The 57671-nt window shown below is 66.0% G+C and carries 55 protein-coding genes (2 of these 55 cut by a window edge); 20 read left to right on the top strand and 35 right to left on the bottom strand.

Annotation, left to right across the window (positions count from 1 at the left end; translation table 11 throughout):
• Positions 1-118, top strand: partial view of a hypothetical protein gene (locus B2747_RS13120; protein WP_291161646.1) — the 3' end only. It extends 590 nt beyond the left edge of the window; only the last 118 of its 708 coding nucleotides appear in the window; the start codon falls outside the window, past its left edge; it ends in the stop codon at positions 116-118.
• Here B2747_RS13120 and B2747_RS13125 read toward each other — a convergent pair.
• Positions 97-459, bottom strand: coding sequence for a VOC family protein (locus B2747_RS13125; RefSeq protein WP_291161649.1), 363 nt, complete (start codon positions 457-459; stop codon positions 97-99). The two genes, B2747_RS13120 and B2747_RS13125, sit on opposite strands and share 22 nt — an antisense overlap.
• Between B2747_RS13125 and B2747_RS13130 the strand changes: the two genes are divergently transcribed.
• The 4 genes from B2747_RS13130 (at position 458) to B2747_RS13145 (ending at position 4577) form a co-directional block, all read left to right on the top strand.
• Complete coding sequence (locus tag B2747_RS13130) at positions 458-1351, top strand: hypothetical protein (RefSeq protein WP_291161652.1); 894 nt, start codon at positions 458-460, stop codon at positions 1349-1351. The genes B2747_RS13125 and B2747_RS13130 overlap by 2 nt on opposite strands.
• Positions 1352-1443: 92 nt before the next feature.
• Positions 1444-2610 carry a DJ-1/PfpI family protein gene (locus tag B2747_RS13135; protein ID WP_291161654.1) on the top strand — a complete coding sequence of 389 codons (1167 nt, stop codon included), beginning with the start codon at positions 1444-1446 and terminating at the stop codon, positions 2608-2610.
• Positions 2611-2634: 24 nt separating this feature from the next.
• Complete coding sequence (locus B2747_RS13140; RefSeq protein WP_291161657.1) at positions 2635-3345, top strand: response regulator transcription factor; 711 nt, start codon at positions 2635-2637, stop codon at positions 3343-3345.
• Positions 3342-4577 carry a sensor histidine kinase gene (locus tag B2747_RS13145; protein WP_291161660.1) on the top strand — a complete coding sequence of 412 codons (1236 nt, stop codon included), beginning with the start codon at positions 3342-3344 and terminating at the stop codon, positions 4575-4577. Before B2747_RS13140 ends, B2747_RS13145 begins: the two co-directional genes overlap by 4 nt.
• Before the next feature lie 29 nt (positions 4578-4606).
• Here the strand turns inward: B2747_RS13145 and B2747_RS13150 are convergent, their stop codons facing one another.
• The 19 genes from B2747_RS13150 to B2747_RS13240 all read right to left on the bottom strand — a co-directional run bounded on the left by B2747_RS13150 (position 4607) and on the right by B2747_RS13240 (position 25371).
• The gene (locus B2747_RS13150) at positions 4607-5206 is read right to left on the bottom strand and encodes a YdeI/OmpD-associated family protein (RefSeq protein ID WP_291161662.1); all 600 of its coding nucleotides are present in this window, start codon (positions 5204-5206) and stop codon (positions 4607-4609) included.
• A gap of 46 nt (positions 5207-5252) precedes the next feature.
• Positions 5253-6923: an ankyrin repeat domain-containing protein gene (locus tag B2747_RS13155; protein ID WP_291161665.1), complete on the bottom strand. Its 1671-nt coding sequence runs from the start codon at positions 6921-6923 to the stop codon at positions 5253-5255.
• Positions 6924-7111: 188 nt separating this feature from the next.
• A complete protein-coding gene (gene proC / locus B2747_RS13160) occupies positions 7112-7939 on the bottom strand; it encodes a pyrroline-5-carboxylate reductase (RefSeq protein WP_291161668.1) in 828 nt (275 codons plus the stop codon).
• 308 nt (positions 7940-8247) lie between these two features.
• Positions 8248-9207 carry an SDR family NAD(P)-dependent oxidoreductase gene (locus tag B2747_RS13165; protein WP_291161670.1) on the bottom strand — a complete coding sequence of 320 codons (960 nt, stop codon included), beginning with the start codon at positions 9205-9207 and terminating at the stop codon, positions 8248-8250.
• A gap of 183 nt (positions 9208-9390) precedes the next feature.
• Positions 9391-9849, bottom strand: a complete 459-nt coding sequence (locus B2747_RS13170; RefSeq protein WP_291161673.1) for a DinB family protein — start codon at positions 9847-9849, stop codon at positions 9391-9393.
• 46 nt (positions 9850-9895) lie between these two features.
• Entirely contained in the window at positions 9896-10633 is a 738-nt protein-coding gene (locus B2747_RS13175; protein ID WP_291161676.1) for a DUF429 domain-containing protein, read from the bottom strand.
• 49 nt (positions 10634-10682) lie between these two features.
• Positions 10683-10955 (bottom strand): DUF4242 domain-containing protein, encoded by a 273-nt coding sequence (locus B2747_RS13180; protein WP_343125905.1) that lies wholly within the window; start codon positions 10953-10955, stop codon positions 10683-10685.
• Between the two features lie 219 nt (positions 10956-11174).
• The gene (locus tag B2747_RS13185) at positions 11175-12092 is read right to left on the bottom strand and encodes a fasciclin domain-containing protein (RefSeq protein WP_291161682.1); all 918 of its coding nucleotides are present in this window, start codon (positions 12090-12092) and stop codon (positions 11175-11177) included.
• Between the two features lie 78 nt (positions 12093-12170).
• On the bottom strand, positions 12171-14969 hold the full coding sequence (locus B2747_RS13190) for a TonB-dependent receptor (RefSeq protein WP_291161684.1): 2799 nt from the start codon (positions 14967-14969) through the stop codon (positions 12171-12173).
• 92 nt (positions 14970-15061) lie between these two features.
• Entirely contained in the window at positions 15062-16168 is a 1107-nt protein-coding gene (locus B2747_RS13195; RefSeq protein ID WP_291161686.1) for a FecR family protein, read from the bottom strand.
• Positions 16165-16770 (bottom strand): RNA polymerase sigma factor, encoded by a 606-nt coding sequence (locus B2747_RS13200; protein ID WP_291161688.1) that lies wholly within the window; start codon positions 16768-16770, stop codon positions 16165-16167. The genes B2747_RS13195 and B2747_RS13200 overlap by 4 nt, the downstream gene beginning before the upstream one ends.
• Positions 16771-16899: 129 nt before the next feature.
• A complete protein-coding gene (locus tag B2747_RS13205) occupies positions 16900-17487 on the bottom strand; it encodes a hypothetical protein (protein ID WP_291161691.1) in 588 nt (195 codons plus the stop codon).
• A gap of 158 nt (positions 17488-17645) precedes the next feature.
• Positions 17646-19166, bottom strand: coding sequence for a hypothetical protein (locus B2747_RS13210; RefSeq protein WP_291161694.1), 1521 nt, complete (start codon positions 19164-19166; stop codon positions 17646-17648).
• 8 nt (positions 19167-19174) lie between these two features.
• Positions 19175-19882, bottom strand: a complete 708-nt coding sequence (locus B2747_RS13215) for an ABC transporter ATP-binding protein (RefSeq protein WP_291161697.1) — start codon at positions 19880-19882, stop codon at positions 19175-19177.
• Positions 19879-21063 (bottom strand): ABC transporter permease, encoded by a 1185-nt coding sequence (locus tag B2747_RS13220; protein WP_291161700.1) that lies wholly within the window; start codon positions 21061-21063, stop codon positions 19879-19881. The genes B2747_RS13215 and B2747_RS13220 overlap by 4 nt, the downstream gene beginning before the upstream one ends.
• Before the next feature lie 2 nt (positions 21064-21065).
• A complete protein-coding gene (locus B2747_RS13225; protein WP_291161702.1) occupies positions 21066-21923 on the bottom strand; it encodes an ABC transporter permease in 858 nt (285 codons plus the stop codon).
• A gap of 59 nt (positions 21924-21982) precedes the next feature.
• Complete coding sequence (locus tag B2747_RS13230; RefSeq protein ID WP_291161705.1) at positions 21983-23290, bottom strand: hypothetical protein; 1308 nt, start codon at positions 23288-23290, stop codon at positions 21983-21985.
• 59 nt (positions 23291-23349) lie between these two features.
• A complete protein-coding gene (locus B2747_RS13235) occupies positions 23350-24501 on the bottom strand; it encodes a hypothetical protein (protein ID WP_291161708.1) in 1152 nt (383 codons plus the stop codon).
• A 21-nt stretch (positions 24502-24522) separates the two neighbouring features.
• The gene (locus B2747_RS13240; protein WP_291161710.1) at positions 24523-25371 is read right to left on the bottom strand and encodes a PhzF family phenazine biosynthesis protein; all 849 of its coding nucleotides are present in this window, start codon (positions 25369-25371) and stop codon (positions 24523-24525) included.
• 195 nt (positions 25372-25566) lie between these two features.
• Between B2747_RS13240 and B2747_RS13245 the strand changes: the two genes are divergently transcribed.
• Together B2747_RS13245 and B2747_RS13250 are read left to right on the top strand one after the other, a co-directional pair.
• Entirely contained in the window at positions 25567-26142 is a 576-nt protein-coding gene (locus B2747_RS13245; RefSeq protein WP_291161712.1) for a hypothetical protein, read from the top strand.
• Positions 26143-26239: 97 nt separating this feature from the next.
• A complete protein-coding gene (locus B2747_RS13250) occupies positions 26240-28144 on the top strand; it encodes a PAS domain-containing hybrid sensor histidine kinase/response regulator (protein WP_291161714.1) in 1905 nt (634 codons plus the stop codon).
• Positions 28145-28156: 12 nt separating this feature from the next.
• Here B2747_RS13250 and B2747_RS13255 read toward each other — a convergent pair whose 3' ends face one another.
• Positions 28157-29554, bottom strand: coding sequence for an FAD-dependent oxidoreductase (locus B2747_RS13255; RefSeq protein WP_291161716.1), 1398 nt, complete (start codon positions 29552-29554; stop codon positions 28157-28159).
• Positions 29555-29746: 192 nt separating this feature from the next.
• On the opposite strand from B2747_RS13255, the gene B2747_RS13260 reads away from it, so the two are divergent.
• Entirely contained in the window at positions 29747-31456 is a 1710-nt protein-coding gene (locus B2747_RS13260) for a S8 family serine peptidase (protein WP_291161718.1), read from the top strand.
• A 112-nt stretch (positions 31457-31568) separates the two neighbouring features.
• Here the strand turns inward: B2747_RS13260 and B2747_RS13265 are convergent, their stop codons facing one another.
• From B2747_RS13265 to B2747_RS13280, 4 genes are all read right to left on the bottom strand, one after another.
• Positions 31569-34253, bottom strand: a complete 2685-nt coding sequence (locus B2747_RS13265) for a serine/threonine-protein kinase (protein WP_291161825.1) — start codon at positions 34251-34253, stop codon at positions 31569-31571.
• A 233-nt stretch (positions 34254-34486) separates the two neighbouring features.
• Positions 34487-35461 (bottom strand): SRPBCC domain-containing protein, encoded by a 975-nt coding sequence (locus tag B2747_RS13270; RefSeq protein ID WP_291161720.1) that lies wholly within the window; start codon positions 35459-35461, stop codon positions 34487-34489.
• Complete coding sequence (locus B2747_RS13275; protein ID WP_291161722.1) at positions 35436-35828, bottom strand: ArsR/SmtB family transcription factor; 393 nt, start codon at positions 35826-35828, stop codon at positions 35436-35438. The genes B2747_RS13270 and B2747_RS13275 overlap by 26 nt, the downstream gene beginning before the upstream one ends.
• A gap of 144 nt (positions 35829-35972) precedes the next feature.
• Positions 35973-37016 carry an AraC family transcriptional regulator gene (locus tag B2747_RS13280; protein ID WP_291161724.1) on the bottom strand — a complete coding sequence of 348 codons (1044 nt, stop codon included), beginning with the start codon at positions 37014-37016 and terminating at the stop codon, positions 35973-35975.
• Between the two features lie 88 nt (positions 37017-37104).
• Here B2747_RS13280 and B2747_RS13285 point away from each other — a divergent pair, with 88 nt between their 5' ends.
• Entirely contained in the window at positions 37105-37977 is an 873-nt protein-coding gene (locus B2747_RS13285) for a DUF2306 domain-containing protein (RefSeq protein ID WP_291161726.1), read from the top strand.
• A gap of 110 nt (positions 37978-38087) precedes the next feature.
• Complete coding sequence (locus B2747_RS13290; RefSeq protein WP_291161729.1) at positions 38088-38777, top strand: lectin-like protein; 690 nt, start codon at positions 38088-38090, stop codon at positions 38775-38777.
• A 113-nt stretch (positions 38778-38890) separates the two neighbouring features.
• Here B2747_RS13290 and B2747_RS13295 read toward each other — a convergent pair whose 3' ends face one another.
• Entirely contained in the window at positions 38891-40888 is a 1998-nt protein-coding gene (locus B2747_RS13295; protein ID WP_291161731.1) for a DUF2075 domain-containing protein, read from the bottom strand.
• Positions 40889-41223: 335 nt separating this feature from the next.
• Positions 41224-41598, bottom strand: a complete 375-nt coding sequence (locus B2747_RS13300; RefSeq protein WP_343125903.1) for a helix-turn-helix domain-containing protein — start codon at positions 41596-41598, stop codon at positions 41224-41226.
• 140 nt (positions 41599-41738) lie between these two features.
• Between B2747_RS13300 and B2747_RS13305 the strand changes: the two genes are divergently transcribed.
• The 3 genes from B2747_RS13305 to B2747_RS13315 are packed head-to-tail and all read left to right on the top strand — an operon-like array spanning position 41739 to position 43006.
• Complete coding sequence (locus B2747_RS13305) at positions 41739-42362, top strand: flavodoxin family protein (RefSeq protein ID WP_291161735.1); 624 nt, start codon at positions 41739-41741, stop codon at positions 42360-42362.
• 1 nt (position 42363) lies between these two features.
• Positions 42364-42750 carry a nuclear transport factor 2 family protein gene (locus tag B2747_RS13310; RefSeq protein ID WP_291161738.1) on the top strand — a complete coding sequence of 129 codons (387 nt, stop codon included), beginning with the start codon at positions 42364-42366 and terminating at the stop codon, positions 42748-42750.
• Positions 42751-42799: 49 nt separating this feature from the next.
• Entirely contained in the window at positions 42800-43006 is a 207-nt protein-coding gene (locus tag B2747_RS13315) for a tautomerase family protein (RefSeq protein ID WP_291161740.1), read from the top strand.
• Between the two features lie 10 nt (positions 43007-43016).
• Here B2747_RS13315 and B2747_RS13320 read toward each other — a convergent pair whose 3' ends face one another.
• Positions 43017-43604, bottom strand: coding sequence for a hypothetical protein (locus B2747_RS13320; RefSeq protein WP_291161742.1), 588 nt, complete (start codon positions 43602-43604; stop codon positions 43017-43019).
• Between the two features lie 182 nt (positions 43605-43786).
• On the opposite strand from B2747_RS13320, the gene B2747_RS13325 reads away from it, so the two are divergent.
• Positions 43787-44317 (top strand): hypothetical protein, encoded by a 531-nt coding sequence (locus tag B2747_RS13325; protein ID WP_291161744.1) that lies wholly within the window; start codon positions 43787-43789, stop codon positions 44315-44317.
• 24 nt (positions 44318-44341) lie between these two features.
• Here B2747_RS13325 and B2747_RS13330 read toward each other — a convergent pair whose 3' ends face one another.
• The 3 genes from B2747_RS13330 to B2747_RS13340 are packed head-to-tail and all read right to left on the bottom strand — an operon-like array spanning position 44342 to position 47359.
• Positions 44342-46654, bottom strand: a complete 2313-nt coding sequence (locus B2747_RS13330) for a penicillin acylase family protein (protein ID WP_291161769.1) — start codon at positions 46652-46654, stop codon at positions 44342-44344.
• A gap of 46 nt (positions 46655-46700) precedes the next feature.
• Positions 46701-47078: a type II toxin-antitoxin system VapC family toxin gene (locus B2747_RS13335; RefSeq protein ID WP_291161771.1), complete on the bottom strand. Its 378-nt coding sequence runs from the start codon at positions 47076-47078 to the stop codon at positions 46701-46703.
• Complete coding sequence (locus tag B2747_RS13340; RefSeq protein ID WP_291161774.1) at positions 47075-47359, bottom strand: type II toxin-antitoxin system Phd/YefM family antitoxin; 285 nt, start codon at positions 47357-47359, stop codon at positions 47075-47077. Before B2747_RS13340 ends, B2747_RS13335 begins: the two co-directional genes overlap by 4 nt.
• A 219-nt stretch (positions 47360-47578) precedes the next feature.
• On the opposite strand from B2747_RS13340, the gene B2747_RS13345 reads away from it, so the two are divergent.
• On the top strand, positions 47579-50593 hold the full coding sequence (locus tag B2747_RS13345; RefSeq protein WP_291161777.1) for a VPS10 domain-containing protein: 3015 nt from the start codon (positions 47579-47581) through the stop codon (positions 50591-50593).
• Between the two features lie 36 nt (positions 50594-50629).
• Here B2747_RS13345 and B2747_RS13350 read toward each other — a convergent pair whose 3' ends face one another.
• The 4 genes from B2747_RS13350 to B2747_RS13365 form a co-directional block, all read right to left on the bottom strand.
• On the bottom strand, positions 50630-51076 hold the full coding sequence (locus tag B2747_RS13350) for a hypothetical protein (RefSeq protein ID WP_291161780.1): 447 nt from the start codon (positions 51074-51076) through the stop codon (positions 50630-50632).
• A 2-nt stretch (positions 51077-51078) separates the two neighbouring features.
• A complete protein-coding gene (locus tag B2747_RS13355; protein ID WP_291161783.1) occupies positions 51079-51288 on the bottom strand; it encodes a hypothetical protein in 210 nt (69 codons plus the stop codon).
• 119 nt (positions 51289-51407) lie between these two features.
• Positions 51408-51671, bottom strand: coding sequence for a hypothetical protein (locus B2747_RS13360; protein ID WP_291161786.1), 264 nt, complete (start codon positions 51669-51671; stop codon positions 51408-51410).
• Between the two features lie 15 nt (positions 51672-51686).
• Positions 51687-52301 carry a M23 family metallopeptidase gene (locus B2747_RS13365; protein WP_291161788.1) on the bottom strand — a complete coding sequence of 205 codons (615 nt, stop codon included), beginning with the start codon at positions 52299-52301 and terminating at the stop codon, positions 51687-51689.
• A 225-nt stretch (positions 52302-52526) separates the two neighbouring features.
• Here B2747_RS13365 and B2747_RS13370 point away from each other — a divergent pair, with 225 nt between their 5' ends.
• From B2747_RS13370 to B2747_RS13390, 5 genes are all read left to right on the top strand, one after another.
• Positions 52527-53168, top strand: coding sequence for a vWA domain-containing protein (locus tag B2747_RS13370; RefSeq protein WP_291161792.1), 642 nt, complete (start codon positions 52527-52529; stop codon positions 53166-53168).
• 87 nt (positions 53169-53255) lie between these two features.
• Positions 53256-54206, top strand: coding sequence for a PP2C family serine/threonine-protein phosphatase (locus tag B2747_RS13375; protein ID WP_291161795.1), 951 nt, complete (start codon positions 53256-53258; stop codon positions 54204-54206).
• Positions 54207-54240: 34 nt separating this feature from the next.
• Positions 54241-55662 (top strand): protein kinase domain-containing protein, encoded by a 1422-nt coding sequence (locus tag B2747_RS13380; protein ID WP_291161798.1) that lies wholly within the window; start codon positions 54241-54243, stop codon positions 55660-55662.
• 12 nt (positions 55663-55674) lie between these two features.
• Positions 55675-56877: a hypothetical protein gene (locus tag B2747_RS13385; protein WP_291161801.1), complete on the top strand. Its 1203-nt coding sequence runs from the start codon at positions 55675-55677 to the stop codon at positions 56875-56877.
• Between the two features lie 10 nt (positions 56878-56887).
• Positions 56888-57671: the beginning of a hypothetical protein gene (locus B2747_RS13390; RefSeq protein WP_291161804.1), read on the top strand. The gene runs 893 nt beyond the window's last position; 784 of the gene's 1677 nt are visible here — the first part of the coding sequence; its start codon is at positions 56888-56890; the stop codon falls past the right edge of the window.

Below are 57671 nucleotides of genomic sequence, written 5' to 3' on the forward strand. Positions count from 1 at the left end.
TCTTGTTGAACGGCAGCAGGCGCGCGCGCATGTAACAACAGGTCCCATGCACACGCTGTACGTGGCCACGCGGCCACGCCGCGCTCAGTCGTCGCCTCAGTCGTCGTCGCGCACCTGACAGGCTTCGAGCGGATTGCCGTCGATGTCCGCGAAGCGGAAGTAGATTACACCGGGCGTTTCCTGCAGCGGCTCGACCTGCACGCCATTGGCGGACAGCGTCGCGTGTGCGGCGGCCGCGTCCGGCGTGGCAAGAATGGGGTACGTGCTCGACACCACGAACTCGGCGCCATCGTCGATCTGCCAGAGTGTGAGGGTGGAGCCGCCAGGGAACTCGACCACCGCAAGGCGCTGTTCGTCGTCATCGTACACGACTTCAGCCTGAAGTCGCTCGGTATACCAACTCTGCGAGGCCGCGATGTCGCGCACCCGAATGATGATCGTGTCGATGCCGGTGAACATGACGGCAACTTACTGCAAACGGCATGTCCGGGCCAGACTGACGCCGCCACTCGCGCGGTTCCTGCTGTTGCTCGGAGTCTTGGCGCCAAACGCTGCATCACTCGCTGCGCCACCGCTTGCTGCGCAGACCGCGCGCGCGGCCGCTGCGGCCACGCCACTCGACTTTGTGGCCATGGACTACGCCTTTCGTGGCCCATCGCGCACGGCCGCGGGGCTGCACCGCATTCGCCTCAGCAACACCGGATCGAAACTCCATCACGTGCAACTCATCAGGCTCGACGAAGGAAAGCGCCTGGGCGATGTGTTTCCCATTCTGCAGCGCAACAAGGGGCTGCATGGCTTGCCGGCGTGGGCCAAACCCGCCGGCGGTGTAAGCGCTGCACTTCCCGGTCAAAGCATTGCCATCACCCAGCGCCTTGCGGCGGGGCGCTACGCCGTGATCTGCTGGATTCCGACGGAAGACGGGCAGATCCATGTCATGAAGGGCATGATGACGGAACTCGAAGTCACCGCCGCCACCGCGCAAGAAGCCGCCGAGCCTGTCGCGACACGTCGCGTGACCCTCACGGAATACAAGGCCAACTGGTCGGCTCCCCTGGCTCGAGGCAGGCAGACCCTGCGCATCGAGAACACCGGGAAGCAGAGTCACGAATTGCTCGTGGTGCGACTTGATCCCGGCAAGTCCATGAGCGACGTCGAGCGCTGGACCGGCACGGGCCCGGCGCCAATGGAGATGTGGACCGGCCTCGCCAGCATCGCGCCGGGCGGTGTGGCCTGGCTTGACCTCGATGTCACGCCAGGACGCTACGCCATCTTCTGCTTCGCGCCCGATGCGCGAGACGCCAAACCCCACGCCGAACACGGCTTCCTGCAGATCGTCGACAACCGCTAGCCGCGCACGAGGGCGCGCATCACGCCGTTGATGTTTGCGTCACGATGGACCGTCACCTTTGCGACTCCACCTACGTACAACAGGAGTATCGCATGGGACCTGCATTTGCACTGCTCGGACTGATGACCCTCGCCGGCGCGTCGCTGCGTTCCGGCCCACTCACCGCGCATGCCAGCGCGGTGCCACCAGGCGGCCCGCAGCCTGCCACGGGTCATGTCCTCGTAGTGGTCAGCAGTGCCGGCCGCGACAGCGGACGCACGCGCCCCGGCTTCGAGATGGACGAGTTCTCGCAAACCTGGCATATCCTCACCGCCAACGGTTTGCGCGTGACGGTGGCCAGTCCCGCGGGTGGCGCGCCGCAGCCTGACGCCTTCAGCGCGAAGCGCGACTACAACGCCCGCCTGCTCGCCGACACCGCCGCCATGCGGCAATTGCGCAACACGCGGCGCACCGCGGGGCTGCGTGCTGAGGACTTTGCCGCCGTGTTCATCGTGGGCGGCAAGGGCGCCATGTTTGACCTGCCGACGGACACCGCCCTCGTCCGTCTGGTAGGCCAGATCCACGATCGCGGCGGTGTCGTGGGCGCCGTATGTCACGGCCCCGCTGCACTGGCCAGTGTGCGACTCAGCAACGGACAACGGCTCGTGGCCGGCAAGCGTGTCACCGGCTTCACCGACGAAGAAGAAGTGGTCTTCGGCAAGAAGTGGCGGAGCGAGTATCCCTGGCTGCTGGAGGCGCAGCTGCGCAGCGTGGGCGGCAAGTGGGAAGAATCCGGACTCATGCTCCCCCATGTGGTCCGCGACGATCGCCTCGTCACCGGCCAGAATCCGTACGCCACCGCCGCCACGGTGGAGACGCTTATCACGGCCATGGGCCGCCCGCTCGCGGCGCGCACCCCGTGGCGCGACGAACGCAGTGTACGCTTTGCCGCCGACGCCCTCACGCGCGATCCGCTGGTGGTGCGACAGCAACTGGCCAAAGAGCGCAGCGAGATTGAGGTCGAGATGATCGGTCTCATCGGCTACTATCAACTGCAGGCCACCACCGACAGCACGCGGGTGCGCGAGGCACTCACCCTGCTCGAGTTGGCGGCTCCCTACATGCCCCAGCCGGAGATTTCGCTCGGCATGGCCGACGCCTTTCTCCGACTGGGCCGCGTTCGCGAAGCCAATGCCCTCGCTCGCCATGTAGCCGCGGAACACCCCGACCGCGCCGATGTCAAAACGCTACTCACCCAGCTTGAAGGTCGGAGCCGCTGAGTTCTCCCGTGACCGAGTCCTCTCATGACTGAGCGCATCGTGAAGCCTTCCACCGACAGCCTGCAGATTCTGGTCGTGGAGGATCACGCGGCACTCGGCCACGAGCTCGAAGTGCTGCTGACCGCAGACGGGCACCAGGTCACGCGGGCCTCCGACGGGCGCGCCGGACTCGCGCTGGCCCTCAGCGATCCGCCCGATGTCCTGGTGCTGGACCTGTCATTGCCCGGAATCGACGGCCTCAAGGTATGCGAGCGGCTGCGCGCGGAGTCCGACCGCCACATCCCGGTGCTCATGCTCACCGCACGCGATGCGCTGCGCGACAAGCTCGATGGATTTGCCGTCGGCGCCGACGACTACCTCGTCAAGCCATTTGCCAGTGAGGAACTGCTCGCGCGTTGCCGCGCGCTCGCCCATCGGCGGCGCGCCGGCGCGCCGCATCTCCTGCAAATCGGCAGTCTCGTCATCGATCGACGCAGCGGGCTCATTACGCGAGAGGGACAGGTGCTGACGTTTCGGCATACAGCCGGCCGCATTCTCATCATGCTGGCCGAGGCCTGGCCACGGGCGGTCACACGCAGCGAACTCATTCGCCGACTCTGGCATGCCGACCCACCCGAGAGCGACCCGCTGCGTTCGCACATGTATCTGCTCAGGCAGGTACTCGACAAACCGTTTGCCACGCCCATGCTGGAAACGGTGCACGACGTGGGATTTCGACTGCGAGCAGACCAGTGACGCTCCAGATGCGCCTCGTGCGGGCCTTCGGCATGTTCACCCTGCTTGGCACGGTCGTGTACAGTGCCATCACGGTCGTCCTGCTCTACAGCGTGGAGGACCAGGTCTTCGAGAAGCAGGTGCAGGAGGAAGCGGCGTGGCTTGAGGCCAATCGTCGTGCAGAGGGTCACTGGCCCGAGCCGCGCCTTCCGCACATGCAGCTCGCGACCTCGACATCGGCGCTGCCGCCCGACCTCGCCGCACCGCTGCGCGCCGAGCCGCGGCGGCATGAGTTCCGCGGCACGGATGGGCGTCACTATCACGTGCGCGCCGTCTCGCAGAACGCCGCGGGTCAACCGAATGCGTGGCTGGTGGCCGAGGTCAGCCGTCAGTTGGGCGTCAGGCCGCTACGGCGTGAACTGCTGATCAAGTGGCTGTTTGTGGTATCAGCGATTCTGCTCGGGGCCACATGGCTCGCACGGGCCGTGGCCCGTCGCATCACCACGCCGCTGCAGCAACTCGCCGAGGCCGTGGAATCCTCAGACGCGGTCGGCACCACGGTGCTGCGTGTGCCGCTCCCTGAGCATGCCGATCGCGAGGTGCGGGTGGTCACCTCGGCACTCGAAGCGTGGAGTGCACGTGTCGTGCAGCATGTGGCACGCGAACGGGCGTTCACCCGCGATGTGAGCCACGAGCTCCGTACGCCGTTGAGTGTGCTGCGCAGCAGCGTGGAGCGCGCACGCACTGAACCTGGCGTGCCATTCGAAACACAGGCCGCGCTGGTTGTGGCAGCCCGTGCCACACAGGATTTGCAGCGCACCATCGACACCCTGCTCATGCTGGCCCGCGAGCAGGACACGCCGCGCCGCAACGATTCGGCCGTTCGTTCCGTGCTTGAGTCCGTCCTCATCGATCGGATCGAGGATTTCGAGACTCGTGGGCTCACGATCGACATCGATGTCCCCCGCAGCCTGCGCCTGCCCGTCTCGGATGACGTGCTGCAACTCATGTTGGCCAGTCTGTTCGACAATGTGCGCGATCACGCGGCGCCAGGTGTGGTCACGGTGCGCGGCGCAGCAGGAGGGGTGGAGCTGCACAACCACCGTCGCAGCGCATCTGGCAAGGGCCATGGATTTGGCCTGCCGCTGGTGGCGCGGCTTGCCGAAGCCACGGGGCTCGCCATGAACGTGATCAGCGACGACAACAGCTTTGCCGTGCGTATCCGGCCTGCCCAGGCAGCCGCGCTCGACTGAAGAAACGCGGGCGGAGCACCGGCCTCGCGTCAGGACCTTGTCTTGCCTTGCGGATGCACCGTCTCCCCGCGCTCGAGCATGGCCACAAACTCCGCAATGCGTTTCGCGCGTCCGGCAGCCGTCTTGAGCTGCAGCACACGAAACGTGAGCGCAAAGCGATTCTGCGCCGACAGCGTGGCGTACATCGCGCGGGCCTTCTTCGAGGCCATGATGGCGGTCAGCAGGTCGTCTGGCGCCTCCATCGTGGTGGCATAAGCCGCATCCCAACGCCCATCGGCCTGCGCCGCACGCACGTGCACCAGTCCATGCTCGGTCATCCGCCCCTCGCGAACCAGTCGCTCCACATTGACCCGGTTGATACGGCTCCACACCGACTTCGGGCGACGCGGACAAAAGCGCTGCACAAAGGACTCGTCATCCCATGACTTGCGGATGGCATCGATCCATCCCCAGCACAGCGCCACATCGATGGCTTCGGTCTGCGAGATCGTGGGACGTCCACTGCCCTTCTTGAACATGCGGATCCACACCTCCTCGTCGGAGGCATGGTGTGTGGACAGCCAGTCGGCAAAAGCCGCCTGATCGACGAATTCCCTGATTCGTTCGGGACGCACGACAACGGGAGGCATGCGACAATCTGCATTGGGCGCAGGCCTCCCGCTTGTCCCACCTGTGTCAGGCGTTGCGCAATCGCGCCGCCGTCCGCTCCAGTCCGCGAAACTGCGCCTCCTCGTACGGGCTTCGTCCCGCAGCATTGCGTACGTTGGTCGCGGCCCCGGCCGCCAGCAGTTCGTTCACTACCTCGGCGGCCAGATCATCATCGTCGGGCAGACAAAACAGCGGTACCGGTTCTGGCACACGTTCCAGACGATGGTTGGCCAGTGAGGGATCGCCCTGCAACACCTCGCGCAGGCGCGCGATCAGTCCGCTGCCCGCGAGCGCGCGTACATCACGCGTCACCCCGGCAAGTCGGGTGCTCACCGCATGGCGACCGAGGTGAAGACTCCAGCTGAACGGCGTGCCTTGAAAGCGATGCTCACGCAGGTCCACGGCAGCGCCGGCGCTGAGCAGCACCTCAATGGCCTCCAGCGCGCCACCTTCCGCCGCACGGTGCAGCGGCGTGGCGCCGGTCGCATCGCGCAGGTCAACCGCTGCGCCAAGCGCCAACAGGAGCCGTACCGCCTCGGCCTTGTTGCGACCAGCGACGCTGTGCAGCAGATGTGGATCACGCAGCAGCGCAGGCTGTGCGGCCAACATGGTACGCGCCGTCTCGAGCTGGCCGTCCATGAGCTGAGCCAACACCGCATCCCGAAGCGGCAGCGCCTCCGCGCTGGCACCATGGGCCTCGAGGAGCGCCACCATGTCGGTATGGCCCGCCAGGCGCGCCACGGTATGTACCGGCCGCCCGACGTAACTGTGCAGCGTTGTCGCGTCCGCACCGTGCGCCAGCAGCCAGGCCGCGCGCCGCACATGCCGGTTGCTGACCGCGTTCCCCAACAGATAGTTCATCGTGTGCACCCGCACCGGCCCACTGAGCACACGGCCTTCCGTGGCAAACCAGAGCGACTCCCGGCCCTGCTGCACGCAGGCCTCCCACAGCCGAGCCGTCCAGTGTGGCTCGTCGTGCACAATGGACGTGTTGTACAGCACCTGCGTGTCAAACGGGTCCGCGCCGCGCGCCAGCAGCAACTCCGCGAGGGCCTGAGCCTGTGGATGCGATGGCTTGTTGCCTTCACCCTGACCGATCACACCGCATAGTGCCGTGAACGGGTTGCCCCAGCCGTCATCGAACTGCGCCTTTGGGTCGGCGCCCGCGTCCAGCAGAATCAGTGCCGCTTCCACCGCACGCTCGCCATCAAGACGACCATAGGCCACGTGCAACAGTGGCGTCCAGCCACGCTCGCTGTCAGTCGCGCGAACCAGCTCCGGCTGCTGCGCCAGCATGCGGCGCAACACATCCACTGCCCCGGCAGCCGCAGCCGTAAACACGCTGTCAGCCGCAAGCTCCGGCTCACGCGACAGCAATCGACGCGCGAGCGCGATCTCACCGCTCCATCCGTGTGACAACAGGACGCGCAGGTGGTCCGCACGCGTCTGTGCCGCGATCTGGCGATCGAGAGCGATCTGCTCCACCGCATCACGCAGCGCGGCCCAATGGGAGAACCCATACTCGCGCGCCAGTGCCTGCTGCACCGTGCGAAGAGTGGCGGGCTCCGGAACATCCGGCCACACGGCCTTCAGCCGCTGCGCCGCCGCGTCATTGCCGGCATCGAGGGCGTGCAGCCAGCGCTTGGCCTCGAGCTTGAGCGCGGCCACACTACTGCGAGGGGATAGCTGTCGGGACATGACACACTCCTTCCGTGGTGGCCAGAGTCCGCTCGCTGTGGCCGGGAAGAAGAGATGTCACCCGGACGCAGCTCCGCCACTTGGCGGAACTGCAGAATCGCACTGGGTGGGAGCAGGCTCCCTTGCCGCGGACTGGAGGCCCCCCAGCGGGGCGCTGTCCGTAACCTCGCCCTCAACTCGCCGCCTTGTCAACGCGCCCCAAGCCCCGCCGCCGCGCGCGTCGTGACCTCCACCGCGCGCGAGACCACCGAGCGGAAGCCGCCGTCTTCCAGCGCCAGCAAGCCGGCAATCGTGCAGCCCCCGGGCGAACTCACCTGATCGCGCAGCTCGGCCGGATGGCTGCCGGTCTCCAGCACCATGGCCGCCGCGCCCAGGGCCGTGCGCGCGGCCATGAACGTGGATACCTCACGGGACAGACCACAGGCCAATCCACCGGCAGCCAGCGCCTCAATCATCACGTACACGAAGGCCGGACCGCTGGCCGACAGCGCGGTCACGGCATCGAGATGCTTCTCGGCAAGCACCTGACAGGTCCCCAGCGCGCGGAAGATCTGTTCCACCTCCTGCAGATGCTCCGCCGTGGCGTGGCGGCCTGCACTGAGCACCGTGTGCCCCTGACCGATGAGACAGGGCGTGTTGGGCATGGCGCGGACCACCGGCCGCAGTCCACCCGTCAGCTGCTCCAGCGTGGACAGCGTCATGCCAGCCGCGATGGACACCACCAGTACATGGGCTGACAGTAGATGCAATTCGGCAAGAGCCTGCGCCACATCGTTGGGCTTCACGCAAAGCAGCACGATGTCGGCGCCCTCGCCAGCCGTTGCTGCATCGTGCGCCCATCGCGCGCCGGTGAGCTGAGTGGCCAGATCGCGCGCAACGCTGATGTCGCGATCCGCCAATGCGAGTTGGCTGGCGGTCACCACGCCGGCATGCACAAGCCCGGACGCGATGGCGCGACCCATGGTTCCGACTCCGATGATCGCTATGGACGAGGACAGCGTGTGCTGGGGTGACATGAGGCGTGGGGCATGAGAACACGCCGTCGGGTACGGGCCACATGCACAACGCCCCGTCCGGCGCAGAGGCCGAACGGGGCGAAAGACGCTGCAAAGGCGCAGAAAAGCGCAGCGAGCTATCGGGGCAGACACTCCTGGGAGCGCAGCACAACCGTCCGGCGTCGAATCGGGTTCGACGACGGTCGCGGTCGCGCACTGCGCACGGAGATGAGCTCTGAAGCCTGCATACCTGAACGGCTAGCGATCTGAAAGTCTCAGGTCAAGTCTGGCGGAACCGATTTGTGGGACGAGCACCACGGCTCCCGCCGTTACTTCACACGCGCGAGTGTTTCGTCCAACAGGCGAACCAGCGCCTCGCGATCATAGCTGAACTGATGACCGGCGTTGAGCTGCACCAACTCCTCCATCGCCTTGCGAATCGTGACCGCCGCCTGATTGGCTGCGGGCACCACCATGTATCGCGCACGCGGCTGCGGTGCCGTGAACGCGTGCAGCGCCGCGGCCGCCACACTGTCGGGCGGTGGATAGTTGTCGTAGTTGCCCATGGCGCGCACGAAGTTCTGCATGGCCGCCTCAAACGGCGTGCCCCGCGCGCGCTCGGCGGCCGCCTGCGCCGCCGACATCGTGTTGCGACCGATGTCCGAGCGATAGTTGCCGGGCTCGATGAGACTCGAGGTCACCCCCAGTGGCGCCATCTCCGCGCCGAGTGCGTCACCAAACGCTTCCACCGCATGCTTGCTCATGGAGTACACACCGAGCATCGGTCCCGACAGCACGCCGGAGATGGACGAGATGGTGACGACGCGCCCCTTGCTCGCAATGAGCAGCGGCGCGACGCCACGTGTGACACGCAGCGGCCCCATCACGTTCACGTCGAGTACGCGACGAAGTTCGTCATCGTCTGTGGCAATCAGCGGTCCGCCCGTGGCAACGCCGGCGTTGTTCACCACACCGTAGAGTCCGCGCCCGTCCCGCTGCGCCAATTGCACAAAGGCCGCAATGTCGGCGGTTGATGTGACATCCAGCCGCACGCCCTTCATGTTGGGGATGGCCGAGAGCGCCGCGATATCTTCGGCGCTTCGCGCCCCGGCGTATACGAAAAAGCCTTCGCGCGCGAGGCGTTCAGCGATGGTGCGACCAATGCCACTGCTTGCACCGGTGACGAGTACCGCGCGCGGCGCAGCCGACTGCGCGGAAAGCGGTTGGCCGGCTGCGGCGAACAACGCCGAGCCGAGCAGGGCGAGACAGAGCGAACGGAGCAAACGCATGGCGGGGCGGATTGGGGAGGGCTCAGCGGCTGACCCTGACGTCAACCACCGCGTGGTGCGCCCGATTGTAGTAAGGCCGGTGCGGCGCCGCCAGCATTTTTCACATCACCATTCATCCCACGTGCCCAACGGCGCGAAGGAAGGACCAACAGCTGCTATTCCGTGACGCGCGTCCGTGGCGCGCTACGGTTCCCGTCGATGGAAGATCCAGTCGGTTGTCGCGGGCTGTCCTCCGGCTCGGCGCACGAGCAGGGCCACCTGGCCGCGATGATGACTGCCATGCAGCAGCACCTGCGTGACGATCTCGTCCACAGTATTGCTGAATCGCGCACCGGTGCCGGTTCGGTACTCCACCGTCGATGCCAGAACGGCCTCGCCCTGAGCAGCCACTTCGCGCCATCCCGTCAGACTTTCGCGCGACAGTTCCGCGGCTTCGGCCAGCGTCAGCGTGGGCCACACGACATGCCGTGGCACCGCCCCAACCACGCGCGAGTACCACACGTGTTGAGCGGCCGCCATGTGTGCGTAGAGCCGCACACACTCGGCATGGGCCTCGCTCGTTGCATCGAGCGATTCAATGGACGCCCGGGTCCGCTCGTCGGCCCAGGCCAGATGGGTCAGCAGGGAGGAGAGATCGGCCATGGAGCATCAAGATACTCGACACGCCGCGTTCTTCGCACGGAACGTGTCAGGACGGAGGACGCACCCAGATCCATCCCTCTTGGCGAGCGCGGTCGGGATGGTCGGGCTGCAGCACCGTTCCTCGCAGAAAGTCGGCGCCGGCCAGCAGACACAGTGACGCGTCGAGCACGTCCGCATGCTGCAGCAGGACCGCGCGATGTGTGCCACCGACCAGCTCATCAGCCAGTGCCGCAAGCATCGCGTCACGAACACCCCGGTCGGCGGCCAGCTTGTACCCGGAACTGATCACACCGCGACCCACCAGCGTGCCCGCCGGATACACCTCGATGGCGGCAACCGGTGCGATATCCTCTGGCGTCCAGGCCATGGGGATCTCCAGCCCACACTGCAACCGCACACGCTGCAGCATCTGCAGTGCCGCGAGCGCCGTGCGCGCAATGCGATCCGCGCCAACATCGAGCGGCAGCTTGCCGAGTCGCTCGTGCACCACACGATCGGTTTCCCGCCGGAACAACTGATTGGCCTCACCGGCAAGCGGCGCACCGGCGCGATGTCCTGCGAGCGCCGCACCGAGCCCAGCCGGCCAACCCAGCGGGGCGTCCACCGCCAGCAGGCTGGGGCCGTCATGGGCCGCGACCCACTGCGACACCACATCCGCGGGGTCACCACCCTTACCCACCAACTGTGCCGCCAACACCTCCACACGGCCCTGCCGAAGCTGCCCGCGCGCCACACCGATCTTGGCGGGATCGGTAGCGCAGTCGATGCCGATGAGCTGGATCATCGCTTCCACTGCGCGGTGGCGCGCGGACGGCGTGATACGCTGGCCGCTGCTACTCGGCCGTGGTCGGGTCGATGATTGTGCGAATCTCGGAGACCCGATCGGCCGGGAATCCGCCAAGCCGCGCATGCTCGCGCACCATCTCGGCGTTGGGCGCCCGGTAGATGCAATGGATCTGATCCTGCGTGACGTAGCTGTGAACCCACTGAATCTCCGGTCCGAGGCCCTGCAGAACGCCGCAGGACTTCTGCGAAATGGCCTTGAGGTCGTCCGGGCCGAGATTGCCGGCTCCGGGAATGTTGCGTTCGATGAGGAACTGCGGCATGAGCAACTCTCGTGAGAAGGGTTCAGGCACCGTCCGGCCCGATCGACGGGCCGGACGGCGTTGGTAGTGCGAAGCTACCGCGCCATCCGGACCAGCGGGCATGACAATCACATCACCTCCTTCCCGGCAAACCACAACGCCCGCCGGGTGCGAATTGCTCCCGGCGGGCGTGCATATCTGGTTGCGACCCACTCGTCGCATCAGAGGCCGTTCATGACCTCAGGGCAGCAGCACCGTGTCGATGACGTGAATCACGCCATTCTTGGCCACCACATCGGCGGCGACGACCGAGGCGAAGTTGCGCGGACCCGTCACCCGCACGCCACCGGTCAGACCAACCGTGAGGCTGGTGCCGGTCAGCAGGGTGGGCAGCTGCTGGCCATTGCTCAGCTGCGACGAGAGTGCCCGTGAACCCACGACATGCAGCTGCAGCACCCGCGTCAGGGTGGCCACATCCGTCGGCGCGCCACCGGGAATGGCGGCGAAGGCGGCGTTGGTGGGCGCGAAGACGGTCAGGTTGCCACCACGAAGCGGCGTCACCAGGTTGGCCGCCTGCACCGCGCTCACCAGGCTGCTGAAGCCGCGGATGATGGCGTTGTCCACGATGTCGAGGCTGCCGAGCATCACGCCATCAATCAGGTGCACCACGCCGTTCGACGCCGCGACATCGGCGGTCGTGACACGTGCACCACCCACCGTCACCACACCGTTGGCCACCGACACCGGCAACGCCGTGCCTTCCACCGTCGTCAGCGTCTGCCCATCACGAAGCTGGCTGGCCGTGATGCGGCCCGGCACCACATGGAACGTGAGCACCTTGGTGAGAATGGCGCGGTTGCCCGTCTCGAGCAGACGCGTCACCACATCGCTCGGCAGTGCGGAGAACGCGCTGTTGACCGGCGCAAACACCGTGAACGGTCCTGTGCCATTGAGCGTCGTCGTGAGCTCGGCGGCCTGCAGCGCCGTCACCAGCGTGGAGAGATTGGCCGTGGCCGCAGCCGTCTGCGTGATGGTCTGCAGGGTGGGCGCGGTGGGGGTGTCATCATCGTCACTGCAGGCGACAAGCGTGGACGCCAGCACCGGCAGGGTCAGCGCCACGAGGGCGCGGCGAGTCATCATGAGCATGGAAGCACGCATGGCTGTTGGTGAGAAGGGCACGCTGTCCGAATCCTTTTCGAACAGTCACCAGCAGGACACGCGGTCGAACATCAATGACTAGTCGATCACGGCACTTCCGCGAAACACTGTGCGTGGCATCACACGCAGCGTGATGGAGAGTTGCCGGCCCGGAAGAAACCGCGGCTGCATGAGATAACGCGCGGGCGTGCCATCAGCCGCGTTGCCATCAGCCGGGGTGCCATCAGCAGATGCGACGCGCTGCAGCCCATAGTCCAGCACATTGCGCCGACCGATGACATTGAGCACGCTCGCGCCAAGCTCCACACGGGTGCCCGCCACTTCACGCTCCCAGGTGGCACCCACGTCCATGTCGAGCAGTGCCGGACGGCGCATCTGACCGGGCGAAACAATGGGCAGGTCCGCGCTCGATGGCGACGCCCCCAGGAGATCGTAGTACGCCTGTCGCAGTGCCCAACGACGTCCCCACACGCCACGCAGGCGTGTGGCGAGGGTCACGCCACCGCGCTGCACATCGGTGGACCACAGCGCGCGATGCGGCTCGAGCCACGGCACGGGCTGCGCCGTATTCGCGAAACGCGAAGGGAAAGTGCGAGTGGCCCAGCCAAAGTCGTACGCCAGCTCACTGCGCGTGCGCCACGCGCCCTGCGTGACATCACGCTGCAAGCGCAAGCCGACGCCCATGGCCCGACCACTCGTGCCCACCGCAAAGGCCAGCGAATCGGCCACGGCCGTGTTCACGCGCGTCGGGTCGAACATCACGCCGTAGTCGAACATGGGCAGCACCGGGTGCCAGCGCGCGAAGCTCTCCGCGCGCATCTCCCAACCCGGGGCCACACGCCACGCCAATTCGCTGCTGCCGTGCCAGGCCTGCGCCACCGGTGTCCGCCCATCCCCGGGCAACCAGAATCGCATGCCCGGCACGAACGCCGTGGGCATGGTACTGGCCACATCATACTGATTCACGAATTGATGGTAGCCGCCGGCTGCCATACGCCACGTAAACACCCGATCCGCGCCATGCTCCCCGCGCAGCGCCACTCTCGGCTCACCATACGTGCGGCCCGACTGCAACTGCGTCACTCGCAGTCCCACATCGAGATAGCGACGATCGGCGAGCTGCACGGTCGCGTCAGCCAGCACCGTACCACGCCACACCGTGGCGTCCACCGCCAGCGGACGCAACACGCGATTCGCCAGGTTCAGTCTCGCACTCGTGCGTGTGCCCTCGAGACCAAGCGAGACATCCGTCCTCGTGCCGAACGGCATGCGCCACTGCGCAGCCAGCGTGGTCTCGGCAATGCGATTGTCCTCGTGCGCCCCGAGTCCGACCGACGGCGCCGACGTCATGCGCATGCTGCCATCGTGATCCAGCGCATGCTGTGCCGTTCGCAGCTGCAGCTGCTGGCGAACACGCGTGCCCAATAGCCAGCGATGCGTGAGCTGCGCACCGGTGGTGCGCCACGCATAGCGATCATCCGTGTGCAACGCGGTTTCTCCGTCCGACGCCACCGTGCCATCGAAGCGCACGCCTCGCTCCAGACGAAAGGCCGAGGCGTCGATGGTGTGCGCTACCCCAGACTGAAGACGCAGCGCCGCATGCAGGTCATGCAGCGTGACGTCTTCCTGACCAATGGCGGCGGAAAAGGCCGTGGACTCGAGATTCTCCATACCCGGCAGCGCCCCCACGCCGGCCAGGCGGGACAGCAACACCGGCTCCGGCGTGCTCCAGTGACGCATCGCACGCGTCAGTGCGGGCGGCGCCGTCCAATTCCAGAGGCCCGTGCGTCCCGCCAGCATCACATTGCCATTGGCTGAACCCAGCGACAATGGTGCACTGAGCCGCGCCGAAGCAGCCAATGGGTCGGCGTGCACCTCGGCGTGCAGCGTACGGGGCGTGGCGTCCACGAGGTGTTGCAGGTCGAGCACACCGGCCGCATAGCTGCCCACATCGGCCCGATAGCCACTGCGTCGCAGCGTGAGTTGTTCCACCGCCAGCGGCGCCACCATGCCCAGAAGACCGGACAGTGACGTGACGTCGTACAGCGGGATACCATCGAGCCGCCAGGGATGCTCGCCCAGGTCCCCACCCTGCATATGCAGGTCGCCGGTGCCATCACGCCGCGACACACCGAGTGGCAACGGAGCGCCGGGCAGGAACAGCGAGGGCGGCGCAACCACGGCACGCGCCAGCGTGCCCTCAAGCGCCGTTGTACCGGAGGCCGCGTTGGCACTGCTCATGCCCAGGGCGCCGGCCCGCAGTCCGTTGACCACAATGGGGCGCACCAGTTGCGCCTGCGGTGCAAGCATGAGGCGTGTTACGCGGCCCTGTCCCGGCGCGAGCTCCACCTCCATCTGCGTGGGTGCATAGCCGACTGCGCGAACACGCAGCGCATAGCGCCCCGGAAGCAGGTCGCGAAACACAAAACCGCCATCATCCGATGAGAGCAACGCATTCGGCCGCTCAGCCAGCTCCACACGCGCCATGGACAGCGGCGAACCCGAGCTGGCGTCAAGCACCACACCGGCCAGGCTGCCAAGGCGCGGTGCCGTTTCACTGCCCGCGACGACAACGTAGGTGCCCGACGACAGGCGCACAAAATCGAGTCCCGCTGCCTTCGTGATGCAGCGGAGTACCGCCTCGGGCTCCGCATTCTCCAATCGACACGAGATGCGCTGCTGGGCCTGCGCGCCCAGTGCCGACGACTGCCACACGAGACCGATGCCGGCCGTCACGGCCAGTGTTTCGAGTGCATCGGTGACGGGCACGTCGATGAGCGCCAGCGACACCCGCGCGGCAGGTGGCGAGGGCGGCCGGGTGGCGGGGCGTACTTGAGCCGGCAATACGGCGGCACTCAGCACCGAAAGACAAAGCACGGCGGACGCACCAGGCGCCCGCCATGCCGTCCGAAACACGCGCCCTGCGTCGTGTCCTGCTCGGCCTGAAACGGTCCGACGCAACCAGCGAATCACGGCCTGTCGATGCGATAGCCGCGACTGCTGCGCGTAAAGGTCAATCCCTGCGCCGCACACAGGTCACCGAGCACCGTCTCCACATCAGGTTCATCGGGGAAGTAGAACGACACCGTGTTCACGAGGTTGACGCGAGCGCTCCGCTCGATCTGCACGCCATAGCGACGCGACAGCGCATCAAACACCTCGCCCAGCGGCTCGTCGATGGCGGTCATCCCCCCCTGCATGGCTACCGCCACACGAGTTGCCGGCACGCGGTACGGTTCGATCGCTGCCCCCCTCACGCGCGCAGCGTCGCCTGCCGAGAGCTCGAGGCGAGATGCCGCGTGGGAAACGGCCACGCGCCCTTCCTCTACCTGGACGCGTGTGCCATGTGTGGCGTGGGCCGCACGCACCATGAATCGCGTGCCCAATACACGCACCTCGGCATCACCGGTTGCCACCGTGAACGGCCGGCCGTCCCGCGCCACCGCAAAGAAGGCGTCGCCGCTGAGCGTCACGCGACGCGCATCCGGCGCGAGCCAGGTCAGTCCCGTGGCGCGCAGCAGCGCCCAACGCCGCGGATGCGACAAGGTGCTGCCGGGCGTCAGCCACACGCGGCTACCATCAGCCAACGGCAGCATGACGGTACGACGGCCGGCTTCGTTGTGATAGCTGCGCTGGCCGCCGCCCCAGCCAATGCCCACACCCAGTAGCAGCACGGCAGCCGCCGCGAGACCGCGCAGGCCGAACCGGAATCGCCGCGACCGAGTGGTGACGAAGGTTTCGCGCGGTGTGGCAGACAGCACGGAAGGCACAACCTCCACGACCGGTGCGACCTCCGGTGGAGCCAGGTCGCTGGCGTCCGGTTCGTCCGACACCAGTTCGAGCATCGGCGGCACGTCATCACGAAACGGCACGCGGTCCGGATCATTGAGACGCCGCGACAAACGCGTCCACGCCGCCTCACGCTCGGCGGCCGACACCTCATCCGCCGCCAGAGCCGCCCGACCGACCGCATCGTACACGGCCCGCATCGCGGCACCGTCCACACGATCACGCAGGGTTGCGTCGAGTTCGCGCGGTACGCGCATGCCATCAGCGTCAAATGGACGGCGCGTCATGACAGCATCCCCACGAGTGAAGCCACCAGCGTGCCCAGCTCCGCCAAACGACGGCGCAGTGTGCTGAGTGCGGCCACGAGATGGTTGTTCACCGTGCGCGGGGCGCACCCCATGGTGTTTGCCACCTCGGCATGCGACAGGCCCTCCACGCGGGAAAGCAAGAGCGCCTCACGCTGCCTCGGCGGCAGCTCCTGCACGAGCGTGCTCAACTGGCGATTGATCTCCCGATCGACCGTCAGGTCTTCCGGCGTCGGCGCTGGCCGCGCCACCACGGGGTTGTCCCGCGAGACGGGATCGTCGAGCAGGCGGGTCCTCGTCGCGAGATCGCGGCGGGAATTGAGAGCGAGATTGCGCACGGTTCGATACAGCCAGGCACGGAGTGGGATGTCCCCGTCCATGCTCGCACGCCGATCCCACAGGCGCACAAAGGCTTCCTGCACCAGATCCTCGGCCTGCGCATCATCGCGCACGAGTGACCAGGCGAAACGCCGCAGCGGCCCGTACAGCGCATCAAAGAGCTGTCGGTAGGCATCGGCGTCACCGGCCCGCACCTTGGCGGACACGGCCAGGAGGAAGTCGGAATCGACGTCAGTCATGGACATGAGGAACACCCGCCAGCCGGCCCCAATGACCAGTCGGGGGCCGGCGTGCGTGCACCTCAGCTCAATGACGGGGGCGTGGACCGGGTTCCGGCCAATGTGCGCTGCGGCACCGTCCCCTAGGCCGACGTATCAGCCGCCAAAGGGCGCGAGGTATTCGGATGGGACACGCACGGGGTACAGCCAGCCTGCCAGCATGCTCACTATGAGCCCGCCAGCCATCGCCGCGCCGAGCATGGGCAGCAGCAGGGCGGCCTGCCTGAGCCGCGTGGTTTGAGGGGTCGAGCCCAGTCGCCGGTGCAATGCACATCCCATATGTGCGCCCAGCGCCAGCACGGCCAGTCCGTAGTACGGCGCAAAGAACCAGGCAAAGGGCCGTACGTGAAAGCCGGCCGCAGCGAAGTACCAGGTCGTATCGAGGTCAAAGACGCCGCGGCCAGCCAGCACCGCGGTCACATGCACCACCAGAAAGAGCCCGAGGTACAGGCCTGACCAATGCTGCAGTCGTTGCATCCACGGCGCGGCATCAAACAAACGAGCGCGACGCAGCATGGCCGCGCCGCTCAAGCCCTGCAGCGCAGCCGAGACCAGCAGCAGGACCTCCACTGCGGGATGGCGATAGACCGCTCGCGCGGCCTGCATGAAGGCGAGGTGCGCCTCGACTCCGCGCAGGCCAGCCAGGTGATTGACGAGGTGCACAAGGACGAAAGTCCCGAGCACGGCGGCACTTGAACGGTGAACACGGCGAATCAGCACCGATGGCGACATGCCGGAATGTGCCCACACGCCACATCTCGCGCCGAACGATGGGACACAACGCGTTCAGTGACCGCCAAACCGAAGTGGCATGCGGACGAACCGCAGTGCGACGCCCGCCACTACCGATACGTCTCGAAGAACCCCCGCCCCTCACCACTGAGCACCTGCCCGCCCACGCGCCCGCGCAATCGCGCTCGGCCCGCCAACTGCAGAAACCACGGCTTCGCAATGTCACGCGCTGCGGCCGTTTCGCCCCGTTCAATCAGGCCGCGCCGCGTATCGGTGGCTGCGACATCGTCCACCAGCAGCTCCACGTGGAGTGTGTCGCTGCCGCGCACGTCGGTCATCACGCCGCGCGACGGGACACGCAGCGCTGTGCCGTCCACGGAAAGCGTGCGATCGTCCGTCCACTCTACGCGCTGCGGACGAAACAGCGCGCGAAACCCGAGCGAGTCCACCAGATAAAAGAACACCGGCGCCGACGCGGCCTCACGGTCGGTCTGCTGCACGCGCCCATACAAGAAGGTGTAGTCGCCGGCACGACTGCCCCCCCACTCCCAGTTCACCGATCGCCACACGCCCCAGTTGTGATCGTGATAGCCCTGCGCATCAGAAAAGCGAAAGCAGTCCGCACCAACGCACGCCTGTCCACTGGCACGTCCGCGCAACACGGGTACGGCATAACCCGACACCAGCCCCTGCCCACCAAGATCCGCACCCGGGAAGTACTGACGCGGCTCCGGCTCAAGCGTGAACGCCACATCGATGGGCGGCCCGCCGTTCTCCGACTCGGCCTTTGCACGAACGACATAGTGCCCATCGTCACGCACACGAAACTCCGCGTCGCCCACCACCAGGTCCGCACGCGTGGTGTCAAACTGTACGCGTGCTGCCGGTACGCGCCGCGACCAGCGACGCACCGGACGCCCGTCCACCTGTTGACTGATGAGCACCTGCGCGCCCCACTCACCGTGTGGTACGTCGCCCACCAGCATCAGCGTGACGAACAGCCGCTGGCGTCCATCGTCGGATACCACGTTGGCATAGTGCCATTCTGCCCAGCTTGAGCGCGCATCCGCCGGCACCGAGGCCGGCACCACATGGAATCGATCCATCTGATGCAGCCGCTCAGACGGCGTGGGACGCAACCAGGCCACATCGGCGGCGTTGTCCACCCAGCTGCCCGATGCCAGCGGCGGCACAGCGCCCGCCGTATGCGACGCGGAGGGAATTTCACCGAGGGCCCGCACGGGAATCACGCGCGCATCGGCACCCTGGCCAGCCCGCAAATACGCCAGCTTCTCGGAGATCTGCGGCGCTGCGGTCACCACATCAGCCCCCAATCGCGGCGACGTGAGCAACTGCCGATGCACAAAGCGCGCGTTGGCAATGGAGAACCACATGCCGCCCACGCCACCGGTCTTGAGCATCTCCACGTCCAGCCCCTCGGGCAGAACGGTAATGGCTCCACCGCCCACGAGCCGCTCATCACGCGCCTGTGCCATCATCGCCTCGCCTATGGACAGCAGGACGATCATCACCCCCACACCAAGCCCGAACCCGCCAAACAGCAGCGCACTGCGCCATGGCCGATGTGACAACTGCGCGAACGCCAGACGGATGATCGTTCCGAAGTCCATGGCCTATCTCAGTCCCGCAGCCGCTCGTCGCGAACGATCGCACCGTCCTTCATGTGCACCACCCGCCGCGCCGCCTGCGCCAGCTCCTCATCATGGGTCACCACCACCAGCGTGGTGCCGTCCCGATTGAGCTGCTCGAACAGAGCAATGATTTCTGCACCAGTTCGCGCATCGAGTTCCCCCGTTGGCTCATCGGCCAGCATCAGCGCCGGCTTGTTGGCCAGCGCGCGCGCAATGGCCACACGCTGCTGCTCGCCGCCGGAGAGCTGCGTGGGCCGGTGCGCTGTACGCCCGCCAAGCCCAACGTATGTGAGGAGTTCGGCAGCACGAGCCAGCCGTTCGCGCGCCGGCACACCGGCTTCCGCCATGGGCAAGGCCACGTTCTCGGCGGCCGTCAACATGGGCAGCAGGTGAAAGCGCTGAAACACGAAGCCCACACTGCGCAGGCGGAAATCCGTCGCGGCGCGGTCGTTGAGCTGCGCGACATCCTGCCCACGCACACGCACCGCGCCGCGTGATGGCCGGTCGAGCGCCCCCAGCAGGTTGAGCAGGGTGCTCTTGCCGCATCCGCTCGGGCCAACGATGGCGACGTAGTCTCCCTCGGCCACCGAAAGCGACAATCCGCGCAGCGCATGCACCGCGTCGCCGGCCATGGCATAGTCCCGATGGATGTCCACCGCCTCGAGCAGCATCGTTTCAGAAAGTACGCGGCTCATGCCACCGCCTCCTCGCGCAGTGTGGCGGCAATGGGCAGTCGCGCGGCACGCCAACTGGGCAGAATGCCCGCCAACGCACCCGCCACTACCAGCATGCCCATGGCACTCAGGGCGTCCTGCGGCTGAAACACGAAGAACGAAATGTCGGGAGGCAATCCCGGAAAGTCACCCAGAATGCTCTCCAGATAGCGCGCCGTGAGCAGTCCCAGTCCCAGCCCCAATCCACCGCCAACCAGCGACAAGACCAGGCCTTCAGCAACAATCTGCTGTACGATGCGCGTCGCCTGCACACCCAGGGCGCGCTGCACGGCAATCTCTCCGATACGTTCGTTTACGGACACCGTCATCAACGTGGTCACAAGCAGGAAGCCCACGGCCAGCGACACGCTGCCGAGGATGAAGGCAAGGTTGCGGAAGTAGGCGAGACGCTCGTCGGCCTGCGCCACCGCATCAGCAGTGGTCAGGACACTCACGCGCGGAAGCTGCGCGGTGAGGTCACGCGCGACATCACCCGCAGTGGCGTTGGGCTTTAGCCGCACCATGATCGAGGACAAGCGGTCGTCGCGGGCGCCATCGTCGAGCGCCTGCACGTCGGCCAACGGTAACGCGACGACGTGTTGATCCGCGCCCAGATAGTGAAATCGCGCGATGCCCGACACGCGGTACACCTGCGTGCCACGGAAGAGACGGAGCTGCGTATCCCAACCGGATGCGAGGGTCAGCGTGTCACCCACCGCGCGGCCGAGCGCAGCCAGCGCCGCGCGGCTGGCCACCACTTCTCCGCGCACGGGGTGACGACCTTCGAGCAGGGTGTAGTCACCCTGCACGGTCGGCTCAACGCCCAACGCAGCGAGGGTTACCCCCGCGTCACCGCGTGGCGCGATGAGCTGGGTACCAAGATTGGGCGCCACGACCAGCACGCCCGGATGCCGCTGCAATGTCTCCAGCGTAGACCGACCATCACCCACCGTCGCCTCAGTGTCGAAGGGCAGCGTGCCCTTGGGGCTCAGGCGGATCTGAAAGCCGCGCGCATCCAGCAGCTCGCGAAAGGACAGACGCATGCCACTGGCCAGCATCACCATGTCCAGCAGCATGGCACTCGACACGGCAATGCCGGCCACGGCAAGCGCCGTGCGGGCCGGATGGCGAACCAGCGACGCCAAAGCGAGCAGCGCACGCATGCTCAACGGCCCAGCAGCGCAAGTGGAGCCCGCTGCACCAGACGCTGCGCTGCGAGCCAGCCGGCCGCCACGCCCAGGACCGCGCTCAAGACGACGGCCAGCAGCACCACGTCAGGCGTGACCAACGAAAACACCAGCGGCGTACGATACAGCCCCTGATAGAAGCGATTCACAGCCAGCGAACTGACCCAGCCAAGCCCGGTGCCAAGCATAGCGCCCAGCAGCGCAATGGCCGTGGCTTCCACCACGATGGCCTGGACCACGGTGCGACGCGAGAGCCCGATCAATCGCAGCGTGGCGATCTCGCGGCGGCGTTCTTCCACCCGCAGCAGCATGATGCACAAGAGGAAGATCGCGCTGGCCAGAATGGTGATGACCCCGATCGCCCGGTGAAAGCGATTGATGACCGCAAAAGTGCGTCCGGTTTCCACCGCGATATCCCGCGAGAGGTGTGCGCGGAAGCCAAACGCCTGTGCGTTTACCGCGGAGAGCGTGCGTTCGGTCGCGGCGCTGTCACGGGTCACCACGGCAAAACGGTCCACACGGTCGCCGTAGCCCAGCAGCGCCTGCAGGTCACCGAGATGCAGTCGCACCTTGTACTCGGAGCGCGCCACCTCCGAGGGGTCCGCCGTGCGTTTCGTGAAGGCCGACACCACGAGTTGCTGTCCCGGCCCGTCGGGTGTGGTGGCCAGGGTGATGGTGTCGCCCACCTTGAGCGCCGCGTCCTGTCGGAGGCGTTCGTCGAGAGCAATGGTCGAGAGCGCACGTGCGAAGGACCGATCCGCTTGCGCAGAAGCAGGGGTGACCAGAGCCGCCAACACCGCCAGCTGTACTCCGAGAAGCAGCAGAACTCGCATCATCCGCCTACAACGCGCCAGGACGGTTGAGCGTTCCGACGTACGGCACTTCCGCAGCCGCCTCAGCGCGGACGCGGGCCAGTCCAGGAACGCAGGCGACGTCCGTCGTGCGCATACACGCTCACCCGTACGTCCTCAGCCGGCAGGAAGAGGGTCACGGTGTCACGCTGCACCACTTCGACCCGGTCGAGCACGACCGCCTCGTCGGGTTCCGCCGCCCGATGCGCCGTGACCACGCAGCTCTCACGACGGCATTCGGGCACCGACACGCGCCGCGCACGGCGCAGGCCATTCATGGTCATATACGCCGGACGCTCCGCGATTTCCGGCGCCGCTGCCCGCACCGCCACCAGATCCACCAGCAAGGCGCTGGCGCCGATCGATTCGCCGGATGAGTCGCTCAGGAAAATTGTTCCGTCTGTCGGTATGCGACCGCGCAGGGCCTGATGCACTGGATGGCTGGTCTCCGGTCGACTCCGCGCCGTGGCATTGGTCTGATCGACTGTAACCGGATCAATACCCGTCAGCTGCACAAAGTATGCGGCCATCGGCGACCAGTTGGCGCTGGCCTTCTGCTTGATGTGATCAAACCCCGCGTGCACGAGCACCCGAGCCTGCGGGTCCACGGCCAGCGTGCGCGCCACGAGGTTCTGTGCCTGCGCCCAGTCGCGGCGCTGCTGCGGCGTCAGGGAATCGGGCTCATTGAATTGCTGCTCGCTGGCTTCGTACGGCACCAACGTATACCCGAGACGCAGCGCCTCGCGCACGATCTCCGCGAACACCGGCTCACTCAGATAGCTTCCGTCATCCAGCACATAGCCACGCTGTGGGAGTGCGCTATCCACGGCAAAGGCCTCGGCGGCGAAGTAGCGATACCCTTTGGCGCGCAGGGCGCGCAGCAGACGCAGCGTGAGCAGACGGTCCACGGCGGCGTGGTGTCGCTCGTTCACCATGATGACGCGCGCGGTATCGGCCATGGCAACGAGCGTATCGAAAGCCGAAACCTGGCGCGCAGTGCCGTATCGCGTGCGATAGGGCGTCAGATCGCCGGAAAAGGGTCGCCCCAGCTGGTCCCACGCCTCGAGCGCGCGTTGCGGATTGCCAAACGTGGCTTCCGCCTGCGCCAGCAACTGCAGCCAGGCTTGGCGCTCGGGTGATGCACGGCTCCCTTCGCCACGCGCGCTGTCCGGCGCAAAACGCGACGCAGCGGCGCGCAGCCGGAGCAGCGGTGCCCAGGCGGGCTCGCCCGCGCTCGTGCGGGCGAGGGCGTAGGGCGAGTTGTCACTGGCCATCTGGGCCCCTGCGGGTTGGCGCAGCGCACTGGCACTGAGACCCAGCAGGACGAACAGCGCGCGAATGCCAGCAGACATGGTGCACATCGACATGGTGAAGAAGCGTCAACGAGGAGGAGGAAGTATCGCAGGGCGAACTACACACCGCCCTCATGGCAGGGGTCCCGCTCGGGATTTGCCACCGCCCACTGGTACACACGCTGCACAGCGCCCGCCGCGCCCGGCACGTCACCCACCGAGGCGGTAACGCGACCAAGTCCGGTGACCACACTCGGCAGCGAGAGCGACTTGGGCGTCCCGAGAAAGGATTCACCACCGCTGCACGTGCGACGGTTGCCGCGCGAATCCACGCGCCCTTGTGCATCCACACGCGCGGTGAGCCACGCAGCGCCTCGCACAAGCGCCGCGGCCAGTGCGTTGCGTATAGCACCGTCTGGCATCACCGCGTGCACGTCGGCACCAATCTCAAGCGCCACGGCCTGGTAGTTCGTATCCCAGCTGCCACCTTCGACAAACCATCCCTCCGGCGACTGGAGTTGCAGCGCCCGCTGAACAAACGTCTCCGCGCTGCGACGGAGTACGTCGTCTGGCGCGAGGGCGGTGCAGGCCAGCAGGGCTCGGGCGTCGAACAGCAGACGATTGGGCGCCGCCGCATCTGCCACGAGCAACAACGGCGCCTGCGTATACAACCACGCGGCACTGCGCACCGCTTTCTCCTGCACCTCGGCCTGACGCGACGCGGCGATCAATGACCCACCGTCGGGATGTACTGCCAAGGCCAGTAACGCCGTGCAGGCATCGCCGAGAAAGAAGGCGGCTCCACTGGCCACATCGGCATCACTCATGGACTGGCCCATGGAGACGCTTGCTGGTACGCGCGCCGGCAGTCGTCCGGACGCTTCCATGGTGCTGAATCCTGCTTCAATGCCATCGAAGGCGCGCTGTGCTTCTGCCCGCGCACCAGCTGCCAGCAGCATCCGATGCGCGGTGCCCGTGCCCATCTGGAAGCGCGACGCGTACATCGCGCCCCACTGGCGATTTCGACCGATGAGCCGTTCGCCGGGCGGCGGCGTGCCGGCAACCGCCAGACGCGGAGCTTCACCGGGGAAGCGTGTGTGGAACTGTCGATCGGCGTCGAGCAGGCGACGGGCGATCGCGGAGTCGACCATCACACGCACTTCAGTCACGACATCCGGTGGTGTCTCCGACGTCGCGCCCGTCCCGCTACCACATCCAACCAACAGCAACACCGTCGCGCCCAGCTGGCGTCCCACCACGCGTGTGTTCATGCAGACCGTACGCCGACCCGCCTAGGCGAGTTTCCCCGCGACGAGCCGCCGCACCTCGCCGGACACCTGTATGCCCTCTCCAGGCCGTGCGTTCATGCGCACCGCAATGCGACATGGCACACCCATGTGCTGTCCTTGCAGGATCTCGAGAGTCCCGCCGTGTGGCCACCCAAGGTCACGCAGATACCCGGCCAACGCAGCGGCACCCGCGCCGGTCGCCGGATCCTCGTACACGCCGCCGCCGGCAAAGGCATGGCGGGCAAGAAATCGCTGCGCGGTTTCCGCATGCACCAGACCAACGGTGGCCACGCCATGCTCCAGCATGAGCTGACGACCGGCCTCAAATTCGTACTGCAGGGAGGCCAGCCCCTCGGCGTCGCGCAACGCAATCAGCAGATGCGAAGCACCGCCATGGATGCGGGCGGGCGGGATGCGCGGATCGAGATCGTCATGGTGGTACCCGAACACGGCCAGCACTCGAGCTGTGGTTTGTGCGTCGAGGGGCTGACTGCGTGTGCTGGGTGAGCGGAGGGTGGCCGACAAGGACCCGTCCTGCACAAGGCCTTCCACCACAATGGGCGTGCCGTCGTGCAGAACAAGGGGATACGTGCCATTGCCATGTGCCTCGGCAAGCGCAGCGCCCAGCGCAATGGTGGCGTGCCCACAGAACGGCACCTCGCTCGTGGGCGCAAAGTAGCGCACCCGCCACTGACTCCCCTGCTGCGCGGCAAAAACCGTTTCGGAGTAGCCGAGATCAGCGGCGGTCCGCTGCATGACCTCATCGCCAGGGAACTGGTCAATCAGAACAACGCCGGCCGGGTTGCCACCCTGCCCGTCACGCGAAAAGGCCGCAAAGTGCTGAATGTGCATGGAGACTCCTGTAACTGATGTCGTATGGGGCGCCGTATCATCGCGCCGTCCTACGCCATACTCTGAAACTTCGTGTTGGAGCAAATCCTGGGAGCACAGCGTTCCCCCAATGCCGAGTGGCCCACCGGTCACCACCGGTCTAGATTGACTCCAACCAGCAGTTCGCTCCGCGCGCTTCCGAGCGCTTCCGATCGGATGCGTGAACGCTTCACGGTGCCCTCTGTGCCTCGCATCGCCACGCTACCGTTCCAACTCTCCGCCGAGCACCAGGTCATCAGCGGCGGCTCCATCACCACCACCGAAGAACGCCGCAACGGCGTGCTGCGTCTCGAGAATGACGCCGTCATGGTGCAGTGGCGGGTGGAGCGCGAAATCCAGCGCATTGGTCCCGAGATACGCACCGACACCGAGCTCGCGGGCATCCGCGAAGTCACCATTCCCATTCACGCACTGGGCGACGCGCGCATCCAGAGCCGTGGCCGCCTGTGGTGGCGCAAGTGGGAAATCGTACTGACCGCGCGGGACCTCCAGGCCTACGACGCCCTGGCACGCGAGGATGGCTTCGCGTTTGTGCACCCCTCCGAACTTATCCTGCCGCTGCGCAAGGACGCTGTGGAGGCTGCGCGCGACTTCGCGTCCGAAGTGGAGCTGGCCATCGCCGAACATGCGCTGGCGCTGGCGCAGGGGCAGCCTGACGTCAGACTGGCGCGACCTGACACGCCAAAGAACGACGTAGCGGGAACAAACGAGGCGCAACCTGGCTCGGTGTGAATGTGACGCAGTTTGCGCTGCCCTTCGGCAGGGCATAGTGTAAGGGCAGCGAAAGAAGGTCCAACACGGTTTACCGCCGCCGAACGGGAGCAGGTCGATGCCGCAGGGCAACACGCCGGGGACTTCGCAGACCACGGCCATTCCGTTTCGCGAGGCGCTCTGCAGTCTCCCCGCCGGCTTTGCGCTGTACGACCCGGACCTTCGCTACGTGTACGTCAACGAGACCATGGCCGCCTTCAATGGAGTGGCCATCGCGGACCATCCGGGCCGTGTCATTGAGGACATCCTGCCGGCCCCACTGGTCGCGGATGTCCGGGCCCATCTGGAACGCGTGCTCGAAACACGACGCGCAGCGACTGGCGTGGAGATTCAGGGCATCACTGCCCGCTCCAGGGAATGGAGCACCTGGGGCTGTGACTACTACCCGGTCTGGGCACCGGGGACGGACAGCGACGGACCACCCTCCCACGTCGCGGCTTTGGTCCGCGATGTCACCGTACAAGCCGCCCTCGGTGATCGGCTCGACCTGCTGCGCAGTGTCCTGCAGCAGAGCTCCGACGCCCTCTACGTCACGCGGCCCGATCAGGACTTCCGCTTTGTCTTCGTCAACGAGGCCACCGAGCGTCACTACGGACGAACGGCGGCTGAGTTGCTGACCATGAATCCCTGCGACCTCAATCCGCAGTGGACACTCGCAGACCTGCGTGCCTCGTGGCAGCACATGACCACCATCGGCCCACTCGCGTTCGAGACGGTGCACAAGAAGGTCGACGGTCGCCTGGTGCCCGTCTTCATTCAGTCCCGTGCCGTCTGGCACGGCGGTGTGGGCTACGTGGCCGGTGAGATTCGCAGCCTCGAGAAGGAACGCGCGGCGGAACAGGCGCAGCGTGCGCTCCAGGAGCAGCTCGAACATGCCCAGCGACTCGAGGCCGTCGGCCTCCTGGCCAGCGGCGTCGCACACGACTTCAACAACCTGCTGGCCGTGATGCTCGCCAATGCCGACCTGCTCAGCGCTGACGAGCATGGCGGCGACGTCCACGACGCCGCCGAAGCCATTCGCGAGGCCGCACGACAGGCGGCAGAGCTCACGCGGCAACTGCTGACGTTCTCCCGCCGCGATGCCGGCACGCGAGGCGCCGTGGCGCTCAACGGCGTCATTCAGAAGGCCGTGCAGTTGCTGCGCGGTGGCATGTCCGAGCACATCACCGTGGAGACCGATCTGCAGGACGACCTGCCGCCGGCACGCGGCCGCAAGGCCGAATTGGCGCAGATCGTCATGAACCTCATGGTCAATGCCCGCGACGCCATGCCCCATGGAGGGCGCTTGCAGGTCAGCTCACGCGAGGGGACTCTCGCTGACGAACGCGCCTGCATCGAACTGCGGGTGACCGACACCGGCATTGGCATGGACGAGAAGACGCGGCTTCGCATCTTCGAACCCTTCTTCACCACCAAGGAAACCGGTCGCGGCACCGGACTTGGGCTCTCGGTGGTGTACGGCATCGTCCAGCAGCTCGGCGGGACCATCGACGTGGACAGCACCAAAGGACAGGGTACCACCTTCACGGTGCGACTACCGATCAGCGAAGAGGAACACATCGCGCATCCCTTGGCCACCGGCAGCGCGCCAACAGGGCATGGCGAACTGATCATGGTGGTGGACGACGAACCCGCCCTCCGCCATGCCGTGGTCCGCATGCTCACACGGCTCGGCTATCGTTGCATTGCCGCCGAGGATGGCGAGGACGCCCTCGCGCGACTGGCGTTGGGTGGCGATCAGGTGGCCGTGGTGCTCACCGACCTGCGCATGCCGAGAATGCCGGGCGACGTCCTGAGCGAGCACGTGCATCGCATGCGCCCGGATCTGCCAGTGCTGTTCATGTCCGGGCAGGCCGACGATGCCACGGTGCGCGACACTCGGCTGGCCAACCACACCGTGCTGGCCAAGCCGTTTTCAATCGATGAACTGGGAGAGGCGCTGCACCAGGCCCTCTTGACCTGAGGGCCTGGTCGCTCAACCCGCCACGCGCTGCGCCGCAATCACCTCGAGCATATCGCGCAGGTCCGTGAACTTGACACGCGGACGCCCCAGCGCCGCGCCGCGCTCCTGCTCCACCTTGTCGAGCACCAGCCAGTCCGCCCACGACGTCACCGTCACACCACGCTCGGCCAGCAGCGTATCGATGCCCGACACGTCATCGGACAGCGTCGGCACATCACCGGCGGCCACATCGGCCAGCAGCTGATTCACCGTGTCGGTGGCGCAGAGTTTGTTGGTGCCAATGATGCCCTGCGGCCCACGCTTGATCCACCCCGCCACATACAGGCCCGGCAGCGTGCGCTCGCTGCCCGCCTGCTCCACCACATGGCCGTTGATGTTGGGCACCACACCGTTGCGGTCATCAAATGGCACGCCTGGCAACCCGCGCCCCTTGTAGCCCACCGAGCGAAACACCATGCCCACGGGCAGCGTCTCGGTTTGGTCGGTGGCCACGGCGCGCACGCCACCACGCCCATCGGCTTCGAGACGATTGCGCACGATGGTCAGACTCTCCACGCACTCGCTGCCACCAAGCGCCACGGGCGAGGCATTGAAGTGAAACACCACCCGACGCTTCGCGCCGCGCAGCGGACGCTCGGCCCAGCCACGCAGCACCTCGAGATTCTTGGCCGGATTGCGGTCTTCCATGTTGGCCAACTGCTCGGCACTGGCCGCATCCAGTTCGAGGTCACGCGGATCGACCACCACATCCACACCCTCCAGTTCACCCAGCTCACGCAGCTCGGGCGTGGTGCAGGCGGCCTGCACTGGACCGCGACGCGCGACGAGATGAATGGTGTGCACCTGTGACGCCGCGAGGGCCTGCAGCGCATGATCGGCCAGATCGGTGCCCGCCAAAACGGAAGTCGGCTTGGCGAGAATGCGCGCCACATCCATGGCCACATTGCCGATGCCCACCACGGCCACCTCACCCTGCGTGAGATCGAACTGCGCTGCGGCGTAGTCGGGATTGCCGTTGTACCAGGCCACGAACTCCGTGGCCGCGTGACTGCCACGCAACGATTCACCGGGAATGCCCAGCGTGCGATCGGTATCAGCGCCGTAGCTCAGCAGCACGACATGATAGCGCGCGCGCAGTTCCTCAATGCTCACGTCCTTCCCGACGTGCACGTGACCGAGGTAGCGGAACCCCGGCTGCGACGCGATGCGATCGAAGATGCGCGTGACCGATTTGATTTTCGGATGGTCTGGCGCCACACCGCCGCGCACCAGACCGAAGGGCGTAGGCAGACGGTCAATGAGATCGATGGCGATACCGGGCGCGGCCTTCTGCAGCGCCTCGGCGGCGTAGAACCCGGCCGGGCCCGATCCGACGATCGCAACCCGCAAGCTGTTGAGGGGGATGGACATAGTCCTGAAAGATAACCAGGCCGACAATGAACAACACTTCATGCAATTCTCGCGCAAGTCGTTACGGTGTGGCACTTTACGCTCTTGCCGAGTGCGATGGTCGGCTGAATACTCGCATGGTACGTCTCGGCCTCGCTGCCTTCCCTCAGGTCCCACCCGCGAGCGCCCGATCCCTCTCGGAGGCATCCATTCATGCGTAGTGCCCGCGCGCTTCCCCTCGCTCTTGCCACCATTGGTCTCGCGGCCTGTTCAACCGGCGGCGACCCCGTGTCCACCACCAGCCCCGAGTTGGGCGGTCCAACCGCATCGGCGTCGGCCAACGCGCAGCCCGAACTGCAGGGTCGATACATCGTGCAGTTCAATGAGGACGTGCGCGATCCCCAAGGACTGGCCATCGCCATGGTCAACGGCAATGGCGGGACGCTGCACTACACCTACACCCGCGCCATCCGGGGGTTTGCGGCCACGCTGCCGCCGCAGGCCATCACGGCGCTCGCGCGTAACCCGGTCATCAAGCTCATCGAGCCCGATGGCATCGTGACCGCTTCGGCCACACAGAGCAACGCCACCTGGGGACTCGACCGCATCGATCAGCGCGATCTGCCGCTGAGCAGCAGCTACACCTACAACGCCACCGGCGCCGGGGTGCGCTCGTACATTCTCGACACAGGCATTCTTCCCGGGCATGTGGAGTTCACGGGGCGGCTCGCTACCGGCTTCACAGCCATCACTGATGGCCGCGGCACCAGTGACTGCAACGGCCACGGCACGCACGTGGCGGGTACGGTGGGCGGTACGGTATACGGCGTGGCAAAAGGCACCACACTCGTTCCGGTGCGTGTGCTCAACTGTCAGGGCTCCGGCACCACCAGCGGAGTGATCGCCGGGGTGGACTGGGTGGCCAACAACCACGTCAAGCCGGCCGTGGCCAACATGTCGCTGGGTGGTGGCGCAAGCAGCACGCTCGACGCCGCGGTGGCCAACGCCGTCAATCTTGGCGTGACCTTCGTGGTGGCCGCCGGCAACAGCAACGCCAACGCCTGCAACTACTCGCCGGCCCGCACGGCATCGGCCATCACGGTGGGTGCCACCACCAGCAGCGATGCGCGCGCGTCCTACTCCAACTTCGGCAGCTGCCTCGACATCTTCGCGCCGGGCAGCAGCATCACCTCGGCCTGGTACACCAGCAACACCGCACTCAACACCATCAGCGGCACCTCCATGGCGAGCCCGCATGTGGCGGGCGCGGCGGCGCTGTATCTCGAAGGTGCACCAGGCGCCACGCCGGCCACGGTTGCCAACGCGCTCATCAGCAACAGCACGGCCAACAAGGTCACCAGCGCCGGCAGCGGTTCCCCCAATCGCTTGCTGTACACGCTCGCATTCGGCTCTGGCGGTGGTGGTGGTCCCACCAATCAGGCGCCAACGGCTTCGTTCAGCTTCAACTGCACGAACCTGAGCTGCAACTTCAATGGCAGCACCTCCAGCGACCCTGACGGCAGCATCAGCAGCTACAGCTGGAACTTTGGCGACGGCACCACGGCAACGGGCGCCACGCCCAGCAAGTCGTTCGCGTCGGCGGGCAGCTACAACGTCACGCTCACCGTGACTGACAACGCGGGCGCCACGGGAAGCCAGACGCAGAGCGTGAGCGTTACTGCGCCGTCCACCGGCATCAACCTCAGCGTGAACCTGTCCAAGCAGCAGGGTGTCAATCGGGCCACACTGTCATGGAGCGGTGCGACCAGCAGTGTGGATGTGTACATCAACGGTGGCAAAGCGACCACGGTCACCGGTAGCAGTTACGTCGATGTGATCGGCCGTGGCGGTGGCACGCGCACCTATCAGGTGTGCAACGCCGGTACCACCACCTGCTCGAACAGCGAGACCGTCAGTTTCTGACAACCACGGATCGCGCGTCCGCAGTGCAATGCAGAAGGGGCTCGGCAAACCGCCGGGCCCCTGACGGCGACCTATCTCCGCATCAATGACGTTATTTGATCCGGCCCACTGTCTAGGGCGCTGCGCTGGCCACCGCCAACGCGTTCAGGAATCGCGGATCACTGCGCAACGACGCCAGCAGCGGATCCATACGCACGTACGCCGGCGTGAAGCGTGACGGACCGCGCTGCAGGTCGCTCAGCCAAGCCAGAGCCTGATCCCGGTGCCCGCTGACGGCGGCCACCTGGATGGCGCTGTAGAGTGTCTCGAGACGCATTGGTGCACGGGCAGTCCCGCCAGCCTGGGGCGCTTCGTTGACCAACTTCACGGCGCGCTGCGCCCGAGCCAACGCTTCGGCGTTGCGGCCCAGGAGCGCCAATGCCACGCCCTCACTGAGCAGCGCATACCACTGCCGCACGTTCGGGTTACCCTCACGCGCAAACGCTCGCAGCGCCTGCGTGGCCAATTGCCTGGCCTTGGCACTGTCGCCACGGACCGCGGCGATGACGGCGCGTGTGTTGTACCAACCGCCCTCACCCTCCTGATAGTCCTCCGGAGTGAGCGTCTGCATGACATCATCGAAGGACGCGTCAAGCAGCCAGTCAGATCCAGCGAACTCGGGCAGGAACTGCTTTGGTGTGATGTCACGCAGCACCTCGCGTACGGCCGCGCGCGCCGCCACGGAATCACCAGCCGCCATTTCCGCCTCCACGGCATACAGGGCCGTCATCACATTCGACGGGGAAAGAGCCCGCCCCCGCCGTGCCGCCTCGCGAGCGTCGGCCACACGTCCAAGATTGAGAAACGCCTGCACCTTGGCCGTCCAGCTCTGCGCACTGCGAGGATCCAGCGCCTGTCGCCGTTCGAAGTACTGCAGCGCCTCGGCATGTCGGCCAAACGACTGTGACTCCAGCAGTCCCATGTTGCCGAGCGCCGACACATCGTTGGGATCGAGACGCAACGTGGCCTCGAAGGCGGCACGCGCCCCTTCCGCATCGCCTTTCACCAGACGCAGATAGCTCGCCATGGCCTTGTATCCCAATGCACCGTTCGGATCGAGCCGCTTCGTTCGTTCGGCAGCCATGCGCGCGGAATCGGCGATTGCGGGCGAACCGCCACCATTCGCGTAGACCAGCGCCAGCGAGCGGGAAATTGCCGCCCAGGCCTCCACCAGCTGACTGTCGCGCGCCACCGCCTCCCGGAAATGCACCAGCGCCGCACGCTGCGCGCGGTACGTGCTGTTGGAGTTCCAGTCCACCGCCGCCTGACCACGCAGATAGGCATCGTACGCCCGCGGATCGCGCGTCGCCACGCGCACCACCTTCGCGCGATCCTCACTGCCCAGAGCCACCTGCATGGCCTCCACCACCTCGGTGGCAATCTGCCCTTGCACGGTCAGCACATCGCGAAGCTCGGCATCGAACGGCGCCTGCCACCGACCCTGCGGTGTGCCGTCGGGAATGACCTCCACCAGTTCGGGACGGACAATCACGCGCCTCGCCTCCCCGGTGCCCACAACCCGCACGCTCCCCGTGAGGAGATACCGAACCCCCAGCTCTTCCGCGATCTGCTGCGGTGGTTTGCGACTGTCGCGGTAGAGGTTGGAGCTGTTGCTCGCGATCACCGTCGCCCCCGGCACCGCCATCAGCTTGCCGCGGATTTCATCGGTGATGCCATCCGTGAGATAGGCGTCGGTGCTGTCCCCCTGATGCACGAAGGGCAGCACGGCCAGCGACCGCGAATTCTCGGCTGACACGTTGGCCGTTGGACGCATGAGTGCCCAGCCAGCCGCCGCCAGAAGCAGGGCCGCGCCCACACCGGCCGGAAGCAACCAACGCTTGATCGAAGCGCCCTCGGATGTCGCAGCGGTGAATGTCGCCGAGGCCGCCGTGCGCTGACCGCTGCCCGGTGTGTGGGCCGAGGGTGTGCTGAGCGCGGGTGCCACAGCGCGCGCGAACTCGTTCATCGTCGCAAAGCGTTCCGCCGGCTTGAGCGACAGGGCCCGATACAGCACCGCCTCGATGGATTCCGGCACGTCGGCACGAGCGCGGCGCACGCTGGGCACGGGTGTGGTGAACCGCGCCGCGATGAGTGCCGCCGCCGTTGCACCGTCAAATGGTGGCTCGCCAGTCAGCAGTTCATAGGCCACGCAGGCCAGCGCATACTGATCGGCACGCCCATCGACCGCCTCGCCGGTGGCCTGCTCCGGCGCCATGTAGCGAGGCGTGCCCACGGCAATGCCGGTGGCCGTGAGGTTGTTCTGCATCCCTGAATCCTGCAGGTCGCGCGCAATGCCGAAATCCGCCACCAGCGTGGCGCCATCGTCGGTGACGAGGATGTTTTCCGGCTTGATGTCGCGGTGCAGCACCCCTTCGCGATGCGCGTAGGCCAGCGCCTGCGCCGCCTCACGCACGATGGCCAGCGCATCGTTCACCGGTAGCGGGCCGCGCGTCCGCAGCAGGTCCCGCAGGCTCATCCCGGTGACAATGGGCATGGTGAACCACAACCGCCCCGCCGTCTCACCCGAATCGAAGACACTCAGGATGTGCGGATGTTGCAGCCGCGCCGCCACGCGGATTTCCCGCTCGAATCGCTCGTTCCCCACGGATGCGGCAAGGTCCTCGTGCAGGACCTTGAGCGCCACCGGTCGGCCGTGCTTGACGTCGAGCGCCCGATACACGGTGGCCATGCCCCCCTGACCAAGTACGCCCTCGAGTACATAGCGATCCCGCAGGCCGTCAGCGAGAGAGTCGTGCACAGGGGACAAGGCAGCGGTCTCGGGTGGGGATGGAGCGCGGTGCAGTGCAGCATACGGTCGCGCGAATCTGCAAAGCGCGACTACATAGCGCCATCGACCAAAGGCGCGCAATAGGGCGTCCACCCAAGACCGGGTGCCACGACATGTCGCAACACCCGGGCAATGGCCATGCAACATCAGCGCATACAGAAAATCCGTGAAGCCGCCGTCACCTGCCGACGGCACCAGAGCAGTCAGGCCGTCTGCAGGTCGGCCATAGCCGCCTCCAGCTTGTCGAACGAGCCCGTCCACCCCTTTGTCATGCCACCGCGCTCCGCAATGAAGGCCGCCAACTCCTCGGCGCTGGCCTCACCCTCCACCTCGGTGCAGACGGTTACGCGGGACTGCAGGTCACCCTCCGGTGTGAAGGTCACCGTGTTGCGGAGATAGGCTGGCCACACCGGCGCGCCGGGATGGCGCGCGATCTCCCCCGCGGCGTCGGTGAAACACTGCGTGTACACCAGACGGTCGGGGCGCTGCATCTCGTGGTACGTGAAGCGGCCGTGCATCTGATGACTGCCGTTCTGCATCACAAAGGCGGCATGACCACCGGGCCGCATGTCGGCCTGAGTAAAGGCCATGGTAAAGCCCACCGGGGGCAACCACTGCGCCACATGCTCCGGCGTGGTCCACAAGTCGTAGAGTCGCTCCACCGGCACGTCGAAGCTGCGCGCAATGACAAACACCTCACGCTGCGTATACTGCTGCTCCACGTACTCGGCCAAACGATCCCAGGTGGAGTTGCCGCCGGCCATCTTGATGAACACCCGCGTTTCGCGCGCCGCCTCGGGTGATTCGAGCAGCATGACGATGTCGAGCTCCGTGCGGCCACCCAGGTCGCGAAAGGTGGCCGTCACACGGAAGAGGGGCTTGGCATCGGCCGCGCGCGCGCCGTGATCATACACCAGACGCGACTCGGGTACGACTTCGTGATAGCGCGTGAAGTTGGGCCAGTCCGTACCGTCGGGCCCGTGCATGGTGTAGTCCCAGAATCCGCCAACCCGCAGCTCGCGCGCATGCGTGGTGATGGTGAAGCCCCGCGGCCCCCACCACTTGGCCAGGTGCTCAGGTTTGGTCCAGGCCTGCCAGACCAGCGAGATGGGTGCGTTGTAGATGCGCGTGAGACGGATTTCGCGGGCGCGGTCAGCGGTCGGACTTGGCGTGATCATTGGACGGGTGATGGGGCGTGGGCGTGTCGGATGACGCGGGGGCGGTGGTGATCGATTCGAGGTAGGCACCCAGGCGATCGAGGCTGGCTTCCATGTACGCGCGGTACTCGTCGAGGAAGGCGGCCACCTCGCGCAGGGGCTCGGCGTTGAGCGTGCAGGGGCGCCACTGCGCATCCCGCCCCTTGCTCACCAGCCCGGCGCGCTCGAGCACCTTGAGGTGCTTGGTCACGCCCGGCAGGCTCATCTGACCGAGAAAAGGCTCCGCGAGCTGCGTGACGTTGGCCTCGCCCTGGCGCAGGCGGGCCAGCAGGGCCCGACGCGTGGGGTCGGCGAGAGCGGAGAGGGTTTGGCTGAGGCTATCCTGCATGCTTTACCGTTTGGTTAATTAACGCTTTGGTATAATAATGACCACACGGCACCGCGCAAGAGCTGTTCGATCATTGGTCAGTTGCCTTGGGAAAGGGGTCAGTGATCTACGATGGCAACCGACGTTTGTGGCGTCGCCGTCCGGTCAGGAGGCTGCGCGGTATCTGGTGGGGGACACGCCGGTCCATCGCTTGAAGGCCCGCGAAAAGGCCGCCACATCACGGAACCCACAGCGCTGGGCTGCCGCCTGCACGGCCAAGCGGTCGGACCGTAGCAGGTCCTCGGCGGCGCGGCGGCGGAGATGGTCGAGCAAGTCTTCAAAGGTCACGCCTTCTTCCCGTAGACCGCGATACAGTGTCTGACGACTCATGGCGAGGGCACGGGCCACTGCGTCCATCGACACGCTTTCTTTACCCAGACGCGCACGCAGCTGCGCATGCACCCGCCCCGAGAGCGTGCGAGCCTCGTCGAGCGAAGCCAACAGGGCCGCCGCGCGTTCCAGCAACACCGAACTCACGTGAGCGGGCGCCTGGCGAACCCGGAGATCCGGCCAGGCTGGATCGAACAACAGAGCATTGCGTGTCTGCCGGAAACGGACCGGGGCACCGAAGACCGCCTCGTATCTGGCCACGGGACCGGCCGGCGCATGCCGGAAATGCACACCCCGCAGGAGCGGTGGCGTAGCCTGGACGAGCCGAGTGCCGCAGGCAATGCGTACAAGGCTGGCCTCCGTGATCTGGCGGGATGCACTCGGCAGATCGCGATCGTCGATGAACCACAGGCCATCACGTGACATCTCGAGCGGAAAATGCGGACCGTGATGCCGCGTCCCCACATCGAGGGTCAGACGCGCGTAACGATTGAGGTGTGCATGGGCCTCGGCCATCGTCTCACAGGTGCTTCCGATGACGCAGACAATGCTGGTTTCGGTGGCGTGCACGGCGGAGCCGAAATCAAGGATGAAGAGCGGATCGTTGGTCGCTGTCTCCGCTGCCGTAACCAACGACAGAAAGGCGTCGGCCGAGATTCGCGCCTCGTGCGTTGCAATGTCATCCTCATGCAGACCAGCCGACCCGAGCAATGTGCTCCGCGACAAGCCGCGGGTACTGGCGAAATCCAGAAAGGTGCGGGCCATTCCCGCGCCAAGGGTGGGCGAGTGCAGTCCAAATGGCGGCGCAGCGTGAGTCATGGAATCAACAGGTTGGCGCCAACAGCACAGCGGTGGGCGACGCGGGAATCGTAGGCTGGGGAGACCCCTTCACCAATCTGGAGCCTCCATGACATCATCATCTCCTGCCGTTTCCATCCCTACGCCACCGGCAAACGGCAGTTTCGATCCAGCAACCATCGCCACGACCGTCCGCACTGCCGCACAATGGTTGCGGCGCACAACTGCGCTGTGGCTGACGGTGGCGGTGGCTGGTCAACTGCTTTTTGGCGTCTATGTGCTGCGGTTCTACGGTGGTGCCGCATGGCGTGGCGATTTTGCGCAATGGTCTGCCGTCATGCCACGTGGATGGGTGCCGGGCGATCACGGTGGCAACGCGGCGGTGGCCGTGCATTTGCTGGTGGCGTTGGTGATCTGCATAGGCGGCCTGACCCAACTGGTTCCCATCATCCGACGCCGCGCTCCCGCCGTTCATCGCTGGATGGGTCGGGCTTTTGTGACATCGGCAGTGCTGGGGGCCACCAGCGGCTTTTGGCTGCAGTGGGTGCGCGGGGGTACGTCTTCGCTACCTCAGAGGCTGGGTACCACGACCAACGGGTTGGTGATTCTCGTTTGCGCATGGTTGGCGTGGCGCAGCATTCGACGCCGCGACATGAGCACGCATCGTCGCTGGGCTCTGCGCCTGTTCCTTGCGTCCAATGGAGTGTGGTTCTTCCGCATTGGCCTCATGTTTACGCTGCTGGCATTCGGGCGACCGATCGGATTTGATCCGGAGACATTTCGCGGGCCACTGCTCGTAGGCCTGGCGTGGGCGGAGACCATCGTCCCTCTTGGCCTGCTTGAGCTCTGGCTGCGGAGCGAGCGGGCTGCCACGGCGCTCCCACGTTGGGCCATGTCGGCGCTCCTTGTGCTGCTCAGTGTAGCGACCGGCATGGGCGTGACCGGTGCGGCGATGATGCTGTGGTTGCCGCACCTTCGCTGATCACATCGTCCGGCTCGGCGCTGGCAGTGCCATGACCCGAAAATCTGCCGGCCTGCGCGTCAGGGGAGCACCGTTTGTACACCCACGCTGACTCACCCTGAGGGAATCTCATGCGCCCCGACTCACGCCTCGCCCGCCACCTGCCGCACAAGATGATCACACTGGCCTGCGCAGCGCTCGCCCTGCTCGTCGCGCCAACGACCACCTCCGCACAAACCGATCAGCTCGTACAGTGGACCACCGAAGCGGGTGGCAATGGGCACTGGTATCGCTACCTGTCACCGGTCAGCATTTTCGAACCCTTCTCGTTCGCGACCGCGCAGAGTGCGGCGGAGGCGAGTTCGTACAATGGTCTGCAGGGCTATCTGGCTACGATCACCTCGCAGGCCGAGCAGGATTTCATGAACGGCGCCTTCTCGTATCTGCTCGGATTCGGTGGTACAGGCACCGCGTGGCTAGGCGCGAGTGACGCCGCAACAGAAGGCGAGTGGCGCTGGCTTGGCGGACCCGAAGCCGGACAACTGGTAAGCTACACCAACTGGCGGCCCGGCCACCCCGTCGCCGCAGCAGGCTTTGAGAATTATGACCTGCTGGCGCTCAGCATCTTCGGCGGAAGCCCAACAACGTACGGATGGGTCTCGGTCGAACAATCGGGCGGTGCACTCGGCTACATCATCGAGTATGGCAACGGACCAGTGACGACCGTACCTGAGCCGGGCCCACTCGGTCTGCTGGCGGCGGGCGCGGCCGCATTCGGCATGATGGTTCGGCGGCGGCGGGAAGACGCAGCACGCGGCTGAGTATCGGCGCCACGGCGCGCGTGTCCACGACGAGCCAACGCGCGCCGCTGGCGCCCATGGGAGTCCCAGGCGCATGCGCAGCATCTGCCGCACAGTGCGCGAGGCATGGCGTCCTACATTGTCGGAATGCCAAGCCCCGCGAGATAGCGGTAGGTCTCATCGTAGTTGGCCGGCTGCAACGTACTGTCCGACTTGCGGCCCTTCGGCACAAAGATCGCCATGCCCTGTCGCGCGCGAGTGAGCAGCACACGATAGGCATTGAGCAGGTAGCGCTGCCGCTCGGTGTTGTGCACCATGGTCCATCGGTCGCCACGGAAGTTGTGATACGACCACGCGCCGTTGTGCCGCCTCAGGTCCGCGTCCCAGCTCACCAGCGTCCAGTCGAGCTCGAGACCCTGCGTTTGAAACTCGGTCGCGGCATCCTCCAGGTAGTACGACGAGCGGGTATCACTGGCCGGCGCGAGGAAGTATTTCACCGGATCCACATTCACCCGCACGTCTATGCAGTAGGCCTTGAGCCGCTGCGCCTGCGAGGACGCCAACAAGCCGAAGCGCTCGTTGCCACGCGCCTGCTGCTTCACCCACTGCTTGCCCACGGTTCGGTCACGCGTGAGCACGATCGGAAAGCGACGCTGCACATCGGCCAGGATCTCACGTGCGCGGTCCTCATCCGTATCCAGCAGCGCCTTGACCATGCCCGACACATGCTCGGCACGGAACGATCGCATGGACACGGCCAGATGCAACGCGTACTGCGTTTCAACCATGGCGCGTGAACCAAGTCGTTCAATGGCCTGACCCGCCGCATACTCCGAGTCATGCAGCTCAGGCGAAAGGTAGGTGTGCCAGTGCGGGAAGCGTTCGCGCACGGCATCCAGCCACGCACCAATCCCCGACTCGCCGGTGTGGATCTCCTGACCGCCGCCCACCAGACACACGACCACCGCCCAATCCGGGTGTCGATCCATGTACGACAGCAGAAACTCCGGCTCGGACATCGCAAAGTCGCGTACACCCTTGCGTTGCTTCATGAACAGAGAGGTCTTCTCGCGGTTCCAGGCCCGTTGCGCTTCGTCAAAAATGGCCACGTGCTCCGCCGGGGGCCGGGTAGTGTCACGCAATCCCTCGTCACGAAAGTGATGAACGTTTTGAATGAACGGCTTCACGTTCTGGCGGATCTTTCCCTTGCGCTCCACTTCACCGCCCATCGCCTTCTGCCGCGCGAGGTCATCCTCCACCAACGCCTCACGCAGTACATTGACCAGCGGGCCGTTGCCTGAGAGAAACACGGCGTGGGTGTCGTCCTTGCCCAGATGCTGTGTGGCAATGTTCAGTCCGACCAGCGTCTTGCCCGCGCCCGGCACACCGGTCACGAACACGATGGACTTCTCACGATTGGCGCGGCTGCGCGCAATGATCTCCTCCACACAGGAGGACGTGGCGTGCAGATTGCGCGCACCAGCGTCGCTGCGCGCGATGTTCTGCACCGAGTGACGAGCATAGAGCGCCTTCGCGGCCTCCACAATCGTGGGACTCGGACGATAGGACGCACGCCCCCATGCAGCAGCATCGATGGCAGCCCCCTGGGCGAGTTGTACGGCCGAGCGCAGCGCGTCGCCTACGCTCTCGGCGTTGGCTTTGCGCGGGGGATAAACGCCGTCAGCGTGTGGCGCCCTCCATTCGGCATCAGGTGAGGTCGCACCCGTGGCGCACAGCACCGGAAAGATGGGTGTGTCGCGGCTGGCCTCATGAAAGTTCTTGAGGTCGAGCGCGTAGTCCCAGGCCTGATTGTAGTCGGGACGGCTGAAGCGCTGCTCGCCCACCTTGAACTCGATGGGTACCACGGCCGATTGCGCGACCACTACCCCATCAATGCGGCTACCAAGGCGCGGCACATCGAACTCGAGAAACAGCGAGCCGTCTACGCCATTCAGCGACTGCTTGAGCACGCGGATCTGCTCCTTCCACGCCTCCGTCTGCTTTCCGTCGATGGACAGGCCGCTGGCACCAGCCAGGTGGCCGAGCACGGTGGGTTCGCCTTCCGCGAGGAATCCCGCAATGGAGGCGCTGTAGTAGGCCGATTGGCGTGTCGGTACATTGGGCAGTGACATGGCGCCAAGCTATCGTGCGAGCGGGGGTGGGCGCCAGGCTGGTCGTACTCCGCCGCCACCGACGCCCCCTACGTCACTCGACGTAGGGAACGGCGTGCGCGTGGGTTTGATCATAGACTCTGCCGCATGGCCCGCCTGATCGCGAAAACCCGAGGTGCATTCGGGGTGGTCGCCAGTCTCAGTCTCTTCTTAACGCATTTCACAGCATGGATACTCGCCGGTGTGCCCGCCACCTACCGGGCCATGCAGGAGAACCCGTTGCTGGTGGCGCAGACCGGGCACAGGGCTGTGGGTGGTGCGCGGTGGGGCGCTGCTGGTTGTGACGCGCGCTGTCATCAGCGCCCGGCGCGGCGCCTGACAACAGGTGCGCGGCGCTGCTTGAGCTTGTGCCCCACCTCAACTATCGCCGCAATCAGCGGCTGCAGCTCACGACCCAATTCGGTGAGCGCGTATTCCACCGTGGGAGGCGACGTCGGCATGACGTGACGCGAGATCACGCCCATCTGCTCCAACTCTACCAGTCGTGCGGACAACACCTTCGCAGAGATCCCTTGCACGTCGCGGCGCAACTCGCTGAACCGCCGCGGTGTCTCGCGCAGATACCAGATGATGTGCGGCTTCCATGCGCCACCAATGACACGCATGCACTCTGTCAATGGACACTCGGCAGGTGGAGGCACGACTCTGTTCTTGCGCATCGGTACCGGCATCGTTGTCTCCGGTTACCGCGTGGTAACCCGATTCTTCGTACGGGTGATGGTTCAGGTTACTCAAGGTAACCAGATTGCTCCTCGTAACGACAGGCACATCGCGGCCTGCTGCGTCACCACCAACCACGAGGAGCAACGTCATGGCTCGAGTCGCCATCGTCTATCACAGCGGGTACGGCCACACCAAGGTGCAGGCCGAGGCGGTACACCGCGGGGCGTCCCGCGTACCACACGTCGACGCGGTGCTGATTCCCATTGAGAAGTACGAGGCGCACTGGGAGGAACTCGACCACGCCGACGCCATAGTCATGGGAGCACCGACGTACATGGCCGGAGCCTCGGCCCAGTTCAAGGCCTTTCTTGACGCCACCTCGAGCCGCTGGGCGGCGCAGCGCTGGAAGGACAAGCTGGCTGCAGGCTTCACCAACTCCGCCGGCTACAATGGCGACAAGCTCAACACACTGCAGCAGTTCAATCTCTTTGCCATGCAGCATGGGATGATCTGGGTTGGACTGGGGCTGCTGCCGGGAAACCATACCAGCCAGGGTTCACCCGAAGACCTCAATCGACTGGCCGGCTTTCTCGGCGCCATGGCGCAGTCCAACGCCGACCAGCCCGCCGAGTTGGTGCCACCGGCCTCCGATCGCGCCACGGCCGAGCATTTGGGGCAACGCGTTGCCGAAGCCGCCTTGCGCTGGGCGGCTGGTGTTGAAACGCAGCAGGGAGCGACTGCTGCGGACGCCACACTGGCGGTAGGCGGCTGACATGGCCACGGCTCATGCCGACTCGTACGCAGCCATTGCTGCGGTGCTCGCCGAGTACTTTGACGGCCTGCACCACAGTGACTCGACACGCCTCGCGCGCGTGTTTCATCCGCGCGCGCACTACGTAAGCCCGACGGAGCACCCCTTGGTGTACCGGAGCATGGCCGAGTACTTCCCGATCGTTGATGCCCGGCCGTCTCCCGCCAGCCGCAGTGAGGCACGACAGGACCGGATCATCTCGATCGAACTGGGTGGCCCGGCCCTGGCCTTTGTGCGCGCTGAATGCGCCATTGGGCCAAAGCGCTTCACCGACTTCCTGACACTCGTACACACCGACGACCGCTGGCAAATCATGTCCAAGGTCTTTCACTTCGACCTGCAGGGCTGACCACCAGCCGGCTCAACGCCCCCTCACACTCAATACCGGACCACTTCTCATGCCCTACATCAACATCAAGATCACACGTGAAGGCGCAACCCGCGCGCAGAAAGCCCAGCTGATTGCCGGAGTGACTGAACTCATGGTGAAGGTGCTCGACAAGAGCCCGGCCACCACGTTCGTCGTCATTGATGAGGTCGAACTCGAAGACTGGGGGATTGGCGGGCTCCCGGTGGACGAGTATCGCGCGCAGCTCAATCGATGAGGGCAGACTGCTACCGTCCAAATGCCAGAAGGCCGAGCACCGCCTCCCCCCGCGGTGACAGGCGGTATCCCGTCCCGAGGCTCTCAGTGAGACCGAGATTCTTCAGTTTCCGGACGTTCAGCTTGAAGCGCATCTTCTCCTGACCGACAATGTCACACAGGTCGCCCGCGCGGACGCCAGGTTTGTCACGCAACACACGCAGAGTGGCAAGGGTCCACGGGCCATCTGAGGACGCGGCGTCCAGTCGCTGCAGGCGGTTGCGCAGCTGGCTGAGGTCTTCGCTGGACGTGGCTGGTGTCTCGCGCAGCACGATGCGCGGATCGGGCCGCAACGCGCCGAGTTCAATACGAAACACCTCGCCCTCCGGCCGAAGCGCGAGTTCCTCCAGCAGGGCCGCCTTGGAAGCATAGCCCGCGCGGCGCGCGTCGGCCGCCGAGATCTGCGCGAGTGTCACGGGTTCAACCGACCGAATGCGCAGCTGCCCGACGGCCGTCATGAGCGTGCCGCCGGCCCGCACCGTTGGCCGCCGCCAGCGCCGGAATGCCACGGTAATCGCACCGCTGCGAATGCCCTCGAGAAACGCTGTCCGAAAGAGCATCAGATCCCCCTTGAATCCCCAGACAATCCGCCCCCTACGTCGCCCGACGTATGGCTCCGCCGTTCCAGTGGCTCAATCGTAGGCGCGACCCCAAGTCCTGACCGACGACCTGAACCACGAGGTGTTCCGTGACTATCCGCCGCACACCACTCTCCAGCCTCTGCCCGCTGATATTGTGCCTCGTGAGTTCTCAGGTCAAAGCCCAGACCTCACCGACCTCCGCGTCAGCGCTTCCGCGCGTCCGCCTCGTCGATGTGACGAACGGCCGCCAGCAGGTCACCGGCGTCCTCACCGGACGGGCCGGCGACACCCTGCTCATCATGCCGGACAGCACCGATGGAGAACCGCAGCGCTTCTCCCTCTCCTCCACGCTTCGGATCGAGCACAGCATCGGCATGCAGCGCCGCACCATGCAGGGGTTCGGGGTCGGCGCACTCATTGGTGGCATTACGGGTGCCTTGATGGGTGCGTCGTCGTCCAACAAGAAGCCCGACTGCCCGCCTGATCAGCTCATCTGCGGAAACTTTGGCCCGTCTCCATCGGCGAGTGGCGGAGCAGTACTGCTCGCGCTCCCCGGTGCCATCATTGGCGCAATCGCCGGTTACAACACGCTGCGCGAAGGTTGGGTGCCGGCCGACGAGGATCGCACGCGCCTCACGGTTGCACCGCTCTCCCGTGGCGGCCTGCGCGTCGGCGCGGCGGTGACATTCTGACCCGCCGACCGTTTGCGCAACGCACTACCGTGACCGCCCCGGCACCAACCGCAACCGATGCGCCGCGAACCGCTCCACGGCCTCACGCGTGAACGCCAGCGGGAAGTACTCCGCCCGTCCGAACGGCTCCACGAGATTGGCGTAGAACGGACTCCCGGGTTGACCCGACTGCCCCGGCAGGTTGGTCGCCCAGCTGCTGTCGGGATGCACCAGGTCAAACACCTCGCGGTACGTTGCGCCCACAGCCGCCACAAACCCCGCGCCGCCGTGGCGCTCCACCGCCGGCGCGTCGTAGGCCGCCACAAAGGGATGTGGCAACTCGCTGCGGTTGAATCGCCCCCAGCGCCACTGGGTCATGTCAGCGCCAAAGCGGGCACGCAGGGAGTCGCGTGCAACCAGCAGGGCATTCTCAAGCACACCCGCCGTTGGTGGTGCGTCCGCTCGCATACGCGCCCCCAACTGCGGGCCGACAAAGCGATACGCCGCCGCAGCCAACGACTCGCGCGTATGCTGGCCATCCCAGGCGGCCAGAGCGGCGCGCAGTCGCTCGGCCTCCGCGTCCTGTGCCGTCCAACCGGCAAAGAGCCGCGCGTCCCGCGCACCGGCCGCGTTGAACGCGTCGTGCTGCAACTGTCGCGAATGCGCCGCGTCAAACGGACCGGGCGTCGCGAACTGCTGCTCCAGCCGATCCTGCCGCTCACGCGCCGGACCACGCTTGAAGAACAGCGGCGGATCGTAACCCTCCGGATGAATGTCGTGATTGGCGGTGGCGATCCAGCCGCGACTCGGGTTGAACTCACGCGGCAGATCATCGCGCAGTCCCCGCCACTCGTAGCGCCCATCAGCGGGCACGGGCAGACGGCCATGCCAGTTGGGGCGCCGCGGCGACGCGGCCGAGGCCTGCCAGGCGATGTTCCCGTCCACATCGCCGCAGATCATGTTCTCGGTGGGCGCCAGATAATAGCGCTGCGCGTCGAGAAACTCCCGGCAGTCGCGCAGCGCCGGATAGCGCAGCGCACTCAGGTAGCCCGCACTGCCCGGCAGGTGCGCCGTGCTGCGCAGCAGATAGGCCATGCGTCGCGTCTGATCGATGTGAAACACCGGGCCACGCGACGTCAGCCGCAACGTGGCCGTATCACTCAGCGCGCCCTTCACGGCAATGACTTCGCGCACGACACGTGGCGCTTCCCACACCCCGGCAATCTGCACACGACCTGCATCATCCATGGGCGCCACATACACGTCGGACTGATCGGTGCCGACAATGGTGAGTCCCCAGGCCAACCGCTCCGTACGCCCGATCATCACACCCGGCAGGACGGGCTCGGTGGCACCAATGGCACGATACCCCGGTGCATCGAGATGCACGATGTAGCGGAACGACGGATTCTCGACGGCCCGATGCGGATCGTTGGCCACGATGGGCTTGCCACTCCGGGTGAGTCGACCGGAAATGACCCAGTTGTTGGAGCCCGGTGAGTCTTCCTGCACGCCGTTGTTCACACTGGCGCCGCTGCCCTCGAGTGCCGCGTAGGCCGGCAGCAGTGGTGGCTTTACATCACCGGTGCGAAGCGCCTGCAGCGCGGTGATGGCCGCGCTGTCCAGTTGTGCGAGATCAAGACCTTCGGGCAGCACCAACGCACGATAGGGCGAGGGACGCGCGAGCCGGTTGGCCGAGTCGGCGCCCACCCGCAGCACCTCGCGCGCCAGACGCAGTTCGGCAATCGCATCAGCCAACGGCATGGCGGTCTGTGTGCGCAACACCAGATCCTCGGCCGTCCAGCGCCCGGGCTCAACGCCGGTGAGCGTGAACTCCACGGGCAGCCGTGTGCCCGCCTGCGCAATGAAGGCGTTCACCCCCCGCGCAAAGGCATCGAATACCCGGCGACCGGCCGGGTGATAGCTGGTCCACTCGCGCTCATCATGCGGGCCGCGGAAGCGCAGCAGCCGTGCGAGGCGATCGTGCGCCACATATCCGGGCCCCATGATCGCACTCAGCTCGCCGCGGTACATGCGACGGTACATCTCCATCTGCCACAGCCGGTCCTGCGCCACCACAAAGCCCTGCGCGAAGAACAGGTCATCGAGCGACTGCGCGTAAATGTGCGGCACACCCCAGCGGTCGCGAATGACCTCCACCGGCGCGCGCAATCCGGTCAGCGTGGTGCTGCCGTCAATGCGCGAGAGCGCCGCACGCGCGAGCGCATTCAAGTCGGGCGGCTGACTGGGCTGTCGCGCGCCAAGCAGCAGGGTCAGCGCGCCGACGGCGATCATCAGCGCGGGAGCGGTGGTGCGTCGGCTCAATACGGGCCGGACACGATCGACGAGGCGGGTCATAGGCGCAATGTTACGCCCCATTGCCGCGCCCTGCGAGTTCGCCGACCTAAGCCTGCAACAGCGGCACGCCGTAGGCCGTGAGCATGCCATCGCGCGTGACCAGGTGCAAACCGCGCGCCATGGCCTGCGCCACCAGCAGCCGGTCAAACGGGTCAGCGTGGTGCGCCGGCAAACGCGCGCTGCGCTGGGCGTCGGCGGCAGACACGGGAAGCTCCACGAAGCCGGTCTCAGTGGCCGCGTGCAGCCATTCCGCGGGCAGCGTCAGCTTTCCCTTGGTGGCCTTGATCTCAAGCTCCCATGCCGAGGCGGCGCTGAAGTACACGACACGACCTGGGTCGCTGATTGCATCCCGCGCTTCGCTGCTGAGACGGTCCGGAGCATGCAAGGCCCACAGCAGCACATGGGAGTCGAGCAACAGGTTCATGACTTGCGGCGAGGCTCGGCTACACGGCGCAGCGGAGGTGGCTCAAGCGGTCCGCCGTAGAACAGCGATTCGATCTCCGCGTCATGATCCCAGCAGTCCGGCGACTCGATGACAGCGCCCGCCAGTTTGCCGAGTTGACGGGGGGCGGCGCCGGCCGCGACCGGCACGAGACGCACCAGCGGCGTGCCGGCCTTTGAGATCACGACCTCTTCACCATCCAGCACCTCGGCGATGAGCCGGGAGAGCTGGGTCTTGGCGGCGTGAATGTTCACGATCTTCATTAGTCTAGTCTAGTTTAGCTAGCCAGTGAACTCAAGGTGAGCCATGGGTTTTGGCGACAGTCTCCGCGCCAGGAGGCCGGACTCGCCACGGCCTGCAGCGCCTCGTATACTCGGCCTGCCCCACCATCGCCGCGTCCGCCAGACCCTGTGGCGCAGTCGCGTGACTCCCCCGCCTCCGCCATCCCATGCGATGGCGTCCTCCCTGTGACTGCCTGCCCCATGAAGCGCGCCCTGCTCGTATTCCTGCTCACCGCGCCGCTCTCCCTCGCTGCTGCGCAGACCAGCGACTTCAACACGCTGCGCTTCCGCGAAGTCGGCCCCGCCAACATGAGCGGTCGCGTCGTGGACATGGCGGTGGTCGAGTCCAATCCCTACGTGTGGTATGTCGCCTCAGCGACCGGCGGCGTGTGGAAGACCATCAACAACGGCGTCACCTGGCAGCCGGTCTTCCACCGCGAAGCCACACACTCGGTCGGTGCACTGGCTGTGCATCAGCGTGACACCAACATCGTGTGGGTGGGCACCGGCGAACGCGCGAATCGCCAGAGCAGCGGCTGGGGCGACGGCGTATACAAGTCCACCGACGGCGGACGCAGCTGGCGCAACATGGGGCTGCGCGAGTCGCATCACGTGGGGCGCATCGTGATGCACCCCACCGACCCCAACACGGTCTTCGTGGCTGCCATGGGTCACCTCTGGGGACCCAACGACGAGCGCGGTCTCTACCGCACTACCGATGGCGGCAACACCTGGCAGCGTGTGCTGGGGGTGAACGAGCACACCGGTGTCGTGGACGTGGCACTCGATCCGTCCAACCCGCGTGTCATGTACGCCGCCACCTACGAGCGGCGCCGCGCACCGTACGGTTTTGACGGCGGCGGACCGGGCAGCGCGCTTTACAAGAGCACCGACGGCGGCGACACCTGGCGCAAGCTCGCGCCCAGCGGTGCGTTTCCGCGCGACTCCGTGCGCCCCGGTGTCCGCCCGCCCACACTGCATGATGCCAACGGTCTGCCACTCGGCGAGTACGGCCGCATCGGCATCACCGTGTATCCCAAAGATCCACGCATCGTGTACGTGTCCATCGAGCAGGGCTGGCGCTACAACGCCTCCACGGCCTACGTCGGACGACGCGCCGGCATCTATCGCTCGCAGAATGCCGGCGAAACCTGGGAGCGCATGAGCGACTGGAATCCGCGCCCCATGTACGCCAGTCAGCCGCAGGTCGATCCCAACGATCCCTGCCGCATCTACATGCAGAACGAATTCTCCGTCTCCACCGACTGCGGCAAGACCTTCACCGCGCCGCGTCAGTCACTGCATGGCGACGACCGGTTTGTGTGGATCGATCCACGCGACTCGCGCCACCTCATCAAGCTCGACGACGGCGGCATCGGCGTGTCCTACGACTTTGGACGGACCTGGCTGTTTGTGCAGTCTCTGCCCATCAGCCAGTGGTATCGCATTGCGGCAGACAACGCGCGGCCTTTCAACCTCTATGGTGGCTTGCAGGACAACGGCAGCTGGTACGGCCCCAGCGCCACCTATCGCTCCGAAGGCATCCTCAACGAAGACTGGACACGCATTGGCGGTGGCGACGGCTTCTTCTCGCTGCCCGACACCACCGACCCGCGTGTCATCTACTCGGCCTCGCAGTACCTCGGCCTGCAGAAGCTCGATCCGCGTACGCTGCAGCGGCAGGATGTCCGGCCTGACAATGCGCGCGGCGCCATTGGCGCGCGCCGCAATTTTGATGCGTGGTTCCTGGTGCAGCCTGAAGCCGAGCTGGCCAACGCCATGGCGGGTGCCAACTGGGATGCGCCGTATATCATCTCGCCGCACGATGGTGCCACTCTTTATGCGGGCACCAACAAGCTCTGGAAGAGCACGAATCGTGGGCTGACCTGGACCTCGCTGGGCGACATGACCACCGGCGTGAACCGCCGCGAGCTGCCCATCAACGGCCGCCGCGCGGACGAACTCACGCCCTCGCAGGACGACGGCAACCCGTACTATCCCACGCTCACGGCCATCGCCGAATCACCGCGGCAGCGCGGCCTGCTGTATGTGGGCACCGACGACGGCAACGTGAAGGTCTCGCGCGACGGTGGCGCAACCTGGCACGATGCACACTCACTCATGGGCCGCTTGGCCAGCAACGCCCTGCCGCGCAACGCCTGGATCAACGGCATTGAGGCCTCGCGTCATGCTGTGGGTACCGCGTACGTGGTGGCCAACAATTATCGCAACGACGACTTCGGCAGCTACATCTACAAGACCACCGACGCCGGCCGCAGCTGGACATCCATTACCAGTGACCTGCCGGCGGGTCGTGTGGCGCGCACCCTGCGGGAAGATCCGCGCAATCCCAATGTGCTCTACCTCGGCACCGAGCTCGGGCTGTTTGTCAGCACCAACGGCGGCGCAAACTGGGCCGAGCTGCGCGCCAACCTGCCCACGCTGGCCATCAACGATTTGCTCGTGCATCCGCGTGACAACGATCTGGTCATTGCCACACACGGACGCGGCATCTGGATTCTGGACGATGTGAATCCGCTGCAGGAGCTCACACCGGCTGTGAAGGAGTCGGCCGCGCATCTCTTCCGCATTGAACCGGCCTATCAGGTGCGGTTGGCTGCCGAGAAGGCGCACATGGGCGACATGGTGTTCCGTGGCGAGAATCCGCCGACTGGTGCCATCGTGCAGTTCTGGCTCAAGGATGCCACCACGAAGCCGACGTTCACCGTGCTTGACGCGAGTGGCAAGACCGTCGCCACTCTGTCACCCAATGTGCGTGCAGGCGTGAACCGCTTTGTATGGGGCCTGCGCCACGACTCCCTGCCTGCCGGTGTGCGCGGCGGGGGCGACGAGGACGAAGGCGGCGGTGGTGCCGCGCGCGCCCTGCCCGGCCCACTTGTGCTGCCGGGTACCTACACGCTGCGCATGAGTGTGGGTGGGGTGCAGCGCACGCAAACGGTGCGCGTCATGGACGATCCGCGCATCAACGTGACACCGGTGCTGCGCGCCAAGTGGCACGCAGATCTCCTGCGCATTGCCGACGTGTATCGTACGGCGGTGGAGCTGAATCGCGGCAAGAACAGTGCGGAAACCCGCGAGTTGCTACGCCGCGTGAGTGGTCTGTACAGTGCGGTATCGGGATGGACGGGGCCCATGACTAGTGACCAGACCGCACAGTTGCAGTACTTCAGGCGGAAGATCGCCGAGCTGCGGTAGCCTGCGGTCACCAGCACGATTACGTCGGGCGCCGGGCTACTCCCCCTCGAGCGCCCGAATGTCGTCGAGATCCTTCGTCCTGCCACTGGCGCGCTTGTTTCTGATGAAGGCTTCGCGGCCAATGAATTGCACGGGCACGTCGAACAGTGTGCCCTGGACGGATTCCTGCCAGGCGCTGGTGAACTCAACTCCACTGATGCTGGTCAGGATATCAATCCGAAACGGCGGGATGCCCAACTGAATCACCTGATTCGGCGTGGTAAAGTCTTTCTCAGATACTCCAAGGGCAGCAAGGGGCGCACCAAAATCAACCAGAGCACGCCAAGTGCGGGTGGCGTTCATCGCCGTGGGTTCGACCCAAACGTCAAGGTCGCCCGTGACGCGCGGCACGCCGTGCGCCGCGAGGGCGTGTGCGCCAACGACCAGAAAGCGCACATCCTCCGCTCGCAGCGCAATAAGCAGCTCCCGAAAATCGTCGGTCATTGTCACACATCGCTTAGCAACGGCCGCACCACGACCGGCATGGTGGCGCGGGTATACGAAGGAAGAGGTCGTCCCGACAACCGCCAAGCTTCGAGCGTCAGCGCGGTCACGGCAGCGACACGCTCGTCGACTGTCCCGCCCATGCGCCGGTCGCCAGCCTCGGCACTGCCCAGGGCCACCACACGTGCCGTCATCTGTCGACGATTGGACATATCGGAAATCTAGCAGCCTTGGGCTTCCTTCACGACGCTTCTTTGTTGGTGGGTTCGGGATTTTTGCCAGCTTTCACCCGCTGACGATCGACCACCGGCCAGCCCTGCGACCCAGTGCCCTACACCCGCTCTTCGGGATCGGCAAGAAACCACTCCAGTCGGCCGCAACCCACACAGGCAAGCGTAGCCGCCGAGCGGTTAGCCCAGTCAAGATTGAGGAAGGTGAGGCCGGCGGTGTTGAGCTGCGCACGCCCCTCAAGAAAGTGTTCGCCACCGCAGTGCGGACAGCGCACGGGGCGCCCGGCGACTTCGAAACGGTCAGGGGTTGGGCCATCGGCCATGGCCTTAACGCCAGCGGCGAAGGCACCAAGGAACTTCTTCATGCTGACTCCGCGTCTTCAGGGGGTTCTGACCCACAATCCGGCCAGCATTGGCCACTCGACCTGCTCAAACACCTTGCCCGATAATACGGCCCGGATGGGTCCGAACAGCAGATTGATGCCCATGCCCTCACCAAATCGTGCAGAGGCCGTCGCGTGCATGTGAATGTGCGGAAAGTCCGAGTTGCCGGAGTTGCCGCAGCGCCCGATTTCGCGACCGGCCTCCACAGCGTCCCCCGTCCGCACTGACACAGTGCCTCGGCGGAGATGGGCGAGATAGTAGAAGCGTCCCCCACTGCCGATGACGACGTGATTACCCAGCGGATTGGCCCGGTCATGCGTGCCGAGCGGATTGTCGGGAAACGAATCCGCCACCTGCACCACCTGACCACTCACCGGCGAAACCACCGGCGTGTCCCAGCAGAAGAACTCCTCGATTCGGCGTGCGCCGGGCGACGCGAGCTCCCGCCCGGACGCTCCGCCCACCACACCGAAGTCCACGCCAAACGCCTGGGAGGCCACCGTCATGTGATGGTTGACGTTTGGCGTGTCTCCACCCTGCAGCACGAACAGCGGCTGGCGCGACGGGAGGCCAACCGTCTGGGCGCCAAGGGGGGCAACGAGCGTGCTCAAAAGCACAAGACAGGCAAGCCGCGACATCGAAATGGGGGTGCAGGTTGGACGTGCGCAATGACCATCGTTCTTGAAATCTACCTGCGGCTCTGACCGAGGGCCGAAAGGCAGACCCGCAAATGATCGCCCCCCCAACGAAACCCGGAACCCGGCCCACGCATTCATTTCCTGAGCGGGGTCCGCACAGCGGCGCCCCCAGCCTCTTTCCCCTTGCCCTGCCCTCCAGTGTCCACCCGACGCCTTCCCGTCTACATCCTCGCCGACGTGTCCGGATCGATGCAGGGCACACCCATTGAATCGGTCAAGTCCGGCATCCGCCAGTTGCATCGCGACCTGCTGGGCGACCCGCAGGCCATCGAAAGCGCCTATCTCGCCGTGTTGACCTTTGGCAACGCCGCGCAGCAGCTCGTGCCGCTCACCGAAGTGGCCATGTTCAATCCGCCCGACCTCATTGCCAACGGCGCCACCAATTTTGGCGAAGGTCTGCGTCTCCTGCTCGAGTCCTTCGACCGCGAGCTCGTGCGCACCACCGCCGATCAGAAGGGCGACTGGCGACCGCTCGTGTTCATTCTCTCCGACGGCGCGCCCACCGATGTGGAGTGGCCCATGTACGCGCAGCAGCTGCGTGAACGGCGCCCCGCCAACATCATTGCCGTGGCCTGCGGTGATCAGGCGGACACGCAGGTGCTCAAGCAGGTCACGGACACCGTGATCCAGATGCAGGACATGTCGCCCGACGCCTTCAAGGCCTTCTTCCGCTTCGTGTCGGCGTCCGTCAAGCAGACGAGTGCCAAGGTGGGCGCGATGGCCGACGGACAGGGCATCACGCTGCCGCCGCCACCGCCTGGCATCACGATCGTTCCGTAAGGGCGCGTGTCATCACCACTCCCCACACCCGTCTCCGTCGAGACCGCACCACACGATACGCCGGCAGTAGACGCACCACCGCGCGCCGTGTGGACTTCCAAGCCACCCAACACACCCTGGTGCCCCGACGAGTGGCGTGAGCACCTCGAGGCGGTGGCGCCGGAGCTCGTCGCGCCAACGGGTGATCAAGACGGCGACGCCATCGGCGAGCAGCACGCTACGGACCACTGGCAGCTGCTGCTTGTCTCGCGGCGCGGTCGCGTGCACGCGCACCGCGGTGAGCACCGCGAAGACGCCGGCAGCATCACCGCCACACCACACGGCTGGTGCGCCGCCGTGGCCGACGGGGCCGGCTCGGCGCCCTACAGCCGACTTGGTGCAGCCATTGCCACGCAGGTGTTCACGCGCAGCATACAGGCTGCACTGGGCCCAGACACCAGCGCATCCGCCGCAACGGCGAACGACATCCTGGCGAATGCCATGCAGCACGCCGCCACGGCCAGCAACGCCGCCATGCGTGACTTCGCCGAACGCACCGGGCTCGCTCACCGCGATCTGCGCACCACCTTGCTTGCAGCGGCCCTGCACGGCGATACCCTGGCCCTCATGCAGGTTGGTGATGGGGCCATGGCCCTGCGGCATGCCGACGGCCGCATGTCACACCCGCACGCCGTCGCCACCGGCGACTATTCGGGCGAGGTCGCGCACTTTCTCCCCGACGACGGCGCGCTGGAGCAGCTGCAGCAATCCCTCGTGCTGCAGCCGCGCGCGGACTGCGTGGGTCTCGTGCTCGCCACCGACGGCGTGGAAGACCCCTGGTATCCGTTCACACGCCATGCGGGCACTCTCTTCTCGCAACTGGTCCGCGGAAGCAACGAAGCCGACGCGCTGCCCACCGGCCTCACGTCGGCATGGCACGAGCCCGTGCTGTCTGCACCAGATCCGGTGCAGGCTCTCACGGCGTGGCTGGGCTTCGAGAAGCGTGGCGAGAATGACGACCGCACGCTCTGCGTGATCTGGCACGAGCAGGCGTCGTGACTACCCGCTTCACAGCAGCAGGCCGGTGGCGCGCATGAGTGGCGTGAATGTCCGTCTCACCGACGGCCGGGTGCTGCAGATTGACGACGAACCAGTGGGCACCGGCGCCGAGAAGAGAGTATTCCTCACGCGCGACCGGCAACTGGCCGTGGGCTTCTATTACGGCACGCTGAGCGATCGACGCGAACGTGTGGACCGTCTCACGCGCATCCTCACCAACTACAACCCCACACTGGCCAGCAACGGCGCATACTGGTCGCCTTACTTCTGCTGGCCGGTGGGCATGGCCGATGGCGTGAACGCCGTGCCACAGGCCTTTGCGCAGCGGCAGCAACTCGTCTGGCCGCCATTGGCGGTGGTCACGCCAACCTATCGCAGCAACTTCTTCTTTCACGACCGCTTCGGCGGACGTCAGGAGAAAGAGGTGCGCTGGTTCACGGGCGGCAAGGCCTCGAAGTTCGTGCCGCAGGCTGAAACCGGCTCGCTGCTCACCCGCCTGCAGGTGGCCGTGCGCCTCGCACGCGCCGTTCGCCGACTGCACATGGCCGGGCTGGCGCACGCCGACCTGTCCAATAAGAACGTACTGGTTGACCCAAAGGGTGGCGATGCCTGCATCATCGACATCGACTCGCTCGTCGTGCCCGGTGTGGCACCGCCAGCCGTACTCGGCACACCCGGCTACATCGCTCCCGAAGTGCTGGCCAACAAGGCGCAGCCCGGCATTGCCACCGACAAGCATGCGCTGGCCGTGCTGCTCTATGAACTGCTGCTGCAACGGCATCCGCTGCAGGGCAAGCGTGTCAACAGCACCCGCTCGGCCGAAGAAGACGAGCAACTGTCGATGGGTTCACACGCGCTGTTCATCGAGCACCCCACCGACCGACGCAATCCGCCGCACAGTGCGCTGACCGTGCCGTTCACGCGGCTCGGGCCCGCGTTGGCCGCGTGCATGACGCGCACGTTTGTTGACGGATTGCATGCGCCCGGTGCGCGTGCCGACGCCGCCGAGTGGGAAGTGGCCCTCTACAAGACCCTGCAGCGCGCGTATCCATTGCCGTCGGGCAAGTGGACCATTCTGGGCACGGGCTTGCCGCGCGCCACACTGCACGGCGATGAACGCATTGCCGGGCCGGTGCTGGCCGCGCAGCTCTATCGTGAAACGCCGCAGGGGCTGGTGGACGAGCAGGACTACTTCGTGCTCTTTCATCACCTCGCATTGCACGACTGGCATCTTCGCATGGGGACCCTGCCCAACGAGAAGGCCGATCGCACGCCGCGTGGCTATGTAGCGCAACACGAGGGCAAGTGGTGGCTGGTGAACACAAGCGACACGCCCTGGGACGTGGTGGATGGACCGCGCATCGGCCGGAATGCGTCGGTGGAGTGCGTGCCGGGTCTCACGCTGCGCATTGGTGATGAACTGCCGGCGCGCGTGCTGCGCATCGGCACCTTGTAGGCGGTTCGCGCAATGCACAACGCACCGCATGACGCCTTCGCCCGCGTGAGCGCGGCGCTGCTTGCGGTGTGGCCACAGGTGGCCAATCAGACCGCTGGAATGACCACTTCCGAGCGTGGTCTCCTGCTGGACCACTGTGGCAGCGATCACCGTCCACTGGTGGACTTGCTTCTCGATATTGGGCAGCAGATTCGCCCACAGTTGCTGACCATTGGCAGCACACCGCAGCGTGCGGCGGATTGGGTCAACACGCGCGCGCCTCTCGTGCATAAGCTGGTGGCCACACGTTATCTGCAGCCCGATGTCGCACGTTGGGCGGTGGATGTGTGGGGCACGGCGCTTGGGCTGGTTGCTGAGCTCACGCCACCGGTTGTCGAAACCGCCACCGCGGCGCCCAACATGGCCGACGCAACCCGCAAGCCTGCACCAGCGCCAGCACCGCCGGCCAAGCCGGCGCAGCGTCAACCAGCGGCACGTGCGGCGGCCACAACACGACCCACGTCACCTCGGTCGCCAGCACCGCGTACCACGATGGTGGTGACCACCGTCTCGTCGAGCACTACGGTCGTGGTCAATCGCCGCGCGACTCCGGGGATGCACTTCCAGCCGGCCGAGCGCCTCGCGGCGGCGGTGCTGGGTCTGTTGCTGCTCGTCATCACCGTGTCGTGGTCGCAGGATCTGCGCCAGCGCCGGTCGGGCGAGGTTCCGCTCGCCAATCCTGACGATCGCACGGTAGAGGCCACACCGCCGGCACCGCCGGTTGAACCCTCCGTCGCGCTGCCCGGCGCCGGCGCTGTTGTGCAATCCGACCGCCGCATTTCCGGCTCGCTTGTGGATGCCGGTGTTGGCGGGCGCTACGTCGTCACGGCGCGAGTGCAGGAGGTGAGCGGCACCAGGAATTGTCGCGCGGTGGCCGATGCCCTGGAAATTGGACGCGAAACACTGGAAGTGGTGACGCATGAACCGGGCAGCTCGCGCTTTGCCCTCCCTGGCCGCGAGGTCACGGGAACGCTCGATGCCGAGGGCTGGTTTACTGCCTATCCGCGTTCCGGAACCACCGGCAACATCAACTGGCAGTTCCGCATGCGTGGTCGATTTGCTGCCAACGGCTTCAGCGCCCTGAGCGAGACCTACACTTCCGCGGTGCTGCGTTGGGGGCGTTCGCAGCACTGCGTGGTGACGGCGGAGCTCACCGGTCGCCGACTTCCCGATTGATGCGCGGCATATGATGGCCTTTGTCGACCCGCGTGTGCGCATGCGTGAGGCGCTCCGCACCCTGATTGCCGAGCGCCCGGACGCATGGGCAGAGCCGTCCATGTTCGTGCTTCGCAACCGCCTGCTCGACCACACGGGCAGCGACGCGCGCCCGCTGGCCGAGTTCCTGCTCGAGGCCTGGCAGCGTGGCTGGGGCGACCGACTTGGCGCTGGTGCAATGGACAGCGCGCGATTTGACGCGCTGGTCTCGCCCTTTGTGTTGCAGTGGTCGGCCGAGCGTTTCGTACAGCCGGAGATGGCGCGCTGGGCGGTGGAGAGCTGGGCCTATGCCCTGGGGCGCATTGACGAGCAGCAGCTGCGCATTGCGCCGCCGCCAAAGCGTGAAGCGCCAAAGCAGGAACCGCCGAGACATGAACCACCAAAGCCTGAGCCTTCGGCTCGACCGACTGCAGCGACGGGCCGTGCGCGTGCAGTCACTGTGACGACCGCTGCTACAAAGGCGGTCGCAGCATCTCGCGCAAGGCCTCGCGCGGTGCGCGCGAAGGCGCCCGGCAATCCCGTTGCGTTCACCAATGCCACCGGTGCGACGTACAACCCGTACAGCCGCATGGCGCGCAGCTCGGTGCCGACGTGGATTCCGAAGGCCCTGTTTGGCACCATCGTCACCATGAGCCTGGCGCTCGTGGTGCGCGTGGCGCTTGGTGGGCCACCACCCCGCCCTGGCGCAGCAGCGAGATCGGCGCCGGTCGCATCTGCGGCCAATGTGCCGAGCCCCGTGCGGGCCGACAGCCAAT

Source organism: Gemmatimonas sp. UBA7669, assembly GCF_002483225.1.
In the GTDB taxonomy this organism is placed as follows: domain Bacteria; phylum Gemmatimonadota; class Gemmatimonadetes; order Gemmatimonadales; family Gemmatimonadaceae; genus Gemmatimonas.

Coding starts and splice junctions, on each gene's coding strand:
- B2747_RS13130 (WP_291161652.1), top strand. CDS start 458: ATGACGGCAACTTACTGCAAACGGCATGTCCGGGCCAGACTGACGCCG.
- B2747_RS13125 (WP_291161649.1), bottom strand. CDS start 459: ATGTTCACCGGCATCGACACGATCATCATTCGGGTGCGCGACATCGCG.
- B2747_RS13135 (WP_291161654.1), top strand. CDS start 1,444: ATGGGACCTGCATTTGCACTGCTCGGACTGATGACCCTCGCCGGCGCG.
- B2747_RS13140 (WP_291161657.1), top strand. CDS start 2,635: ATGACTGAGCGCATCGTGAAGCCTTCCACCGACAGCCTGCAGATTCTG.
- B2747_RS13150 (WP_291161662.1), bottom strand. CDS start 5,206: ATGCCTCCCGTTGTCGTGCGTCCCGAACGAATCAGGGAATTCGTCGAT.
- B2747_RS13155 (WP_291161665.1), bottom strand. CDS start 6,923: ATGTCCCGACAGCTATCCCCTCGCAGTAGTGTGGCCGCGCTCAAGCTC.
- proC (WP_291161668.1), bottom strand. CDS start 7,939: ATGTCACCCCAGCACACGCTGTCCTCGTCCATAGCGATCATCGGAGTC.
- B2747_RS13165 (WP_291161670.1), bottom strand. CDS start 9,207: ATGCGTTTGCTCCGTTCGCTCTGTCTCGCCCTGCTCGGCTCGGCGTTG.
- B2747_RS13170 (WP_291161673.1), bottom strand. CDS start 9,849: ATGGCCGATCTCTCCTCCCTGCTGACCCATCTGGCCTGGGCCGACGAG.
- B2747_RS13175 (WP_291161676.1), bottom strand. CDS start 10,633: ATGATCCAGCTCATCGGCATCGACTGCGCTACCGATCCCGCCAAGATC.
- B2747_RS13180 (WP_343125905.1), bottom strand. CDS start 10,955: ATGCCGCAGTTCCTCATCGAACGCAACATTCCCGGAGCCGGCAATCTC.
- B2747_RS13185 (WP_291161682.1), bottom strand. CDS start 12,092: ATGCGTGCTTCCATGCTCATGATGACTCGCCGCGCCCTCGTGGCGCTG.
- B2747_RS13195 (WP_291161686.1), bottom strand. CDS start 16,168: ATGACGCGCCGTCCATTTGACGCTGATGGCATGCGCGTACCGCGCGAA.
- B2747_RS13200 (WP_291161688.1), bottom strand. CDS start 16,770: ATGTCCATGACTGACGTCGATTCCGACTTCCTCCTGGCCGTGTCCGCC.
- B2747_RS13210 (WP_291161694.1), bottom strand. CDS start 19,166: ATGGACTTCGGAACGATCATCCGTCTGGCGTTCGCGCAGTTGTCACAT.
- B2747_RS13215 (WP_291161697.1), bottom strand. CDS start 19,882: ATGAGCCGCGTACTTTCTGAAACGATGCTGCTCGAGGCGGTGGACATC.
- B2747_RS13220 (WP_291161700.1), bottom strand. CDS start 21,063: ATGCGTGCGCTGCTCGCTTTGGCGTCGCTGGTTCGCCATCCGGCCCGC.
- B2747_RS13225 (WP_291161702.1), bottom strand. CDS start 21,923: ATGATGCGAGTTCTGCTGCTTCTCGGAGTACAGCTGGCGGTGTTGGCG.
- B2747_RS13230 (WP_291161705.1), bottom strand. CDS start 23,290: ATGTCTGCTGGCATTCGCGCGCTGTTCGTCCTGCTGGGTCTCAGTGCC.
- B2747_RS13235 (WP_291161708.1), bottom strand. CDS start 24,501: ATGAACACACGCGTGGTGGGACGCCAGCTGGGCGCGACGGTGTTGCTG.
- B2747_RS13240 (WP_291161710.1), bottom strand. CDS start 25,371: ATGCACATTCAGCACTTTGCGGCCTTTTCGCGTGACGGGCAGGGTGGC.
- B2747_RS13245 (WP_291161712.1), top strand. CDS start 25,567: ATGCGTGAACGCTTCACGGTGCCCTCTGTGCCTCGCATCGCCACGCTA.
- B2747_RS13250 (WP_291161714.1), top strand. CDS start 26,240: ATGCCGCAGGGCAACACGCCGGGGACTTCGCAGACCACGGCCATTCCG.
- B2747_RS13255 (WP_291161716.1), bottom strand. CDS start 29,554: ATGTCCATCCCCCTCAACAGCTTGCGGGTTGCGATCGTCGGATCGGGC.
- B2747_RS13260 (WP_291161718.1), top strand. CDS start 29,747: ATGCGTAGTGCCCGCGCGCTTCCCCTCGCTCTTGCCACCATTGGTCTC.
- B2747_RS13270 (WP_291161720.1), bottom strand. CDS start 35,461: ATGATCACGCCAAGTCCGACCGCTGACCGCGCCCGCGAAATCCGTCTC.
- B2747_RS13275 (WP_291161722.1), bottom strand. CDS start 35,828: ATGCAGGATAGCCTCAGCCAAACCCTCTCCGCTCTCGCCGACCCCACG.
- B2747_RS13280 (WP_291161724.1), bottom strand. CDS start 37,016: ATGACTCACGCTGCGCCGCCATTTGGACTGCACTCGCCCACCCTTGGC.
- B2747_RS13285 (WP_291161726.1), top strand. CDS start 37,105: ATGACATCATCATCTCCTGCCGTTTCCATCCCTACGCCACCGGCAAAC.
- B2747_RS13290 (WP_291161729.1), top strand. CDS start 38,088: ATGCGCCCCGACTCACGCCTCGCCCGCCACCTGCCGCACAAGATGATC.
- B2747_RS13295 (WP_291161731.1), bottom strand. CDS start 40,888: ATGTCACTGCCCAATGTACCGACACGCCAATCGGCCTACTACAGCGCC.
- B2747_RS13300 (WP_343125903.1), bottom strand. CDS start 41,598: ATGCCGGTACCGATGCGCAAGAACAGAGTCGTGCCTCCACCTGCCGAG.
- B2747_RS13305 (WP_291161735.1), top strand. CDS start 41,739: ATGGCTCGAGTCGCCATCGTCTATCACAGCGGGTACGGCCACACCAAG.
- B2747_RS13310 (WP_291161738.1), top strand. CDS start 42,364: ATGGCCACGGCTCATGCCGACTCGTACGCAGCCATTGCTGCGGTGCTC.
- B2747_RS13315 (WP_291161740.1), top strand. CDS start 42,800: ATGCCCTACATCAACATCAAGATCACACGTGAAGGCGCAACCCGCGCG.
- B2747_RS13320 (WP_291161742.1), bottom strand. CDS start 43,604: ATGCTCTTTCGGACAGCGTTTCTCGAGGGCATTCGCAGCGGTGCGATT.
- B2747_RS13330 (WP_291161769.1), bottom strand. CDS start 46,654: ATGACCCGCCTCGTCGATCGTGTCCGGCCCGTATTGAGCCGACGCACC.
- B2747_RS13335 (WP_291161771.1), bottom strand. CDS start 47,078: ATGAACCTGTTGCTCGACTCCCATGTGCTGCTGTGGGCCTTGCATGCT.
- B2747_RS13340 (WP_291161774.1), bottom strand. CDS start 47,359: ATGAAGATCGTGAACATTCACGCCGCCAAGACCCAGCTCTCCCGGCTC.
- B2747_RS13345 (WP_291161777.1), top strand. CDS start 47,579: ATGAAGCGCGCCCTGCTCGTATTCCTGCTCACCGCGCCGCTCTCCCTC.
- B2747_RS13350 (WP_291161780.1), bottom strand. CDS start 51,076: ATGACCGACGATTTTCGGGAGCTGCTTATTGCGCTGCGAGCGGAGGAT.
- B2747_RS13355 (WP_291161783.1), bottom strand. CDS start 51,288: ATGTCCAATCGTCGACAGATGACGGCACGTGTGGTGGCCCTGGGCAGT.
- B2747_RS13360 (WP_291161786.1), bottom strand. CDS start 51,671: ATGAAGAAGTTCCTTGGTGCCTTCGCCGCTGGCGTTAAGGCCATGGCC.
- B2747_RS13380 (WP_291161798.1), top strand. CDS start 54,241: ATGAGTGGCGTGAATGTCCGTCTCACCGACGGCCGGGTGCTGCAGATT.
- B2747_RS13385 (WP_291161801.1), top strand. CDS start 55,675: ATGCACAACGCACCGCATGACGCCTTCGCCCGCGTGAGCGCGGCGCTG.